The following is a 57,671-nucleotide window of genomic DNA, read 5'->3' on the forward strand; positions in this document are numbered from 1 at the left end:
CTGATCCATATCGACAGTATAAATACCTGGTTCAATGGTAAAGCCGTCAGCACTGTAGTCTTTAAATGGTTCTAATACCTTAACGACGATAGGGGCTTTTTTAATGGCCTCTTCTATGCTTTTCTCAACTTGAATATCAAGCTGACCTTTTTCATTGGTTAGCACAAGGTTGCCATTTATATCGGTAATGACTTCGTTTGCTTCACATTTACCATTGGCATTTTGATCAGAACAAACAAGCGCATTTTTTAGGTAACCATCAATGGTGGTAATAACCACGCCGCCAACCACAGGGCCTGTAATTGGTGGTTTGCCATTGTTGCCACCAGGGGTAGATCCAGAGTCGCTATCGCCTCCGCCACAACCCGTTAATGTAAGTGCCGCTACCAATGACGCTGCTAACGCAGAATACTTAAATTGCATGGTTAATCCTTATTAAATGCATAATTAAACGATATGTAACTTGTAGTTATTGTTGTTGTTATTTATATAACGCGTGCATATACCGTAAGGATGAAAGTGGAAGCAAGATCTCAAAGTGAATTTCGTGAGCCACTCTGGGTTTTTATTCGTAAAAAGACACTGTAATGAGTGTTGTTAATAGATTTAATGCCATGAAAGGATAGAGGTTTTTTTATCTCTTATTTTAAGAAATGAGAATTTATGCCAAAAGGGATGCTAACTAATAAGAGATTAAGCGGGGGGAGTACTGGAAAATAAAGAGTCCCTAAGCACTGATAGCAAATAGGGACTTATGATTAATCGACTATAAGTGGTGCTCTATTTTTTCCATTTGTTGTAGAGGTTTTTAGCCATGTCTTCATGCTTGATGAAGAGGTCATACACGCCCATACGGCTCTCAGAATAGTTGTAAACCGCCATCATGTTTTTGTCTTCTAGATACAAAGTAACACTGAAATCAGAGTCACCTTCAGGGAAGTTAATGAAGAGTTTATCACCGTCCATTTTCCAAGGAAGATCCATTGATTCGGTTGGTTTGGTTGAATAAGGTTCTGTGATTGTTACCTTATCTTTACCAAAGACCATCTTCGCAACCATAGGTTGAGCTTCTTTGCTCTGTGATGGGGCATCATCGCTTAGGTAGTACCAAGTTTTACCTTCAAAGTAGCTTGCTGCTAGTGGCTGTGATTTTTGCAGATCGCCTTTGGTCCATAGAATGAGATCGGAATCTTCTGTTACGGCCAGAGAGATATTCTCGGCAATATAGATGAAGGTATCACGCTCAGAGTTTGCACCACTGCTTACAACTAGCGTATTCCCCTCGGTTGTGTAGTTAATGGTTTCTACTTTGCTATTTTTGTCTGTAAGAGTCAGTTGCTTTTCGCCAGAAACGGATACTTTGAAAATGCCTTCATCTATCGCGTAAGCTTGGTTCATACTGATGAATTGGCTGTCACCATCTTTCAAGTAAGCATCTAACGATTGAATAATAGTTACTGAAGATGCCTTGCCTGAATCATCAATTTCAATGGTGATGTCATCAAGCTTGGCGCCAGCATTGACTTGGTCATCGATTTCTTTTTGAATTTTCTGTGTGGTGGCTGTTAACTCTGCCGCTTGATTGTCTTTAACGGTAGGAGCAAGTTCACTCGTGACACTACGTGCTAGCAGGTGCACTTCTTTTGCTTTGTTGTCAGAAGCTTTCATTGCAACGTAGTCGCCGCTGATCATTTCAGCAGGTAAGTTGAGTTCGCTTGCAACTTGAGCCAGTGTTTTACCTTGAACGGAAGCAAGAGTGGTAAAAGGGGTCACGACTTTAGAGCCAGCTGCTGCAATGAGTTCATACGAATTACCGAGCGTACCAGGTTTATCGCTATCACTTGTTTTACCTGCGATGGCACGGGCAATAATCGGGTACCCTGCCTTATCTGCAGGAATTGTGATTTCGCCTTTAGCATTGGTCAGTGTTGGTAGTAATTCCCCAGCATCACACACACTGTTTTTATTCTGATCGATACAAATTTCTGCCTGTGACAGGTAGCCATCAATCACTTTAATGGTGTTGCCAGTGCCAGCCGTGCTGTTAGTGTCGCTATCGCTGCCACAACCGGTCAGGCTAAGTGCTAAGGTGAGAGATGCTGCAACTGCCGTATATTTGAAATGCATTTTGGTTCCTTTGATTAATGCTTATATTTTAATTAGTTATTATTTGAATTGGATGATTGTTAATCATATCAATTGCATGTTTATATCAATTAGGCTTTGAAGCAAGATCACGTAATATAGACCGTGACATTGGTAACAAAAAAATGCATATATATGGATCAGACGTTGTGTGAATTCAAAAAAGTAACGTAGTTTGATTAATTAGTTATTGAAACTACGTGCATAAAAAAGCCAGCATAAATGCTGGCTTCTGATGTTTGAATTTGTGATTGAAGTGGGAGCTTAGAAAATGATGTGTGCCATCAAAGCGATAACCGGCAAGGTTACTAGGGTACGTAAAATGAAAATCACAAATAGCTCCCATGGTTTCACTGGGATTTTACTGCCAATCAGTAGCGCACCAATTTCAGACATGTAAATCAGCTGAGTAACCGACATTGCTGCAATCACAAAGCGGGTTAAGTCACTCTCAATGCTGGCTGCCAAAATTGAAGGCAAGAACATGTCAGCAAAGCCGACGACAATGGTTTTCGATGCTGCAGCGGCTTCTGGAATATGTAGCAGCTCCAGTAGCGGAATAAATGGCATACCTAGATAGTTAAATACTGGAGTATTCTCTGCAATAACAAGGGCAACTGTACCAATCGCCATGACAACGGGTAGCACTCCAAAGACCATGTCCATGGCATTTTTAATACCATCAATAACCACTTTACGCATGCTCGTCACTTGGCTGGCTTTCAGTAAGCCTTGTTCTAAGCCAAAGCGGATCGCCGTGCTGCCTTCTGGAATGGCTTCGTGGTCGACAAGATCGGTTGAGCCATCGATGTATTGGTTTCTTTTCCAAGAAAGCGGCGGTAAACGCGGCACGATAACAGCAGCGGCAAAACCGGCCAAACATACAGTGAGGTAGAACGGGGCAAACAGGTGCTCAAGGTTTACTTGGGCAATCACAACCAAACTGAAAGTAATAGAAACAGCGGTGAAGGTGGTACCGATAACGGCGGCTTCGCGTTCGGTGTAAATTTTATCTTCGTACTGCTTGCTGGTCATTAGTACGCCAACGCTGCCGTCGCCAAGCCATGATGCAATGCAGTTAACCGCTGAACGACCTGGTAGACCAAAGATCGGGCGCATCACTTTTGCGAACAAAGCGCCAAAGAACTCCAGTAAGCCAAAATTTAGCAGCAGTGGTAGCAGCAGGCCTGCAAAGATAAAGACAGAGAATAGTACAGGTAGTAGATCATGTAAGACCAAGCCGCCTGTCGCGCCGTCATAAATCATGGCTGGGCCGACTTCAAAGTAAGTCATGACCACAAAAATAGCGCCAAGCTGCTGTACCACAAACCACGCAAGGGAAGGGTTCAATAAACCACTCAAAAAATTGTTGTCTAAAATAGCGCGTGGTTTAACGATTTTTGTTGCGATGGTCGCGAGTGCGGTTGCTGTGATTGATACAGTCACAACTGTGGTTAACATGCCTTCAAACAGGGCTTGTACCGACTTAGCAAGCACTGCAATAGGAATGGTGATGCTGTCTTGGTAATTGATGGGCGCCATAAACAAGAAAACCCCCAGTAGAGAAGGGATCAGGAACATCAGCCAGTTTGCTGTGGTGGGGTTCTTTAGATTGATTGTCTGTTCTTGCATACAACATCCGAATTTATTGTTGGTTGGAAAATTTATCTAATCAACTTAACGCATAACCATTCACTGATATATCGTAAATAGTTAGACGAATATTACATAGAATTGCGTGTTGATGGAATACTAAATCGGATAATTTGCTTTTTTATGCGTGATTGTGTCGACTGTGACGCCTTGCAAGCGTAATTATTCAGTTAGATTTTAGGCCAAAAGGAGAATTAAAAAACAAGCCTGTATTCAATGTAAATTAATGCTTTTACTCTATAGTATTGATAGATATATATTTACGTCATTTTGACCGATATAATCCCCGCGCATTTGCGCTTTCAATAAAAAATGATAATTAAATAGGGATTATGAATATTAATCGTAGTGGTATCTCATTAATGGTTGCGGCAGCTTTGCCGTTGGTATCTTTTTCGTCTGCAGCTTACACAGGTATGGATGCACGTGGCGGAGCTATGGGTGGTACGGGTGTTGCGTCTGCCAGTTATTTAACTGCTGCGTTTTACAACCCAGCGATGGCAACAAATTATAAAAGCAATGATGACTTTGGTATGTTGCTACCAAGCATCAATGTCAGCGCACATGATGCTGATGACATGATGACCAAACTAGATGATTTCCAAAACTTGAATGATCGTTTGGAAAACGATCCAAGTGTACGTGGTGAGTGGGAAGATGCGTTGCGTGCATTGGATAACGGCCAAATAGCAGCAGAAACCAAAGTCGGTATGGTGGTTTCTATCCCTAACCGCTTTGTGAGTGCTAGCCTATTTGCGAAAGCAAGTGTTGCGGCGTTTGCGGTTACCGAGGTGGCTGATAGTGACTTTGATAAAGATTCTAATCCAAATGACCTAGATTCGATGGCAACAGGTCTTGCGGGTGGTACGGTTGATTTGGGTGTGACACTAGCGAAATCTTTTGAGCTTAGTGCTTACGGTAAACGTTTCTCTGTGGGGGTATCGCCTAAATTCCAAACGCTGGTTGCGCTAAACATGATGGAAAGCGTGAGTACCTTTGATTTTGAGATTGATGATCCAGAGCAAAGCTCGGCATTCAATATGGATTTGGGTGTGTCTTACCAGCCAGTTGAAAATGTGACGATTGGTTTTTCTGCGATGAACCTTATCTCGCAAGAGCTAGAAACCAATAAAATCATCGGTGATGCTGGCGAAAGCTACAGCGCGACCTTCATGGTTGAGCCACAGTACAAGCTAGGTGCCGCTTATGCCAATGGTTGGTTTACTGTGGCGGCAGATGTTGATCTAAATAAACAACAATCCTTTAAGCAGTTTGATTACAGCACACAGTTTGCAAAGCTGGGTGTTGAGCTAGATGCATGGCAATGGGCGCAGTTGCGTGCAGGTTACAGCCACAGCATGACAGATCACGCTGAGAGCTTAATGACGGCTGGTATTGGTTTCACACCGTTTGGCGCATTTGGTTTCGACCTAGCGGGTCAGTTCGGTCAAGACAATAACTACGGTGTATCTGCGCAGTTAGTGTTTACACTATAAGCCACTGACTTCAGTTGATGCATTAAAAAAGGGAAGCTAACTGCTTCCCTTTTTTTTTCTCAAATCTTGTTATCTCGAATCTTGTTATCTCGAATTTTATTGTCTTAAATTCAGAGTGCGACTAGCGCATAGTCACGAACTCTTCCGAGCCTGTTGGGTGAATTGCCACCACTGAATCGAAGTCTGCTTTGGTAGCGCCCATTTTGATGGCAACGCCAAAGCCTTGGATCATTTCATCAACGGTAAAGCCGATACCGTGAAGACCCACGACAGTTTCTTCTGGGCCTGCACACACTAGCTTCATCTTACAAGGCTGACGGTGCGCAGTAACGGCAGTGTACATCGCGGTGAAGCCTGATTTGTACACTTTCACATTGTCTTCGCCGTATTGTGCAATCGCTTCTGGTTCAGTCAGACCGATAGTACCAATTGGCGGGTGGCTAAATACCACGGTTGGGACTAGCTTGTAGTCCATCTTCGCGTTGGTTTTACCGTTGAATAGACGCTCAGATAACTGACGACCCGCTTTAACCGCGACAGGTGTTAGCTCGATACCGCCTTCCATGATATCGCCCACACAGTAAATGCCAGCTACATTGGTTTGTTGGTATTCATCTACTTTGATGTAGCCACGGTCGTTGGTTTCAACACCAGTTGCCGCAAGGTTGATCTTGTCTGTGGTTGGGTGACGACCAATCGCCCAGATGATTAAATCTGTGTTGTGTGATTCACCATTTTCAAAGTGCATGGTGAAGGTGCCATCTGCTTCTTTAACCACTTCTTTGGGAATTGAGTGGGTGTGCAAGGTTGGGCCTTCTGCATCCATCACTTCAACCAGAGTTTCTACGATCAGTGGATCGAAGCTACGCAGTGGCGATTCTTTACGTACGAACAGGTGAGTATCTGTGCCTAGTGCGCTCAGTACGCCTGCAATTTCTACTGCAATGTAGCCAGCACCAATAACGGCTGTACGTTTTGGTTGCTCGGTTAGCTCAAAGAAACCGTTTGAATCGATACCGTGGTCGGCACCAGGAATGTTTGGAATGGTTGGTTCACCGCCTACCGCAATCAGAATATGATCGGCAGTGTAATGCTCGCCGTTAACTTCAATGGTTTTTGCATCAATGAAGGTCGCAAAACCGTTGATCACTTCGACTTTATTATTGCCAAGGACATTGTCGTACGCTTGGTGAATGCGACCAATGTAGGCTTCGCGACTTTCAACCAGTTTGCCCCAGTTGAATCCTTTAACATCGACATCAAAGCCGTAGTCTTTCGCGTAAAGGTGCATTGCTTCAGCAATCTGTGCGCCGTGCCACATTACTTTTTTAGGTACACAACCTACATTTACACAAGTACCGCCAAGGGCTTTTGCTTCTACAATCGCGACTTTTGCGCCGTACATTGAAGCTCGGTTTGCTGAGGCAATACCGCCGCTACCACCGCCGATACAAATATAATCAAAATGCTTCGCCATGACTTTCTCCACCTATTTGTAATTTTTTATCGCCATTTATTCTGGGTTTAGTGTAATGGAGAAAACTATGAGATACGAGCAGGAGTGGTGGGGATTGAAAAGAGAGAGAAAAGAGATGTGAGCTGGCGAGCATTGTGACTCGCCAGTCGATGTAACGTAATGGTGGGTGGCGCGATTATTCCGGCACAATCCACTCAACAGTATTGAAACCCGTTACCGGTGAAATAGCGTGTTGTAGCCACGGTAGAATCGCCTTCATTTGGCTTTCAAGTTTCCACGGTGGGTTAATTACAATCATGCCTGAGGCGGTCATACCACGTTCTTCAGTATCAGGCTCTACGCCGAGTTCGATTTTTAGGATCTTACGGATACCTGTATCTTCTAAGCCTTTGATCATTTTATCGATGTTTTCGCGGTAAACCACAGGGTACCAAATAGCATAAGTGCCGGTAGCCCAACGCTTGTGGCTTTCACGGATGGCTTTTACCACATCCATGTATTCGCGTTTTAGCTCGTATGGAGGGTCAATCAACACCACACCACGACGCTCTTTGGGTGGCAGGCTGCCTTTTAAGCGTGTAAATCCATCTTCTTTATAGATCTTCACTTGGCGATCGCCACGGAATTCTTGCAGTAAAAGCGGGAAGTCTGTTGGATGCAGCTCGGTTAATACCATACGGTCTTGACCGCGGATCTGTGCGCTCGCCACCTTAGGTGAACCCGGGTAGTAACGCAGCTCTTCACTGTCGTTTAGCATTTTGATCGCATCAATGTACGGTGCAATCTCAGCTGGAATGTCGTCTCGCGACCAAATACGTGCGATCCCTTGAAGGAATTCCCCCGTTTTTTCGCTACGCTCATCTTGTAAATCGTAACGGCCAACCCCTGAGTGGGTATCGTGGTAAACGAATGGTTTATCTTTTTGCTTGAGCGAATCCAAAATCAGGCTTTGAACAATGTGTTTTACCACATCGGCATGGTTGCCTGCGTGGAAGCTATGACGATAACTCAGCATAAGGGGGTCTCTGCTACGAATAAGGATAGTGAGGCGCTATTATCGCCAAATCATGATGAATATCCAGTTTCGAAGGTGCTAAGCGCTGGCTTATTTAAGTTGCTGGCACATAATTAAAGCCGAATGGGACATTAATTTTTGCTCTAAGGTTAACTAAGGGATTGAATTTAACCACAGAAAGACACATTTAATAGGGATAACCTCATAAAGGATAAGCGCATGTCAAACCCACTATTGACCATGACGGATCTGCCTCCGTTTTCTCTCATTAAAGCTGAGCACATTCAACCTGCTGTTGAACAAGCGATTGCTGACTGTCGTGCCAAGGTAGAAGAGGTATTGGCAAACGATGCGCCGCCAAGCTGGGATTCTATTTGTGAACCACTGGCGGAAACAGATGATCGATTAAGCCAAATTTGGTCGCCTGTTTCTCATTTAAACGGTGTGAAAAACAGCGCTGAATTGCGTGAGGCTTACGAAGGTTGTTTACCTATGCTGTCTGATTACGGCACGTGGGTTGGTCAACATAAAGGCTTGTACGAAGCGTACAAAGCGATTAAAGCGAGTGATGATTTTGCTGACATGAACCAAGCACAGCAAAAATCGATCACCGATGCGTTAAAAGACTTTGAATTGTCAGGTATTGGTTTACCTGCTGATGAGCAACACCGCTATGGTGAAATCAGCAAGCGCCTATCAGAGTTAGCCTCAACCTTCAGTAATAATGTGTTAGATGCCACCATGGGGTGGAGTAAGCAGGTAACAGATGAAGCTGAACTCACGGGTTTACCTGACTCAGCACTGCAAGCAGCTCAAGCCGCTGCGCAAGCGAAAGAATTAGACGGTTACTTGTTTACGCTGGAAATTCCTTCTTACTTACCGATGATGACCTACTGTGACAACAGTGCCTTACGCCAAGAAATGTACGAGGCGTTTGTGACCCGTGCGTCAGATCGAGGCCCGAATGCAGGAACATGGGATAACAGTGAGATCATTGCTGAGAAGCTGAAACTAAGCCATGAATTAGCACGCTTATTAGGTTTTAGCACTTACAGTGAAAAATCGCTGGCGACAAAAATGGCGGAGTCTCCAGCACAAGTGTTGGGCTTTTTGAACGATCTCGCTACCCGCGCCAAGCCACAAGGTGAGCGTGAAGTGGCTGAGTTACGCGCGTTTGCCAAAGAAGAGTTTGGTGCAGATGATCTGCAACCATGGGACTTCGCGTTTTACAGTGAAAAACTAAAACAGCATCGCTACAGCATTTCTGATGAACAGCTACGCCCGTACTTCCCTGAGAAAACCGCAGTTGCGGGTTTGTTTGAAGTACTGAAACGTGTCTTCGGCATGGATGTGAAACAGCGTGATGGTGTTGATGTCTGGGATGATGCCGTTACTTTCTACGACATCTTTGACAGCAAAGGTGAACTGCGTGGTAGCTTCTACCTCGATTTATATGCTCGTGAGCACAAACGTGGCGGAGCATGGATGGATGAATGCATGGTGCGTCGCACTCGCATTGATGGCTCGTTGCAGACGCCGGTTGCTTACCTAACCTGTAACTTCAACAAGCCGATTGGTGATAAGCCTGCCTTATTTACCCATGATGAAGTCGTGACACTATTCCATGAAACGGGTCATGGTATTCACCACATGCTGACCCAAATTGATGCGCCTGCAGTATCGGGTATCAACGGTGTCCCTTGGGATGCAGTAGAGCTGCCAAGCCAATTTTTAGAAAACTGGTGTTGGGAGGAAGAAGCACTGGCGTTTATTTCGGGTCACTTTGAGACAGGCGAAGCCCTGCCAAAAGAAATGCTCGATAAAATGCTAGCGGCTAAAAACTTCCAATCAGCGATGGGTATTTTACGTCAGCTTGAGTTTGGTCTGTTCGATTTTAGCCTGTACACCCAATACGACCCAGAGATTGGTGCGCAAGTGCTGGAAACCCTAGCTGACATTAAATCACGTGTGTCTGTTGTACAGGGCCCCGAGTGGGGACGTTTCCCACATAGCTTCAGCCATATCTTTGCGGGTGGTTATAGCGCAGGTTACTACAGCTACTTGTGGGCCGAACTATTGTCTGCTGATGCATTCTCTCGCTTCGAAGAAGAAGGGATCTTTAACCCACAAACGGGTGCTGATTTCTTGGATTGCATTTTAGAGCGTGGTGGTAGTGAAGAGCCGATGACCTTGTTCAAACGCTTCCGTGGCCGTGAGCCACAGCTTGATGCGATGCTGCGTCATTGTAGTATTACTGGCTAATCATCGGTTAGCAATTATCTACCGATAATAAAAAAGGCTCCTAGTGAAGGGAGCCTTTTTTGATCGTACTAAAACAGTTATCGCATGAATAAGATAGTGCCGATTAGGCCTCGTCATCCATGGCGACGATGTGCAACGGCCAACCCAAATCGGTTTGGCGGTTCGCTTCTTGCTGAAGTTCTGCATTGGTCAGCGGATTGCTGACAAGCCATGCGTTGGGTAACGATAGCGTGAGATTATTGTCTGTTGCTGTTAGCGTCACAATCGGTTGATGCTGGTGGTCGCGACGATGACAAAGTATCACGGCTAATCGCAGTAAGCGTAGAATACGGGTTGCACTTGATGCAGATAAAGCATGCTGTTCTGGCAAGCTGGTGAGCGCTTCACGGTGACGACGAAGTAACTCGGCAATCAGGTGTTTCTGCGCACGGGTAAAGCCGGGCAGATCGATATGGTTGACCAGGTATGCCGCATGCTCGCCGCTTTTTTTGAACTCAATACTCGCGCCAATTTCATGCAAGGTACTGCTGGCATGAAGCAGGCAAGGGGCTTGCTGTTCAAGTTGCCATTCATCTTGGCAACTAGTGAGCAGGGTCATTGCGGTATTCGCCACATTATCGGCGTGAATTGCATCAAGCTGAAAGCGTCGTTGAACACTGTTGAGGGTGCGTTCACGAACATCATGATGACGCATTTGGCTCATCATTTCGTAAACCATACCTTCACGCAGTGCACCACCGGCAAGCGTCATGGTCTCGATATTGAGCGATTCAAACAGGGCGATAAGAATCGATAAACCACTCGGGAACACCAATGCTCGTTCTAAGGTTAACCCTTCAATGTCTAAATCTTCCAAGCGTTCATATTGCATCGCCTGACGCTGCATGCGTTTCAATTTCTGCAGCGTAATAACTTCATCCATGCCTTGTGCCAGCATGATTTCTTGTAAGGCTTGTACCGTGCCACTGGCACCCACGCAGGTATCCCAGCCTAGCTGTTTGTACTGCGCTAAGATCGGATCAATGGCCGCTTTAGCTGCGGTGATAGCGGCGTCAAAGTTAGCGGCACTGAGTGCGCGGTCTTTGAAGTAACGTTCAAGCCAGGTGACACAGCCAATTTTTAGGCTAGTGAGGGCACTGGCATCAAATGCAGAACCAATGATGACCTCGGTACTGGCTCCGCCAATATCGACCACTAAGCGTTTGTCACTGCCACCTGAAGTATGCGCGACACCTTGGTAGATGATACGCGCCTCTTCTTCACCCGGAATAATATCAACCGGGTGACCGAGAATCGTTTTTGCTTTGGCAAGAAAAGTATCAGCATTTTCCGCTGTACGAAGCGCGGCGGTACCCACAATACGAATGCGCTCTGCGGGAATGTCTTGAAGACGTTCAGCAAATAGGCTTAGACATTCCCAGCCACGCTGCATGGCTTCATCGCTGAGGATATTGTCGTGGTTTAACCCTGCGGCCAAACGCACTTTGCGCTTTATTTTTGCGAGTGTTTTAACACTGCCAGCAACTTCGCGGACAATCCACATGTGAAAGCTGTTGGAGCCTAAATCAATTGCTGCGTACAAAGGTGATACTGAGCTTCTTTCCATAGATTTATCGATTCTTATTATTTCTGCGTTTGCGGACGACGACGCTGACGAGATTGTCCCTGACCTTGTCCCTGACGCGAATTGTTACGACGGTTACCATTTTGGCGTGGAGTGCGTTGTACAGGCAGTGCCGCTGGCAATTCTGTCATTAGCGCTTCGCTGTCGTACTTAGAAACTGGGATTGAGTGCTCAATGTAAGTTTCAATTGCTGGTAGGTTAATTGCGTAACCTTCACAAGCAAAACTGATCGAGTGACCACTTGCACCTGCACGGCCAGTACGACCAATACGGTGAACGTAATCTTCAGCATCATCAGGTAGGTCGTAGTTAAATACGTGAGTTACCTGTGGAATGTGTAGACCACGTGCAGCAACGTCTGTTGCGACAAGAATATCAATTTCGCCTTGGGTGAATTGCTCAAGAATACGCATGCGTTTCTTCTGCGGAACATCACCTGTTAGCAAACCAACACGGTGGTCATCGGCTGCTAGATGCGCCCAAAGATCTTCACAACGGTGTTTAGTATTGGCAAAAATGATTGCGCGATCTGGCCACTCTTCTTCAATCAAGGTTTGCAGTAAGCGCATTTTTTCTTGATTTGAAGGATAGAAAAGCTCTTCTTGAATGCGGTGACCTGTTTTTTGTTCAGGCTCAACCACAACGCTTTCTGGGCTGTTCATGTGTTCAAAAGCGAGTTCTTTTACGCGGTAAGACAGCGTTGCAGAGAACAGCATGTTAAGACGTGCTTCCGGTGCCGGCATGCGACGGAACAAGAAACGGATATCTTTAATGAAACCCAAATCGAACATGCGATCGGCTTCATCAAGTACAACCACTTGGATACTGCGTAGATCGATAACACGTTGCTTGTAGAAATCGATAATACGGCCACACGTACCCACCAGAATATCAACACCATTTTCGAGTGTTTTCTGTTGTTTTTCGTACGCTTCACCACCGTAAGCTAAGCCTGCGGTTAGACCCGTGCTTTCTAATAACGGTTTAGCATCGTTATAAATTTGAATCGCCAACTCACGCGTTGGAGCCATGATAATCGCGCGTGGGTGGTTCTGCTTACGCTCTGCTGATGCAGGGTTAAGTAGTAGGTGATTAAAAGTAGCAGTCAGGAAGGCAAGGGTTTTACCCGTACCTGTTTGAGCCTGTCCTGCAATATCTTGGCCGGAGAGCACTACCGGCAATGCCAAGGCTTGGATCGGGGTACAATTGTAGAAACCCTTGCTGTCCAAACCTGCTACAACCGTTGGTTCTAGACCAAGGTCGGCAAATTTTTGCTCTGTGATATGAGTCGTCTTCATTGCTATAGAATATCAGCTTAGGGTTGCAATACGAAACGGATTCAATTCAAATAGGGTAACGATTTGCTCTTTATACTATGAGATAGGTCAGGTTTAACGTAATTCGACTAGCCTGATTCAAACTTTGTAGCGTATAAATAATACTTATCAGACGAGCTATCTGATCATGTAAGCGGATTTAAATAACCTATATAAAGCCTAAATACCCCAGACTAGACAGACTAGTTATTGCTGTTTACGCTTTGAATATACTGGCGGTTTATCAGTTAAACATTGAACATTTACTTATCCAGATTGGTATAAGCTAATAAAATCAACCATTGGAGTGGAAGATGAGCGACAAGATTGTGCAGCTAAGCGATACAAGCTTTGAAAGTGATGTAATTAACGCTGCAGGACCTGTACTAGTCGATTTTTGGGCTGAATGGTGTGGTCCATGTAAAATGATTGCCCCAATTCTTGACGAAATTGCTGACGAGTACGAAGGCAAACTGACGATTGGTAAGCTAAACATTGACCAAAATGCAGCAACACCTCCTAAGTTTGGTATTCGCGGCATTCCAACATTATTGCTATTTAAAGATGGCAGCGTAGCGGCGACCAAAGTGGGCGCGCTATCAAAATCTCAACTTAAAGAGTTCCTAGACGCGAACGTTTAAGCTGTAAATACGAGCTGTGCACAATTTCTTTGTTGTGCACAGTTTGTCTTCCGACTATGCTAGACGGATGGAAGGTTTAGTGCTAACTTATCGCACGACATTATCAAACTTGTTCATTTCATGACCAGCCCCATTGGTCATTAACTCTCTCAACTATATAGAACCCCATTTTGACAAACAAGAAACCCACCACTATGAATCTTACAGAACTGAAGAGCCAACCTATTCCAAAGCTTGTTGCGCTTAGCGAAAGCTTAGGATTGGAAAATCTAGCGCGTTTAAGAAAGCAAGATATTATCTTTGCAATTCTTAAACAACACGCGAAGGGTGGTGAGGACATATTTGGCGATGGTGTTCTAGAGATTCTTCAAGACGGCTTCGGCTTCCTTCGCTCTTCTGATAGTTCTTACCTCGCTGGCCCTGATGACATCTACGTCTCTCCAAGTCAAATCCGCCGTTTCAACCTTCGTACTGGTGACACCATTGCTGGAAAGATTCGTCCACCAAAAGACGGTGAGCGTTACTTTGCACTATTAAAAGTCAACGAAGTTAACCACGATAAGCCGGATAACGCTCGTAATAAGATTCTATTTGAAAACCTAACTCCGCTTCACGCTAACGATCGTATGCGTATGGAACGTGGTAACGGTTCAACAGAAGACATCACGGCACGTGTTCTTGATTTAGCATCACCAATTGGTAAAGGTCAGCGTGGTCTGATTGTTGCTCCGCCGAAAGCGGGTAAAACCATGTTGCTACAGAACATTGCACAAAGCATTGCTTACAACCACCCAGAGTGTGAGTTGATGGTATTGCTGATTGATGAGCGTCCGGAAGAAGTAACAGAGATGCAACGCCTAGTTAAAGGTGAAGTTATTGCATCAACGTTCGATGAGCCTGCATCTCGCCACGTTCAGGTTGCTGAAATGGTTATCGAGAAAGCAAAACGTCTTGTTGAGCACAAAAAAGACGTGGTTATCCTTCTGGATTCAATCACACGTCTAGCACGTGCATACAACACCGTTGTACCTTCATCAGGTAAAGTACTAACCGGTGGTGTTGATGCGAACGCCCTTCACCGTCCTAAGCGTTTCTTCGGTGCTGCACGTAACGTAGAAGAAGGCGGTAGCTTAACTATCATCGCAACAGCGCTAGTGGATACTGGTTCTAAAATGGATGAAGTTATTTACGAAGAATTTAAAGGTACAGGTAACATGGAACTGCACCTATCTCGTAAAATTGCTGAAAAACGCGTATTCCCAGCTATCGACATTAACCGTTCTGGTACACGTCGTGAAGAACTACTGGCGAAATCTGACGAGCTACAGAAAATGTGGATCCTACGTAAGATTGTCCATGCAATGGGCGAAATCGATACGATGGAATTCATGATCGACAAGCTCTCAATGACCAAAACGAACGATGAGTTCTTCGATGCTATGCGTCGCCAAAACTCATAATTGAGTTGGTCTTGAGCTAGAAAGTTAGCTCGGTCACAAATTAAAGAAACGTCGCCTAGTGCGGCGTTTTTTATTGCTTGTCTTTCAGGCATACTGAATTAAATTCAGTGTTCAATTGCGTCTTGATGACGAAATCATTACGTATAGGTGTAAGGTTGCTTATTGAGGTGGTGGTTATTAATAAGAATAATCATTCAGCTTGGTATTATGATTGGAATACTGTATAGGTAATAAATAGGCAAGTCAGGATGACAGTATTACCTATGATGCAATATAGATAGTAGAGCACAGAATGTTCTTCATCTTCCTTTCGAAAAATAGGAGATAACATGCGACAAGGACTGTGCATGATACCCTTGCTACTGACGATGTGGACAGCGCCCGCTTTGGCACAAGATGTGTCAGAACAACAGGTACTCGACACCTTAGCATCAGCGCAAGTGCAGACTCGGGTGAACGCCCTTACCACGCTCTATAAGCGTAATGATTTTCGCGCCTTAGAATTTAACCTCTCGCAATTACCATCACTCTCTCAAGAAGCTGTTCGTGAAAAATTAGTATTATTTGCGGTGGAATTTGGTCAAGTTGATCAAGCTAAAGCTACATGGTTGGCTGAACAAGCAGGGCGTAAACCTACTTTTACCATAGTAGAACAAGGGGATGGTTACCTAGTGACCAAAGCTGCTTTTCACTATGGGGCACCAGCACGTACCTTGATCCAGCATTGGGAGCATCAATTACAAGCCGATGACATGGTGCGTAAAGCAGAATCTGGCACCTTGCAGCTATCGCATTGGTTAACAACAGATGCTGTGGTACAAAAGCGCCGTCGTGACTTGTTTTTAGAACGGGTGGATACTCTTTCCCCCGATGCAATCGCCACCTTAGTCACCCAGTTTCAATCTGACAACCAACTGATGTGGCTCCCTGATAATGCCATTATTGCCAGTTTAGCTGCGCATTCTGGCGACAGTAAAATGTATCAACTGTTATGGCGCCGTCGTACCGATACCTATAGCTATCAAGAATTAACGCGCTTAACCGAGATGGCGCCGACCCCTTTAGCGCTTGAGCAATTGATGGCGGCCACTACCAACCCATCATTAAAGCGACAAGCCTATCGCTCATTGATCACCCTAAGGCCGATGCCTGCGTCAACGCGCCAATTCTTGATCGCCAAAATGGGCGAGGTTGATGAAGGCCAAGTCGTCGCACAGCAACTAGCGCAGCAAGGCTACACCAGTTGGTTACGTCAGCTCGCCACATCACACAGCAGTAATGTACTGAAAAAGAATCTTCAAATTGTACTCGAGCAGTAACTGATAATCATAATCAGGTGAGATTAGGTTAACAACTCGTTATAATATCGCCCATTAATTGATGGGCACTCGCATAGTGAGGGTGCCGCTTGGTAACGGGTAGCACCTATGAAATTCAAGGACCTGCGCGACTTTATTGATCGCCTTGAGCAGCAAGGGCAACTAAAGCGAATATCGCAGCCTATCGATCCCAATCAAGAAATGACCGAAATCAGTGATCGCACGCTTCGCGCGGGCGGTCCTGCATTGCTATTTGAAAATCCTGTTGGCTATGACATGCCAGTATTGACCAACCTGTTTGGCACGCCTGACCGTGTTGCTATGGGGATGGGCCGACAGGACGTCAAAGAGCTACGCGAAGTGGGTAAGCTGCTGGCGTATCTAAAAGAACCAGAGCCGCCGCGAGGCTTTCGTGACGCACTGGACAAACTGCCCGTGTTCAAGCAAGTCTTAAACATGCCAGTGAAGCGCTTACGTAAAGCGCCGTGCCAAGAAATTGTATGGCAAGGTGATGAGGTTGACCTTGATAAAATCCCAGTGATGAGCTGCTGGCCAGACGATGTGGCGCCACTATTAACTTGGGGCTTAACCATTACCAAGGGACCGAACAAAAAACGCCAGAATCTGGGTATTTACCGTCAACAGAAGTTGGGTAAAAACAAAGTGATCATGCGTTGGCTTGCTCACCGTGGTGGGGCGCTTGATTTACGTGACTGGATGGAAACCCACCCAGGCGAACCTTTTCCTGTAACTGTTGCCTTTGGTGCGGATCCTGCGACGATTCTCGGGGCGGTGACCCCAGTGCCAGATACCTTATCTGAGTATGCTTTTGCAGGGCTGTTACGTGGCAGCAAAACCGAGGTAGTGAAAAGCCTTAGCAATGACCTTGATGTCCCCGCGAGCGCAGAAGTGGTGTTAGAAGGGTATATCGACCCGACGGAGTTTGCCGATGAGGGGCCTTATGGTGACCACACCGGTTATTACAATGAAGTCGAAAGCCATCATGTGTTTACTGTTACCCACGTAACCATGCGCAATAACCCGATTTACCACAGTACCTATACGGGCCGTCCGCCCGATGAACCAGCGGTATTAGGCGTGGCACTTAACGAAGTGTTTGTGCCTATTTTGCAAAAACAATTCCCTGAAATTACCGACTTTTACTTACCGCCTGAAGGGTGTTCATACCGCATGGCGGTAGTGACCATGAAGAAGCAATACCCAGGTCATGCGAAACGCGTCATGATGGGCGTGTGGTCTTTCTTGCGTCAGTTTATGTACACCAAGTTTGTGGTGGTGTGCGACGACGATGTCAACGCACGTGACTGGAACAGCGTGATTCACGCAATGACCACTCGCATGGATCCGGTGCGCGACACCGTGATGATCGATAACACCCCAATTGATTCCTTGGACTTTGCTTCGCCTGTCGTTGGCTTAGGGTCAAAAATGGGCTTGGATGTCACGATCAAATGGGAAGCAGAAACGGCAAACTCACCGAGCGAAGCATTAACCGTTAACCATGATTTTGATGTCGATGCGGGGCTTAAAGCGTTGCGAGATCAACACCCTGAAATTCTCGATTGCTATTTACCACCCGAAGCTGATGCGCACCGTATGGCGATTGTCAGCATCAAAAAAGAAGGTGCAGGTCAGGCAATTGCAGTGATGGAAGCTGTGTGGGCTTTCTTAGCACAATTCACCGATGCCAAATTTGTGATTGTCTGTGATGATGATGTCAATGTACGCGATTGGAATGATGTGATTTGGGCGGTCACTACCCGAATGGATCCAAGTCGTGATGCCATTATGATTAATGGGGCGGCAGCGGAGCAACTTTCGTTGGGTAGCAGCTCTAAAATGGGCTGGGATGCGACCAATAAGTGGCAAGGTGAAACGGATCGCGAATGGGGTACCCCTATTAGCAAAGATCCCGCGATTGTTGCTAAAGTCGATGCTATTTGGGATGAGTTAGCGATTTTTAAATCGTAGTTATCTCCAAGGCTGAACAGGTTATCATAGGTGATGACCTGTTTTTAATGAGTCTTGTTAACGTGCCAGTACTAACCGCATTTTAGCCAAGACACTATTACTAAGAATATTATGACGTACCAAGTTCGCCTGCTACCTGCTGATGTCACTTTTACTGCTACCGAGCATGAAAGCGTCTTGCAGGCTGCGCTCAACGCAGGCATTGCTTTTCCTAATCGTTGCCAAGTCGGTGCATGTGCGATGTGCATGTGCCGAAAACTATCGGGTGAGATAACTTACCAACTTGAGCCTATGCTTACTGAGAAAGAGCAAGCGCAGGGTTGGATGTTTACTTGCCAAGCAACGGCGAAAAGCGACTTGGTGCTCAGCATGGATTAGCGACATCGAACGCGACCATGCTCCTGAACGACTAGAGGACAACCATGTCGATTAAATGTGAAGTAAAGTCAGTTGAATCATTAGCATGTAATACATTCCGTATTTTATTGCAGCCAGAACAAGCGATCGATTTCAAAGCCGGTCAGTACCTGTTAGCCGTGATGGGTGAGAAAGATAAACGCCCATTCTCGATAGCAAGCAGCCCGTGCCGTGAAGGTGAGCTAGAGCTTCATATTGGTGCCGCAGAGCATAACCCGTACGCGATTGAAGTGGTGGAAACCATGAAAGCGGCACTTGCTGCGGGCACGCCTGTTGAAATCGAAGCACCACACGGTGACGCTTGGGTACGCACTGACAGCGAGAAGCCGCTACTGATGATTGCGGGTGGTACGGGCTTTTCTTACGTACGCAGTATTTTAGATAACTGTTTAAGTCGTGGCGTGAACCAGCCTATCTTTGTTTACTGGGGTGGCCGTGACGCATGCCAGCTGTACGCAAATGATGAACTACAGGCGTTGGCGGATAAACACGCGAACCTGACTTACGTGCCTGTGGTTGAGCAAGCTGAAGCTGCTTGGCAAGGCAAAGTGGGCAATGTACTGGAAGCCGTGAGCAACGATTTTGTTAGCCTATCAGCTTACGATATCTATATTTGTGGCCGTTTTGAGATGGCAGGCGCAGCACGCGAACTGTTCACCGCAGAAAAAGGTGCAGAGCGTGAGCGTATGTTCGCCGATGCGTTTTCGTTTATCTAAGACGAAATGGCAGCAGTTTAGCTAGCTTGGGATGATATATATAAACGGCGAGCCATTGGCTCGCCGTTTTTGTTGTTACGACATGAGAAACATGGCGAGGTGGTGGCTACACACTCGCTTGGCGCGATGCCGCGACCTTACGTTTGACCCAAGTTTCATTTAGCCACAATGAAAAGACGATGATAATGCCGCCAATGATCAAGCGTGGGTAATCAACATCACGATTCCAAATCACGATATTTACAATCAATCCCGCAGGTACTAAGGCATTATTCATGATTGCCAAGGCACCAGCATTGACCATGGTTGTTCCTTTGTTCCATAAAAAGTAGCCTAAGCCTGACGCCATCGTACCGAGGTACAGTAGCACCCCCCATTGAGTGGTAGTGGTGGGCAGCTTATCGGTATTACCAAACATCAAAAACATCGGTATGGCGACGCACATTGCGCCTAAATAGAACAAGCCAAACACAGTATGCTGCGGGATATCTTTGTTTTCTTGCTCCATGGTTCGCTTATAGCCGACTTGGCCAATCGCAAAGCTTAGGTTAGCGCCTTGGACGATTAAAAAACCCATAATGAAGTTTTCATTAATGCCTTCAAATTTAATGACGGCTGCGCCCAAGACGGCAATAACCGCGGTCACAAGATACCAAGCTGAAAACTGACGGTGCAGTGCATCGTAAATCAGAGTGACATAAATCGGCGTGAAAACAGTGAAGAGCAGCACTTCAGGTACCGATAGATACAGGAAAGACTGGTAATAGAAGCAGTACATGATGCCAAGCTGAAAGGCACCCACCACCATTAACTTAGCTGCTAATTTGGGGTGTAAGTATTGCTTACGTAAGAAAGGTAAAAACACCAGTGCCGCTAGTGACACACGAGTGAGTACCGAGAACCAAGCGTCGACTTGACCCGCAAGATATACCCCAATCAGGCTAAATGAAAACGCCCAGAGCAAGGTAATAGCTGAAAGATATCCCATAACAATTCGATTAATCCATAGATGTCATGGCGATAGTGTACCTGAAAGCCTTTGCAACAAGCATGAAAATGCTAGTTTAAGGCAAGAGGTCGGAGCGGTAAGTTGGCTTTACCGCTCGAGGTGACGATGGCGGTACTATTTTAGTGGCACCATTAGCATATCAACAGGTGTACGGTTGATTAGCTGTTTCGCTGAAGACAGAATTTTACTCCAGAAATCTTGGTGGTGACCACACACTATCAGTTCGATATCAAGGTCATCGATCGCCTGACAGATTTCATCGGCTAAATCACCACTGCCCACAAGGGTGTGAGAAACGGGATACCCTGCTTTTTCTGATAGGGATTTTAAGTGGTGCTGCGCTTCATCTGCCATACGATGCTGAGCATCAGACAGGTTAATATCAATCAGGCCGGTATAAAGTTCGGCATAATTCACATCAATATGGATCAGCGATAATTTAGCATCAACAGCCTTGGCCAATGCGGCAGCTTTGTTGACTAAAACGAAGCTGTCTTCCGATAGATCAATAGCAACGAGAATGTGTTTGTAAGCCATAACTTTGCACTCCTTATCACGGTTTAATTTCATGCTACCACTGAGTATGGCGCAAAAATATCGTGTAGATCTCACCCTTGATGCTAACTATAAAATTCCATACAGAGTGGTCTTTTTGTCTTTTCTTTTCGTATCTTATCCCTAACTGAGGAGTGTCACCTCAGATACTTACTTTTGTTATGTTGCAAACTTGATTGTGCGCTGTGACAATGTCTCTATTACAATTGTATAAGAAGGAGTAGTGCGATGTTAGCGCAAGCGATGGTTGAAAAACTGAATGAGCAAATTAACTTGGAGTTTTTCTCTTCAAACCTATACCTGCAAATGAGTGCATGGTGTGAAGATAAAGGCTTTGAAGGTGCTGCTGAGTTTCTTCGTGCCCATGCTGTTGAAGAAATGGAACATATGCAGCGTTTATTCACGTACGTGAGTGAAACGGGTGCAATGCCGATTCTGGGTGCGATTGAAGCACCAAAACACGAATTTGCATCACTGGGTGATGTGTTCCGTGAGACGTATGAGCATGAGCAGTTGATTACTAAACAAATCAACATGCTGGCGCATGTGGCGTTCACTACTCAAGATTACTCAACATTTAACTTCTTACAGTGGTATGTCGCAGAACAACACGAAGAAGAGAAGTTGTTTAAAGGTGTTCTAGACAAGATTGAGCTGGTTGGTGAAGACGGTAAAGCCTTGTTCTTTATCGACAAAGACTTGGCAGCGATGGCCAAAGCTGGATCGTCGTCTGTGATGGATACGCAAGCAGGTTAAATCATAGTATAGGGTGTATTGATGCACCCTTTATCCCCTGCTTGTGTCTAAGGTAGTTTGGGGGTTGTTTATGATTAGTGGGGATGCATTACTGCTGGCGCTGTTTATGGTTGCCGTTGTTAACGTTTCTAGGTATGTCAGTACATTACGTACATTACTCGCCATCATGCGCGAGTGTGATCCCTTGCTTTATCAGCAAGTGGATGGTCGTGGTTTCTTCTCATCTCAAGGCAATGTCAGTAAACAAATTCGTTTGTTTCACTACATTCGCAGTCAGCAATACCATAAGCATCATGATCCTGTATTTATGGCCAAGTGCATTAAAGTTCGTCGGTTATTTATTCTTGCCAGTACCTTCTTGATGGTTTTCTTCATTGCCATTTTCGTGGTTGCTTACCTCGGCATGTAATACCGATTGTCCGATCTCGGCCGAATATCGAGGTGATTTCTGTTTGCCAATCGTCGTTATTGCGCTTAACTTTACGGCTATTGAACGCAAAAAGTTATGATTATTGATGGAAAAAATGACAACCTGGTGGGCCTCATTAGAACAAGGCTCTAGCCCTGATTGGCTCTTCAATGTGGGCTTATTATTGACCTTAAGTGCTGTGCTCTCGGGGGCTTGGTGGCTGATCAGTCGCCGCCTTGCTCACATCGCAGAAACCACCAAAATCATCTGGGATGATGCATTAGTGCATGCAGTGCGTCGCCCTGTCTCTTGGTTGATTTGGCTCTGGCCTGCACTGATCTCCGTCGGTGTGGCTGTGGAGAATACCAGCCATTATTCAACCGCATTTCTGGTTGTCGTACGTCACTTACTCTTGGTCTGGACGCTCACTTGGGTATTGCTTCGCTTAATTTCCAATGTCGAAGTAGCATTAGCGGATAAAGCGAAAGACCTCACCACTTTAAATGCTGTTTCTAAAGTGCTGCGCCTGATCGTTATGGTGATCGGCGGCCTTGTGATGATGCAAAACCTTGGGCTGAGCTTATCGGGCATTTTAACCTTTGGTGGTGTCGGTGGCTTAGTCGTTGGTATGGCAGCCAAAGATCTTTTGGCTAACTTCTTTGGCGGCATGATGATTTACTTTGATCGCCCGTTTAAAGTCGGGGATTGGATCCGTAGTCCTGATCGCCTCATTGAAGGGACAGTCGAGCGTATTGGTTTTCGCATGACAGTGATCCGCACTTTTGACAAGCGCCCGCTGTATGTGCCGAACTCGGTGTTTAGTTCTATTGTGGTGGAAAACCCATCGCGGATGTCGAATCGTCGGATTAAGCAAAAAGTCGGGCTGCGCTATCAAGATGCGGCTGTGGTGGGAAATGTGGTGGAAGGGATCAAGCAGATGTTACGTCAGCATCCAGAGATTGATAGCCAGCAAACCTTGATTGTCAGTTTTGATAATTACGGACCATCATCGCTTGATATCTTGGTATATACCTTCACCAAAACCGTGAATTGGATTGAATATAAAGACGTACAACAAGATGTGATGCTTAAAATCGTTGGGATTGTGCATCAGCATGGCGCTGACTTTGCCTTCCCAACCAGTACGGTGCAGTTGGGTGATAACGCCTTGATGGCACTGCAGTCTCCTTCGTCTAAGGTGCAGTTTGAGTCACCCGAGTGCTAAGGCTGTAGGATTGCGGTTGGTATTCGCCGCTCAGGCGGGTAAAATGTGCGCAAATGAGGGATGCTATATCGGCATCCCTTTTTCATTGCGAGAAAAGCAGGTTGAGTGAGATGGCAGAACAGTTTGATGTAGTGATTATTGGTGCGGGTGCCGCAGGGTTGATGTGTGCTGCTGAGGCGGGCAAGCGAGGCCGTTCGGTGCTGGTGGTTGATCATGGCAAAAAACCGGGCCGTAAAATCCTGATTTCAGGCGGTGGTCGTTGTAACTTTACCAATTACGATGTGGCGGCAAATAACTTTGTCTGTCGTAACCCTCACTTTGTAAAATCGGCTTTGTCGCAATATACCCAATGGGATTTTCTGGCAATGATTGGTAAACATGAGGTTGCCTTTGAAGAACGCGAGCATGGCCAATTGTTTTGCTTAGATTCAGCCAAAGACATTGTCAAAATGCTATTGGCTGAGTGTGACTTACCAACAGTATCACAACGCTATCAAGTCGATGTGCATGATATAACTAAGACGGAAGATGGCTTCACGCTAAAATTGAACACCGATACCGTTCATTGCCAGTCATTGGTGGTGGCGACGGGTGGCTTGTCGATGCCGAAATTGGGTGCAACGCCATTTGGTTACCAGATAGCGGAACAATTTGGTTTGAAGCGTATCCCGACCACGGCAGGCTTAGTGCCATTTACGTTGCATAAAGAAGATAAAGAAGCGTTTGCTGAGCTTTCAGGTATTGCTATTCCGACGGTGATTGATGCGGAAGATGGCACCTCATTTAAAGAAAATTTATTGTTCACCCACCGTGGTTTATCTGGGCCTGTAGTGCTGCAGATATCCTCTTACTGGACGCCGGGACAAAAAGTGACGGTTGATCTATTACCGAATGATGATTTAACTGAAACGTTGACGGCAATGCGTGAAGCACACCCTAATCAAAGTCTGAAAAACTCATTGTCTCGTTTATTACCTAAGCGTTTAATCGAAGTCTTGATTGCGCGTGGCGATCTGGAAGATAAACCCTTAAAGCAGTTTAATCCGAAAGACATTACCACCTTAGCGGACTATTTCCACCGCTGGACCATTGCACCCAACGGCACTGAAGGTTACCGCACAGCGGAAGTGACCTTGGGTGGGGTAGATACCAACGAATTGTCATCGAAAACAATGGAAGCTAAGCAGGTTTCTGGTTTGTATTTTATCGGTGAAGTGATGGATGTTAGCGGTTGGCTTGGTGGGTATAACTTCCAATGGGCATGGTCGAGTGGCTATGTCGCAGGGCAATACGCTTAAACATTTTTGTTGTGCCCTAAAACAGAAAGCGCTGCTTTTACAGACGATGTAAAATAGCGCTTTTATATAAATTATCTGCAAAAACAAAGTGTTGAAATATCCGGTTTTCACCTGCAATTTTTTCGTATAAAAAGCTCGACCTTCATCCAAAAAGGTCTATAATCCGCCAGCTTTTTTTACGATCTAAATAATTGGAGATATCGGTAATGACGAAAGTTGCGCTTAAAGCGGTTGCAATGGCAGTGCTAGCAACATCACTAACGGGTTGTATTGGTCAAATGGGTACCTCTGCGGCTGTGACAAAACTGAACTTGTCAGCGGTGGATAATCGTTATGGTCGTGCAGGACTGTTTGTATTGCTAAGTCCGGTTTACGGTATTGCAGCAACGGCAGATATGTTCATCTTCAACAGCATTGAATTCTGGACGGGTAAAAACCCAATCACAGGTCGTTCACCAGCGGTAGTTGATATGCCTGTTGATGCTATTTTCAAAGTAAATAGCAAACTAGATAAAAGCATGACAACAGCGCCATTGGCTAGCGTTCGTCAAAGTAATGTTGATGCAGCAAGCTTTGAACAAATTGATGCTGAGACCCTAGATATGCATGTTGCTTACCAAAATGGTGAGACAGCGGTATTACGTGGCAAGAAAGTAGAAGATGGTGTGGATTTCTACCTTGATGGTCAATTCGTAACAACCGTAAGCATGGACGAATTAACACAATACGCGCATAACTTATCGTAATTGTAAGTCACAGCGAGTATGAAAAAATGGGCGCTTCGGCGCCCATTTTTGTATCTGTTGTTTAATCGCGTAGGCTTTATGCTGAGGTATTACTTGGGTTAGCGATCGCTTGCCAAAATAAGTCAAAAGCGTGTTGCTGAAATTCTGGGTCTGTTGCGTATTCTGGGCAATCAATCAGTAAACTGGCGGTGGCCAAGTATTGAGTATGGCAAAAATTAAACAGCAAGGGTCTCGGACGAGGGAATAATTCCCCGCTGATAATTCCCTCTTCAAGTAAGGCCATTAGGAACCCCATGGTGCTTGCCATCATTTCGTGTTGCTGTTGAACACTCGAATGTGGATCGCTTGCCATTTGACGTAAAAATTGCAAATGAGTTGGATGGTGTAATGCCCACTCTAAGGCTGTCTGCCAGTAGTGCTCGACTTGCGCTTTTAATGACAACAAGGGATCGGCAGGTGTCATTGCTGCACTGAGCTCAGTCTTGGTGAGCAGGTACAAATTATCAACCAACTCTTTTTTAGTCGCAAAGTGATGAAAAAGTGTGCCATTTGCGACGCCAGCTTGTTGGGCTATTTTGGCGGTCGCAGTACCTTGGATCCCATGTTCGACAAAGAGGCTAAGGGCGGTATCTAAGAGTTGCTGTTTTTTATGGCTGGCCATTTTTTCTCTCATTTTTCTACTTGGGATACAAAGGTGTTAGCGAATAAAGAAGGCTAACATGATTTTTTGAATAATACCGCCATACGGTGGCGTGACCAGCTTACCGGTATTTATTTTCCCGCGAGTGAGCACGGTTTTGGCTTTGGAAAAGGTTAGAAAGCCTTCATGACCATGATAGTGCCCCATCCCAGAAGCGCCGACACCGCCGAATGGTGCGTCATCAGCTGCTACTTGAAAGATAGATTCGTTGATTGCCATACCACCGGCGTGAGTGGTGGTTTTTACTCGAAGCTGTAGCTCAGGGTCAAAACTCATCAAGTAAAAGGCTAGCGGGCGAGGGCGTTGCTGAATATAGGTTAATGCATCATCGATTGAGTGATATGGCACGATAGGTAAGATAGGGCCAAAGATCTCATCCTGCATCAACTGCATTGTATCTTTAGTTTCGAGTACCAAATGCGTCACCATGCGGTGCTGCTCGTCGTTACGGGCGTCATCATGGCACGGAATTATTTCGGCACCTTGCTGCTTAGCATCGGTTAAGTAATCGCTTAGTCGTTGGTATTGGCGAGCATTGATCACCGAAGTGAAGTCTTTGTTTGCCACCCCTTTCGGGTACATCTTATTGAACTGCTTTTTATATTCTTCGACAAAATCTCGCACTTTCTCTTCTGGGACTAGTGCGTAATCAGGGGCGACACAAATCTGGCCTCCATTGAGGCTTTTACCAAAAATCATTCGTTCAACGGCAGTGGCTAGTGGCATATCGGGGGCGACCAACACTGGCGACTTTCCGCCTAATTCCAGTGTGACTGGAGTCAGGTTGTCGGCAGCAGCGCGCATGACATGGCGACCTACAGTGGTTGAGCCAGTGAAAATCAAATGGTCGAACGCTAGGCCGCTGAAGGCCGCTGCGACATCGGCTTCGCCTTCGACCACACTGACTTGCTCTGTAGTGAAAGCGTCGGCGAGCAGCTGAGTGATCACGACATTGGTTTTTGGTGTGAACTCACTCAGCTTGATCATCGCGCGGTTGCCGGCAGCAAGAGTGGTGATCAGTGGCCCCATGCTTAGCATCACAGGGAAATTCCACGGCACGATAATGCCCACAACGCCCAAGGGCTGATAAATCACTTCCACTTTTGCTGGAGCGAGTAGTAGCCCTGCATGACGGCGAGACGGCTTCATCCACTTCTTCAAGCGTTTAACGGTGTAGTTAATATTCTGAATACAGGGCAAAACATCACTGATCAGGCTGTCATGGTTACTGCGCTGACCAAAGTCTTGGTCGAGTGCTTGGCATAAGGCTTTTTTATGGTTCAGTATTGCCTTTTTTAGGGCTTTTAAGTGGCTGATACGTTCAGCGAGATCTGGATAGGGCTGTGCATTAAATGCTTGGCGTTGTTGGTCTAATTGGAACTGAAGCTGAGTGATATCGAAGTGGTCAGTGACGATATTATCGGAAGCGGGATGATTCGAACCGATTTTCTCAGGAGTTACGCGCTCGGAAACAGTAGAGGGTGCCACAGTCATGATCTCGTCCTTAAAATTACCTAAGTAAAATAAAACCGACTAATTAGTCGGTTTTTAGAGTATAGGCAATAATAGCTAAGGTGCAAGTTAATAAGATCATAATTTTGACGAAGGCTTAATGTCGGCGATGACCGCTGCGATCAGCATGGAATACCGCAGAAAAAGCGGTGAAATAGTGTTGAAGTTGGTTGGCTTGCTGAGGCTGATTTAATAATGACAGTAGCGCAACCCCTGTTTCGCAGGTACATAAATTACCGGCTTGCTGGTTACGGCGCAGCTGATATTGAGAGAGTGCTGTCGGCGTTAAACTTAGGCGGGGTAACGTCGCGAGCCACGGGCTTTTTCTCACCATTTTTCGCGCTTCCTGCCAAGTAGCATCTAACAACACAAATAGCGGTATTACGGTTGAGATTGCCGCCGTAGAGCATGATGGCAGTGACTCTGGTGCGCCCGTAAATGGGGTCGCGGGATGCTCATCATCAGCAGGAAATAGTAACCAAGGTTGATAGAGAGGATCGGCTAGCTTATCAATTAGCGCTGTTGGTGAATTAACCCGATCCCAAATAACGCGCTCGCAATGCGGCAAGGTTCGGATCATGAGTTCGCCTGTATTGGTGGCTTTGCGGCATTCATTTGGGTGGGTCAGCAACACAAAATGAGCAGAGCTGGTTAACTTGGGTTCATGTGAACAAATACAGTTATGCGTGAAGCCACAGCGTGGGCAAGACATGCGCGAATTCTCAATAGTATGGGTTTAATCAGATAGGGGATTGTGCGGTAATCATGCTGTCGCTGCAATATGAGCAACGACAGCAAAGTGTTCTGTGGGGAGAACGTTGTCGGATTATGGCTGACGTTTCAGCTGTAACCCCCCGTCGCCTAAACTGTATTCGTTGCCGTTAATGATTTCATCATGAGCGATGAGTCGTTGACCTTTTTCGGTGTCTTCAAGGGTGTAAATACGCTCACTCAGTAGCCGACGGCCTTGGTGTGAGGTCATCATTACTTTGACACTGTCTTCGCTGACTTGCTGCCATAAACCCTCTTCTTCCAGTGCGGGCTCATTGCTGTCGTATTCATAGCGAGTTATAGCTGAGTGATCGGGCAACAGAGTGAGTGTGGTTGTTAGCCCTGGAGTGTTGGTGGCATCGGCCGTCGTTTTGTATTGGCCGACCCAATTAGCGGTTACATCGGTAGCCCCCAAGGTGGCACAGCCTTTGAATTTTTTACCTTGCCAAGTGAGGCTTGATTGCCACCCGTAGAGCGAATCACTCATGGTGTCGTTGCAATGGCCTTTGGTAAGTACTAAGCGGAAATCTTTGCCTTGGTAAACTTGCTTGCCCGACGTGGCTTGGCGTTGCGTGATCGCTTGTTGCTGATTATTCGCACCTATTTGCGAGAAAACAACCGCATCTTTTTGAATCTTAACGTTCCAGCTTGGCTCCATGCCAAATGCGCTGGTGGTATGGGCGCTCATTTGGCAACCGCCACGCATTTCTGCGGATAGAAGGTTAGTTTGTTTTACCCTTAGGCGGCCGTCGTAATCTGCGGCAAAACCATCTTCTGGGGCAGGTTCGAGCATCCCGATGACCTCGGCATACATTGGCTCATAATTGTACGGCGCAATTTTTCGAATTTCGTTGTGGTCGCTAGGTGGAAACACAATCCAATATTGCTTAGTGCTGTTGCAAGGCTGGAAGGTGTAGCTTTCATGGCCCCATGTCACCATGCCGCGCATCATAAAAGCTTGAACTTTGGATCCCGAGCCAGTCTCGGTATTGGCGAGGACACCTGTTATGGCATCGGTAGCCGGTGTTGTTTGGCTGGTGTTACCCGTTTGGTCGGGTTGGCTGGCACAGCCTGCTAATAACGCGAGAGTTGCGAGTGGCAGCGCCAGCGGAGTCCAAAGCTTCATCATTTACCTCTTCATCGAGAGTGGTGGAATATAGTATGGTGAGCATCATGCTCCTGTGCGTTATGAGCTTACCTGCTATAACTTCAGATAACAAAGACCCTGCACCAAGAGGCCTTTCATGGCGAAATGGTTATTTAAAACAGAACCAGATGCGTTCTCGATAGACACTTTAAAGCAGCAAAAAGTTTCATGTTGGGAAGGCGTACGCAATTATCAAGCCCGTAATATGATGCGCGATGCGATCAAATTAGGTGATGAAGTCTTTATTTACCACTCGTCTTGTAAAGACGTGGGCGTGGTGGGTATTGCGACTGTCGTAAAAGAGGCATACCCAGACCATTTTCAATTTGATCCGCAAAGCCCTTACCATGACCCAAAATCGACACCCGACAACCCGCGTTGGATCATGGTTGATATTGAATACCAACGGCATTTACGTTTAGTGTCGTTAAAACGGATGAAGGCGACAGAAGCGCTGGTGGCGATGCCATTGGTACAGCGAGGAAATCGTTTGAGCATCATGCCTGTGACAGAGCAAGAGTGGACCACGATATTACAGATGACCGGGCAGTATTAAGCGGTCGCTAAAACAAAAACGACTTTGGCGCATAGGCGGCAAAGTCGTTATCAGTCAGCGGGCTGAAGATTACAGCACGTTTTTGACGAGGTAATGAGCCACGGCTTCATCTTCACATGAGCCGATCACTTCATTGTTTGGTAGTGCGCGTTTGACTTTCTCGTGTGCCGTGCCCATGACTAAGCCTTTGCCTGCCATTGATAGCATTTCAGCATCGTTCATGCCATCACCAAAGGCAATACAGTCGGCGAGTGTTAAGCCTTTTTCTTTGGCTACCGCTTCAAGGGCATGGCCTTTGGATACGTTGGCATCCATGACTTCTAAGCACCATGGTGTTGAAAATGCGATATTCGCTTTATCGCCAAATGCGGCGTTAAATTTTTCTTCCCACTCCACCAACTTTTCGTGGTCTTGGTCATCTCGGGTAAAAAAGACTTTAGCAATGCCATCGACTGGTGGATTTTCGACATCAAATAGCTGGTAGGTGAAGGTCTCGTGGAAATCACGTAGCTTTTCATCTTCAGTGTTGAGTAGCCACTGATCGTTTTGATAAATATGAATTTTTAGCTCAGGGTCCGTTTTTGCCATCGCTATTACGCCTAAAACGACTTCTGCTGTTACATCTTGCTTGAAGATCGCTTCGCCTTTGCAGTTGTGCACACGTGCGCCATTAGAGGTGATCATGTACGCTGGAATGCCTAACTCTTCACGCATACCCGCCACATCAATGTGATGACGGCCAGTGGCGAAAATGAAATGACGGCCAGCTTGGTGAAGGCGGTTTAACACTTCTTTGGTGTAAGGCGCGAGTTTATGATCCGGTGTTAATAAGGTGCCATCCAAATCTGACGCTACAATCTTGTACATGAACATTCCCACTCTGAGCTATCTCGGCGGCACAATCGCTGACGAGGACAGGATCGATTCTAAACCACTTTTGCGGAAGGAAAAGAGGCTAATTTATTTCGATTCGCTTTCCGCTTTTTTAAAATGTGTCAAAGTGGCAGCTAATATTGGGGTGCGGTACTTATCTTGTTCGAACAATAATTCGTGACGAGCACCATGAATAACTTTGATCTCGCAATCACCGCCAGCTTGGTTTACCGCGTGGTGGAAAACATCGTGGGCCGAGTTATCGACGACGGTGTCGTCACTGCCTTGGATTAGTAGCACTGGCGCTGTTATTTGATAGGCGTGCTGCACACATTTTTTGGCCGCTGCCATCCCTTGCCATACCCAGCGAGCACTTGGACCCCCAATTTTCAGCTCTGGTTTATGTTCGTATAAGTCACGAAACCATTGATAGCGAACTTCACTTTGGCTCAGTTTATTATCCAAAAACGGTTTTGGATAATAAGGGACTTGCCCCGGCGCATAGTCAGGTTGGCTTTGCAGCTGCTCGATAACACGTGCTAATGGTGATGCGATCGGCTTCATCCATTGGGTTAAATGAATGCCGTGCATCGGTGCACTTAACACGACGCTATCGAAGAAATCTGGGTGTTGTTCGACAAAAAGCGTACCGACAGTGCCACCCATCGAGTGTGCCAGCATGAAGTGTTGCTGGTAGCCGCGTGGGGCGACAACGGTATTAATGAAAGTATTAAAATCGTCGACATAATGATCAAACTCTTCCACGTGGCCTAATTCGGTATCGTCAACGAGGCGATCGGAAACCCCTTGACCACGATGGTCGATCGCAAAAACATCGTAACCTTGCTGGGTTAAGTCATAAAAAAGTTCTTGGTATTTCCAATAACTTTCGATGCGGCCATTGATCACTACGATGGCTTTATCACTGTTAAAACCCGTTAAGCTGACCCAACCGATAGTCAGATCATCAACCCCTTTGAATTCGCCTTCTTCTCGTTGTTGCCACAATGCCGCTGCGGGACCTTGCATGGTCTCTGTAAAGTGAGGTTCGAGTGAGAAATCATAAAAGTGTGGAGGTTGCGCTGTCATGCTAGCTCTCAAATTGAGGGTGGAAGGAGACCAAAATAATTCAATAAATATGAGTGGTTCAGCCCATAAATTGTTGTATGTCAGTATAACCTAAACTGAAGAGTAGCGAATAGAAGGCAGCAAGTTGCTTTAAAGCCTATTCTGCTGTTAACTAGCGCCAATATTGATAGCTTTATTGTTTATTGAGCTCGCGTAAAAGCAGGAGTATGTTGTGAGTGTTGATATTTGGTTAGCCTATTTGGCGACGGCGATTGTTTTTAGTTTTGCTCCAGGTTCTGGTACGGTAAATTCCATTAGTAATGGAATGGTCTATGGTTTCCGTAAATCGTTGTCATCAATTATCGGGTTACAAGTTGGCTTGACGTGTCACATTATCTTGGTAGGGGTTGGGCTGGGGGCTTTGGTGGCTCAGTCGGCAACTGCGTTTACTGTGATTAAGTGGGTTGGTGCGCTGTACCTGATTATTTTGGGGATCCAAAAGTGGCGTGAACGTGCAACCTTCGATCTCAACCCTCAGCAAGCGTCAGTCTCAAGTAGCCGTTTGTTCCGTCAGGCGATTTTGGTGAATTTAACCAACCCAAAGAGTATTGTTTTTTTGGTGGCGTTATTCCCGCAATTTATTCAGCCGTCTGCACCACAACTGCCACAATTATTGATATTGGGTGTGACGACAGTGATGGTTGATATGTGTGTCATGCTGGGATATGTCACCTTAGCTTCGCGTTTATCGGGCTACATTCGTTCAGAGCGTATTATGGGGGCGCTTAATCGTGTCTTCGGGTCAATGTTTATTGGATGCGGTGCATTATTGGCATCAGCACGAGCATAACACTGACCGTTCTTTGTTGTTTAATGCTGGTGTTTCATGAAATCACGTAATGACCAAGCCATGTATTCTTATGTTGCGCGTCAGCCGATATTCAATCGGCAACAGCGCACGGTTGGCTATGAATTACTGTTTCGTGATGGCGAGAATAATGCATTCCCTGATATTGAAGCCAACAAAGCGACTAGCCGCCTGTTAGTGGAAAACTATATGGCGGTTGGCGATAACGCTGCCATTTCAGGACAACGTACTTTTATCAATTTCCCGCAAGACAGCCTACTTCAATTGTTACCCCTTCTATTGCCTAAGCGTAGTATCGTGGTTGAAGTCTTAGAAACGTGCGAACCCAACGATGCGCTTTTTACTGCGATAAAATTATTGTACCAACGTGGCTATATTATTGCGTTGGATGATTTTGAAATGTCCCCAGCATGGCGCCGTTTTTTACCGTATGTACGAATTATCAAACTAGATTTGATCAAGCTTGGTATCGAAAAATCGTGTGATTTCGTCAATCAATATCGATCTCGTAAGCTGAAATTTTTAGCAGAGAAAGTGGAAACCAAAGATGAATACGAGACCGCATTAGCCGCGGGGTTTCATTTTTTCCAAGGGTATTATTTCTGCAAGCCTGAATTACTTAAAAATCGGCAAGTTGAGCCAGAGAAACTAAACACTGTTTTGTTGTTGCAAGAAATTTGCCGCGATCCTGTTAATTTCAAACGCATCGAACAGATCATTACCAGCGATGTATCTTTGTCGTATTTATTACTGCGTTATGTCAATGCCGCGTCTAACCGAACTGTTGAGCCGATCAGCTCATTCCGTCAAGCCTTGGTCTATTTAGGGGAAGATAAAATCCGCCTCTTTATCGGGGTAGTAGCAACTGCCCATGCCGCGTTAGATAAACCGAGAGAGTTGTATTTGATGTCGCTACAACGCGCGCGGATGTGTGAATCGTTAGCGACGGGCAGTGGAACTCAAGAACAATCGCATCAAGCGTTTTTGGTGGGGATGTTTTCGTTGTTGGATGCCTTGTTGGATACGTCACTTGATCAGCTGGTGAAGGTGTTACCGTTACAAGAAGATGTGGAAGCCGCGTTATTGCATCATCAAGGGCGATTAGGTCATACATTGGCGTTATTGGAAGCGTACGATCAGGCTAACTGGCATCTTGTCAGTGAGTATTGCGAGCAACTCGGCATTGCTGAAAATGTTGTTACCCGCAGTTATCAGCAAGCATCCCGTTGGTCTGAGGATATGCTTCGCATTCAATAGGTGCGTATGATCCTATGTCGGTCTGTGCGCGACGATGAACCTTTTGTGAAACCCTGCTCGATATTGCCTATCTCCTCTCACTTTTATTTACACTGCTTCTTTTGGACTAGACCATTTTTGTTGCGCCACCGTGTGATCACAAGCGGGTAGTGCGATGAGGTGGTAATAAAAAGGAATGCTGTGTCTATCTTCGCTGTTGTCTTGGTGGTGATCTCCGCCGTTATCCATGCCAGTTGGAATCTGTTGGGTAAATCACGTACGCCTACGCCGACATTTTTTGGATTGGCCAGTTTGGGGGCCGGTATCTTGCTATCACCCGTTCTGGTGTATGTATTAAATTTGCCTATTTCATTGCCCATGACTTTTTGGTGGTTGCTGCTGGTCAGTGGCTTTTGCCAGATGGTGTATATGGCCGCATTGGCATTGGCTTATCAACAAGCAGATGTGGGGGTGGTATACCCGATTGCTCGCGCATTGCCTGTTTTGATGGTGGCGGTGATAACGGCGCTGTTTGGGCAATCGCTGCCTGTGTCCGTGTGGATCGGCATGGTTGTCGTTACTCTTGGTTGCTTGTTGGTGCCGTTAGTGACGTTTAAGCAGTGGCATTGGCGTGCTTATACTCAACTGGGTTGTTTGTGGGCACTGGTAGCCGCGATCGGTACGGCTGGCTATTCGGTGATCGATAAATCTGCACTCAATATATTGGCGGCGACAGGCTTACCGTCATGGTTGATGGCGATGTTTTATTTGGGTGCCCAGTTTTTAGCGACTGGGTGTTGGCTAAGTTTATTCTCTGTGCCGCGTTCGGGGCGCAAAGAATTAGCCAAAGTATGGCAAGACCGAAAGATCGCTTTAGTGACAGGAGTGATGATGGGGGGGACCTACGGGCTGGTCTTATTTGCAATGACCCTGACGGACAACGTTAGTTATATCGTTGCTTTGCGCCAGTTGAGTATTCCTGTTGGAGTTGCTCTGGGGATTTGGTTGTTAAAAGAACCGTCCCACCGTCCACGAGTCATTGGAGCCGCGTTGGTCTGTATGGGGTTAATGGCGGTGTCATTGCGCTGATTTTATCGCTAATGGCCTCTAGATAAGACAACGCCGAGCAAGGCTCGGCGTTGGTATTTACTCTTTATCGGTTGCTGAAGAAGGGGGAAGTCCTTCAGCTAACAGCGACTAATTAGCCACCGACGTTGTAATAAGTTGCCGCGCCAGGGCCAACTGGAATACCAAGCACAAATACCCACACGTAGAACATGATGCTCCAACCAATGACGAACACAATCGAGTAAGGCAGCATGGTTGAAATCAGCGTACCTAAGCCGAGGTTTTTCTGGTAACGCGATGCGACAGCCAGAATCATCCCGAAGTAGCTCATCATTGGGGTGATGATGTTAGTAACTGAATCACCAATACGGTAAGCCGCTTGAATCGTTTCTGGTGCGTAGCCAACCAGCATCAACATAGGAATGAAGATAGGTGCAGTAACTGCCCACTGTGCCGATGCAGAACCGATCATAAGGTTGATGAAGCCACACATTAGAATGAAAGCGAAGAATAGCGCAGGACCAGTCAGACCAATAGATTGCAGGAAGTCTGCTCCACCTACTGCGAATACCTGACCAAAGTTAGTCCATTTAAAGAACGCCACAAACTGCGCAGCAAAGAACACCAATACGATGTACATGCCCATCGATGACATCGATTTAGACATCGCATCAATGACATCGCGATCACTCTTCATGGTCCCAACCACTTTACCGTAAACAAAGCCAGGGACTGCGAAGAACACAAAGATAAAGGCAACAATGCCTTTCAGGAACGGTGAACCCGCCACTAGACCTGTGGTTGGGTGACGTAAAATGCCATCAGCAGGCACAATTGTTAGCGCTAGCAAGCCAGCAACAACCAGAGCAGCCACACCAGCTAAACGCAGGCCTTTTTTCTCTAGGTTGGTCAGCTTACCCATCTTGTCGCCAGACAAGTCTTCAGCGGCATCGTCAGGGTTGTATTTACCAAGCTTAGGTTCGACGATTTTCTCGGTAACAAACGCACCCATGATGGTAATCGCGAATGTAGAAGCAAACATGAAGTACCAGTTAACTTCAGGGCCGACAGTGTAGTTCGGGTCGATCATTTGTGCTGCAGTTTCTGTAATACCTGACAGCAGTGGATCAACCGTACCCAGCAGAAGGTTGGCACTGTAACCACCGGACACACCAGCAAAAGCAGCGGCTAAACCAGCAAGCGGGTGACGACCCAGAGAGTGGAATAACATTGCAGCCAGTGGGATTAGTACCACATAACCTAGCTCAGATGCAGTGTTAGAAATGATACCGGCGAATACAACAACCAAAGTCACCATACGGCGAGATGCGCCCATGACAAGGCCACGCATTGCAGAAGATAGGAGACCTGAGTGTTCTGCAATTGCCACACCTAACATGGCAACCAGTACGGTACCGAGTGGTGCGAAACCGGTGAAGTTTTTCACTAGGTTTGCCACGATAAGCTGTAAGCCTTCGGCATTAAACAAGCTAACCACGTGGATCATACCGTCAGCAGCACGACCAGCAGCGCCTTCAGGGCGAGGGTCGACAACGGAAACTTCGAAATAACCTGCAATCCCAGATGCCACTAAAATAGCGACACAAAACATAGCAAAAAGGGTGATTGGGTGAGGTAGTAAGTTACCTAGCCACTCAACGGTGTCGAGAAAGCGGGTAAAAAGGTTCTTTTTAGGCGCTTTAGGGGCCTGTTGTGAAGCAGATGAGTGCATGTAGATTCTCTTCCTTTTCGTTTTAATCCCATCAATGGGAACATCTTTATGTGCGAAAGGTTACGCTATTGTTAACGCTGTGAACAAGAGGAAACTATTTCAAAATGTTTCCAGTGTCACGTAAATGTCTGCATTTTGTTAATAATATAGATGTTTTGGTTGTTTTTTTGAGCAAAAGCAGAGCGCAAATGCGCTCTGGTGTTGTGTGTTGTGTTGCATTTTAATGCTTTGCTAAGTGATTGATTGATCGTTAATGAGAATGCTTTCGCGGTAGCGAGGTGGCTTTAACATCATTTGGATTGCCGAACGGCAGTAAAAAAGATCTATTCTGTCACATGTTTTTTACATTATTTTAGATAGAGAACCGATGAAAATTGCCGAGTTCGGTCAAAATGCTGTCAATTCGCTTAAAATGAATGATGTTGTGGTTAATGATTCCTGTTGGCTATGCTACAAAAGATAAGATGTAGTTCTGGTTGGTGGGGTGCACATTGCGTCAAAAAATTTATTTCTTCGATTTATTGCGCTGTGTGGCGGCGATTGCGGTGGTGGTGATCCACGTGCTGGGACCTTACCGAGAGCAGTTAGGGAGTATCGCGAATACTGATTGGGCAATCGCGATAGGCTTTAATAGTGCAAGTCGGTGGGCTGTTCCTGTCTTTATTATGATCACAGGCGCACTGATGCTGACAGATAAGCGCGAGTTCGTATTGGATTACTACTTGAAAAGGCGACTCGGCAAAGTGTTGGTGCCATTTCTTGTGTGGTCGGTGTTTTATGCTTGGTTATCAGGTGTGTCACTGAGCGGATTTGATGGCGGACTGGCATGGTACACTTTGCTTGAGCTGCCGTTCCACGAGACCTATTACCACCTTGGCTTCTTCTATTACTTTATCCCTCTGTATTTTGTAATTCCCTTTTTCCGCTGGGCTGTGCAATGTGCCGATCGGACGGCGGTTATAGCTTTCACTGCCTTATGGCTCGGCATAACAACATTATTTCTATTTAAAATTGATGGTCCTTGGAGCCAGCAGTTGGTGTTGTATAGCGGGTATTTATTGCTGGGGTATTGTTTGTTTCACTACCAATGGCCTGCGCGACGTTGGTTGATTGGACTGGGTATCGTTATGCTGGTGGCAACAGCGTATAACGTGATAAGTGCGAGCTTTGCTGCCGATGAATATACCGTTGGGCGGTGGCTATCGTACAAAACGGTGAATACAGCGTTGATAGCCGCAATGGTGTTTACCCTTTGCCAACGTTATGGTGAAGGGCTGAAAGGAAAAGCACAGCAGAGTATTGGCTTTATAAGCCGCTATAGTCTTGGAGTGTACTTACTGCATCCGTTGTTCTTGTGGCCCGTACGTGCCTTTGACCTTTATTGGGGATCACCATTGCTGATGATCCCATTCTGGACGGTGGTTTGTGGCGGGTTAGCATTAGCCAGTAGTTACTTACTGGCGAAGCACAAGCTAACAGCATGGCTCGTGCCGTGATGTGTGGCGAGGCAAAGTAGGCCGGTTAGCGTGGTATTGGTCTTATTTAGTCGCGCTGTAAAGCAAAGTGCAAAAACTGCCTGCCGCGGTAGGTCATGATGCCTTGATCCCCAGGATTGAGCGCCTGAAAATAATGAATACCCACCATAAACTCTCGTCTAGGCCCGCCTTCGGTGGGCTCGACATAGATCCAATACTCCTCATTGTCATCCCCAGGCTGCGCCCCAATAATGGGATTGCTTTGTTTATCGAGCACGCAAACCTCGACTTTTTTTTCTGGGGCCTCAAGCCCAAGGCTATGGCGACGGTAAGAATAGAGAAAATAACTGATAGCGATAGCCAGTGCAGCCAGCAAGGCTAGCTGAATCCAAAATGGCATGAGAGAGCTCCTTGAACAATGTCTGCCTGTATTGATCGCCATTTTAGGGGGAAAGGCTACGACGGATCCCACAAAGCGTGATCTAATCAGGTTTTTCACTGAGGATGCATAGCGCATTGTGAGCATTAGCGGACTTTTTTTGCTTAACGTTAAACAAAGATTGCATTGCGTAGGTGAGGCAGTAATGTAAAAGAAGGCATACAACACATCATCATTATGTGAAAGTCGGCGTTGTTGATGAGGGTTGTATTGATAAAAGGGAGATAGCCTATGGCCAATATCGAAATGGTCGTGACAAAGACACGGCGTATCGAGCACTTACTGCGTGAGCATTATCATGCGGAAGGCAAAGGCTTACATCAGTTGATCACCAGCTGTGAAGAGCGACTACCACATGAAGTGATTCCCAAATTGCGTTTTATTGCCTCTGTAAGAAATAAAACCGTTCATGAAGAGGGTTACAAGCTTGATGATAAGAAAGGTTTTATTGCCGCTTGTCGTCAGTGTGAAAAGGAACTCACACCTCGAAGTGGTCGTTTTATTTGGGGATTAACATTGTTAATCGTACTGGGCTTTACTGCGCTAGCATTGTGGTTTTATTCGGCGAATTGGCACAATATTAATTTAACGCCATAGTGATAGAAGGTTCAGGCATTAGGCAGAAGTGAACGCTTAATTCAGATATATTCAGAATGAAAAAAGGGCACCCATTGGGTGCCCTTTTTTTTGAAATTTTTATTTGCTTAGTAAAGCATTGGCAGCGTCATGAGGCCCGCAACAACTGCGATCATCATAAGCCCTTGTTTTTGGGAAGAAGTGAACATATTGAGGCTCCTTAATTAGCTGCTAAAGATATGTTGTTAATAACAATAGCATTGTTTTCATGCTTTAGGCAACCTTGAATGTCATTTTGTTGTAAAAAACACAATTTTAAAGTCAATATTTAAGGGTTTTATTACTATTAAACTGTGTTTTTTGATGTGGTTAAAAAGTGAGTGATTGCGATCACACTTTAGTTTTCGTCGTTAAGCTGTTGATTTTATGGTGTTTAATTATGGTTATGTTGCGTTATTTATCGTCAGTATGAGTGTTGTTTATTGTGGCTTATGTTTTTTTGAGTAATTCAAGGTTTGGCTTTCCTAATGGCGCTGTCGCGATGTAAAGCTAGCGGTTTGTAAGGGAATGCTTTCTGCAAATAGAATATTTATCTATTAATCAACCAACTAAAGCCATTTTATCGCTTCTGAAATTTCTATATTTTTCATCATCGGGTAGTGTCGTTAGTTACGGTTGAGTTGAACCGTTCCCAATGAAATTTATATTGTTAAGCTGTTGTTTTTACAGTGATTTGATTGGTGATTTTAAAACTTTATGAAGTTGTTTTTATGTGTTTTTACCGATTTTTAAGCATATGGTTTTTTGTTTTGTTCGATTTTTTCTGTTTTTAAGCGGGAAACCGTTTGCGTGGGAGTTTTTATTTTAATGAGGCTTGCAGTATAAGGAGTAAAGATCATTGCATAAGTTATTTGGGGTTAAAGAGGCTAATCTATCTGAGTGTGATATATCGCAATAGGGAAAGTTAGGTTTTATAAGCGGTGTCTAGTTATCGAGGTGAGTGACTAGACAATAATGATTGGATTTTTACACTGTGCTGCATTAATCAAAAATGGTGATGTTATGTGGGTTTGGTTAGCCATTTCGTTTTCAGCGTTGCTGCACATTAACGCGGCCTATAAAGGGCCAAAGTGGCAGTTTTATTTTTTTAAGCCATTAACGACAGGATTGTTAATGGTCACCTTATGGCAGCATGGCCTCTCACATTTTTATCAACAGGCTATCTTTGTGGGTTTGTTGTGCTCGATGGTGGGTGATATCTTCCTGATGTTGCCAAGAGATCGGTTTGTCCAAGGGCTGGGTAGTTTTCTGGTTGCCCATATTATTTATTCCGTCGCCTTCTGGAGTCAGCTGACAAGCAGCATGGTGTGGTGGCTTCCTGCCATGCTTTTTGGTAGCGGGGTGATTGTGTTTTTGTTACTGCTACCAACATTGGGTCGCCTTGTTATTCCCGTCGCCTTGTATATTGGCATGATAACGCAAATGGCATGGGCCGCTGGGGAGTTTTGGTTAACTACCCAAAGCCTAATGGGCGCTTTTGCTTTTGGTGGTGCCTTGATCTTCATGGTGTCAGATTCTGTATTGGCCATTGATCGTTTCCGAGGGCCTTACCACAGCGCCACTGCAATCGTAATGACAACCTATTATCTCGCGCAGTCTTTGATTGTCCTATCGGCATTGATGATGGCATCAGCATAGTCTGATGAGCATGATGTGATAATTGGGCTCTTCGCGAACTATCATTATTCCATCCTCCCCTTGAAAGTGCGGAGGCCTTACGGCGGTCTGATTGGTATTAGCGAAGATAGGGAGATGGGATGTCAGTACATTGGGTTGTAGTGTATCGCGCTGCCAATAGCTTGGAAGCGCATTGCTTAAAAGGGTTATTGGAAAGCGACAATATTGGCGTAAAACTCACTGGGGAAAATTTATCTTCTGCTGCAGGCGAACTGCCAGCAAACGTAGTGGAAGTCGGTTTGTGGGTGGACGCATCCGACGTTGCTCAAGCCACGGTTATTTTACAGCATTATGAACAACAGCAGTTGGGTGAAGATTGGCAGTGCCGACATTGCAACGAGATAAATGAAGCTCAGTTTGAAGTGTGTTGGCAGTGCGGCTGTGACCCGTCGGAGTCAGAGTAGTTGAACGCAGCATTATAAGGTGCATATAAAATACATTTATTTGTTTTGGGTCAACAACCCAATGTGAAGATATGCTGTAATACCGCTATTGTTTATCATCACCAATGAGAATTCATCATGACTGAATCTGTTCACGCCCACAATGTCCTTAATATGCTGCTTGAAGATGGCGCAGATTTCACATTAGCATCGCTACGCCAAGCTGTCGTAACACAATTTGGTGATGATGTTCGCTTCTATACTTGCAGCCAGCAAGGTTTAACGTTTGATGCACTACTGGCATTCTTGCTTGATCGCCGCAAAGTTATTCAAGATGGCGACAAGATTACAGCAAACCGTGACCGTATGTGTAGTCACTAAAATTTAATAGAATAAATTCGTTTTGAGGGGGTGGTTTTAATCGCCTCCTAATTGTTCGTTTGTTATACTCCTCCCGCGCTTACTTCAGCCGTCCGGCTGACAACGCCTATATCTACTTATACATACTTACAACTACTCTCAACTTGAGGTCTGCCTGTGGAAATTATATCTGCGGCGGTCATGTTATTTTTAATCATGGATCCGCTGGGTAATCTGCCAGTAATGTTGTCGATCCTGCGGCATATTGAGCCGAAACGTCGACGTCTCATTATGGTGCGGGAATTGTGTTTTGCGTTGATTATTTTACTGCTGTTTTTATTTGGCGGTAAACAGATGCTGGCTTTCCTGCATGTATCAACGGAAACCGTTAGTATCTCAGGCGGTATTATTCTGTTCCTCATTGCGATCAGGATGATCTTCCCTCAACCGGGTGGTGTGACTGGGCTTGCGGCAGGTGAAGAACCTTTCCTCGTGCCTATGGCAATTCCCATGATTGCGGGGCCATCAGTATTGGCATCATTGCTACTACTGTCGAATCAAGATCCAACCCGTACCTGGGATTGGGCGCTTTCAGTGCTATTGGCATGGGGCGCGACATTTATTATCTTGATGTTTTACGAAGTATTTAACCGCATACTGGGTGAACGAGGCTTGAAAGCCATCGAACGTTTAATGGGGCTATTGTTGATTATGATGGCGACCCAAATGTTCTTGGATGGTATTCGTTCATACCTACATATTGGGGCATAACAGCAGCTAGCTGTAGCGAAGTAACCTGAAATTACGGCTAAATAGCGATAAATATAGAAAAGGCGGCTAATCAGCCGCCTTTTTTGTATCTGGTGTTTTCCGCGAATTATTCTACATCATGTATTTACGGCGAATATCGAGCAGAGCGAAAATGCCGAAAAACAAAATCGACCACTTTTCCCACTTGGTCATAGCCACTTTATCGCCAAATGCACCAATGAACATCAGTGCTTGAACGCCATGCATCATAAACAAGAAGCCAGTCATAATGTAAAGCACAATGGCCGTTAGCCCTGGAAACGGGTGGAAAATATTAATTGCTAGCACGAGCCATACAAAGCCAATAGCCACTTTGGCCAGTAATAGTAATGTTTTCATTATTCCTCTCTTTCAAATAAGCGATAGCTCACTTGCCCAGCGATTTTCTCTCGGTGGAGATGCCAATGTGCAGGTGTGGGCAAATCGCCTAGTTCCTTTTCTGTTTCGATATAAATCATGGCTTGTGGTGTGAGCCAACCGTTATTCTCAAGTAGCTCAATCACACTCGCGATCAAATCCTTACGAAATGGAGGGTCAATGAAAACCACATCGTGCGGTGTGCCTGCTTGAGCCAGAAACTTAAGGGCATCCGTATTGTGCAATGTGGCATTTTCAGCGCCAATTGTCGCCAAGTTTTGTTTGATTTGATTAGCAGCTTTGCTATCGAGTTCTAATAACGTCAGGCTGTCAGCACCACGAGAGAGAGCCTCAAACCCTAATCCGCCACTACCCGCAAAAAGGTCTAAACATTTTGCCTGGTACAAGTCTTGTGCTAACCAATTAAAGACAGTTTCTTTGACACGATCAGTCGTTGGACGCAGCCCTTCAACATCATGAACAGGGAGTTTTCGCCCACGCCAGCGGCCGCTGATGATTCTGACGAATCCTGTTTGGCGGTTATTTTGTTGATTTCGCCCTGATTGTTGCTTGTGTCTCGTCATAAATTTCGTCGACCGTTAAGAAAATGATAGTATACACCTGTTTTTCGGTGGCAAATTAGCCACGTTAACACCATGACTATTTCGTTTGCTTATCTCTTACTGCTTATCTGCTGTTTTCTTTATAGGCAGCATGTATGCAACAGCAATACATAAGGGGTGAATGAACGAAATGGCCATGAGTTAGGTTTTAACTCAACAGGCTGACATTGTGATAATTGTACCAATCAAGCTGTAGGATTTGCCAATGGCAGAAAAAAAGAAACGCGGTTTATTTTCGTGGCTAGGGTTTGGCTCTGAAGAAAAAGCAGAATCAAATGTTGAACAACCCGCTGTAGATGAAACTGCGCAACAAGAAACGGATACCCAAGCGGCGGCAGATGCTCAAGCGGTAGCGAAAGCAACTGAACAAGCAGAAGCACAGGCAGCTGTGAAAGCGGCTGAAGAAGCAGAAGCGCAGGCAGTAGCGAAAGCAGCTGAAGAAGCAGAAGCGCAGGCCGTAGCGAAAGCGGCTGAAGAAGCAGAAGCACAGGCAGTTGCGAAAGCGGCTGAAGAAGCAGAAGCACAGGCAGAAGCCCAAGCTGTTGAAGAGGCAGAAGCTGCCGCGACAGCTGCGGAAGTACACGAACAAGAAAAACCAAAGAGTGAAGGTTTTTTTGCGCGCTTAATGCGTGGCTTAAAAAAGACAAAAATGAATTTCGGTTCTGGCTTCTTTGATTTATTCAGCGGTAAAAAAATTGATGATGAGCTTTATGAAGAGCTGGAAGAGCAATTACTGATCGCCGATGTCGGTATGGATACGACTAACAAGATCATTAAAAACTTAACCGAGCGTGCTAGTCGTAAAGATCTGAAAGACGGAGATGCGCTTTATGGCCAACTTCGCGAAGAATTAAGCGAAATGCTGGCAACTGTCGAGCAGCCATTGGTGATCGATACCACTAAAAAACCCTTTGTTATTTTGATGGTGGGTGTAAATGGTGTGGGTAAAACGACCACCATTGGTAAGCTTGCGAAGCAATTTCAGCGTGATGGGAAATCAGTGATGCTGGCGGCGGGTGATACTTTCCGTGCCGCTGCGGTTGAGCAGCTACAAGTTTGGGGTGAGCGTAATAACGTCCCAGTTGTTGCTCAGCACACGGGTGCCGACAGTGCTTCTGTTATTTTTGATGCGATCGAATCTGCAAAAGCTAAAAATGTCGATGTTGTGATTGCCGACACTGCGGGTCGTCTGCAAAACAAAGGTCACTTAATGGAAGAGTTACGCAAAATTGTACGCGTAATGAAGAAAGTGGACCCAGAAGCACCACACGAAATAATGCTTACTGTCGATGCAGGCACGGGGCAAAATGCGATTAGCCAAGCCAAACTCTTCAGTGATGTTGCACCTGTTTCAGGTATTACGCTATCGAAGCTGGATGGAACGGCAAAAGGTGGTGTCATTTTTGCGATTGCCGATCAATTTAATATTCCAATCCGCTACATTGGTATTGGTGAAGGCATCGACGATTTACGTCCATTTGCCTCAGAAGAGTTTATTGAAGCGCTATTTAGTGACGAGGGTTAATTCGTGATTCGATTTCAGCAGGTAAGTAAAGTATATCGTGGCGGTGGCGGCAGCCCGGCATTGCAAAAAGTAGATTTCCATCTGCAAAAGACCGATATGGCTTTTTTAACAGGTCACTCAGGGGCTGGTAAAAGTACCCTGCTGAAATTGATTTGCGCCATTGAACGACCGAATGACGGTAAAATTTTATTTAATGGCCATGATATTAGCCGGTTAAGTAATAAAGATATCCCATTTTTACGTCGTAACATTGGCATGATTTTCCAAGATCATAAATTGTTGCTTGATCGTACCGTGTACGACAATGTGGCATTGCCATTACGGATTAATCAATCATCTGAAACGGACATTAAACGTCGCGTTTCAGCTGCATTAGATAAAGTGGGCTTGTTGGATAAAGCCCGCTGTTTACCGCTCCAATTATCGGGTGGTGAACAACAACGCGTCGGTATTGCCCGTGCGGTTGTTAACAAACCTATGCTGCTATTGGCCGATGAACCTACCGGCAACTTAGACGCAGCGCTGTCACAACAAGTGATGGATTTATTTGAGGAATTCAACCGAGTTGGTGTGAGTGTATTAATGGCAACCCATGATACCTCGTTGCTAAATTCGCGAAATTATCGCCGACTCGATCTACACCAAGGTTGTTTAAGGGAGCTGACTCGTGGCGCGTAATAAGCATGGTTTCTTTGCGATTCATAAACAGCAAGCTGTAGCGGCTCTACAAGACCTATTCAAGCGCCCGCTTGGCAATGTGCTAACGCTGGCGGTACTCGCATTAGCGCTTACCTTACCTGCGACCTTCTATCTATTGGCGAAAAATGTCGCCTTGGTTGGCCAAGCATGGGAAAGCTCAACACAATTGACCCTCTATATAGAAGAAGGGATCGCTGAACCGACAGCCAATCGCCTTGCTGGCGAATTACGCGGCTGGTCTGAAATTGAAAGTGTGGAATACATTTCCCCCGATGAAGGCTTACAGCAGTTTCGTCAAAATGCGGGTTTTGATCAGGCTCTCAGCTTGTTGGATGAGAATCCATTGCCTGCGGTCATGGTGATCCGCCCGACTGAAAACTGGCAGAGCAGTGCACAAGCAACCGCGCTTGCGGCAAAGTTGCGTACTGAATCGGCGATTGCCGAAGTGCGTTTAGACAGTGACTGGTTACAACGTTTAGCCGCCATCAAACAACTCGCTATTACCTTGGCAACGATTGTGTCAGGCCTGATGTTAATTGCCGTTTTCTTGATTGTCGGTAACACCTTGCGCCTGCAAGTACTGAATCAGAAAGACGAAATTCAAGTGATGAAATTGGTGGGTGCAACCGATCAATTTATCTTGCGACCTTACCTTTATACCGGTGTTTGGTACGGCCTGATTGGCGGTATTAGTGCATGGGTTTTGACTGCCATAGTGACAATTCTACTCGATAGCGCTGTCGCAACATTGGCGGGTTTATATGAAAGTAGCTATCGTTTAGTTGGCTTGAGTTGGGATGAAACCTTAATTTTATTGATGATTGCAGCGTTCCTCGGCTTAGGGGCTGCACGCTTATCAGCAGGTCGTCATTTGAAAGAAATTGAACCTGTCTGACATTTTTTTGTCAATATTTGGTGTAGTTTACCCAGCTTGCTTGCAACCGAGGGGTCTTTTTAGGCATTATAGGCGGTTCAAGTAACTTTTCATTCGTATAAAAAACACACGAGGTTTTTTACATGGCAAAAGCGATGTCTTCAATGGCTTTGGTTTCCGCAGATAGTTTGGATAGCTATATCCAAACCGTGAACGGCTACCCAATGCTTACCGCTGAGCGCGAACGTGAGCTTGCTGAACGTTTGCATTACGACGGTGATATCGATTCAGCAAAATCTCTCGTCATGTCGCACCTGCGTTTTGTTGTTCATATTGCACGCGGTTATTCTGGCTATGGGTTACCTATGGCTGATTTGGTGCAAGAGGGCAACATTGGTTTAATGAAAGCAGTGAAGCGCTTTAACCCAGAAGTAGGGGTTCGATTAGTTTCATTTGCTGTGCATTGGATTAAAGCTGAAATTCACGAATACGTATTACGTAACTGGCGTATTGTGAAAGTTGCGACCACCAAAGCACAACGAAAATTGTTCTTTAACCTGCGCAAAGCGAAAAAGCGTTTGGGCTGGTTTAACAATGAAGAAGTAAACATGGTAGCGGAAAAGCTCGGTGTGGATGCTTCTGAAGTACGTGAAATGGAATCGCGTCTGGCTGCGCAAGATCCAACATTTGAAATGCCAGCAGAAGATGACGATCGCAACACTGGTTATACAGCCCCTGTTTATTTCTTAGAAGACAAAGCGTCTGATGTGGCTGTTAGCCATGAAGAAAATAACTGGGAATCGCACGCTAATAATCGTTTATCGCACGCATTAGCGACGCTTGATGAACGCAGTCAACACATTGTACGTTCTCGTTGGTTAGACGATGAAAAAACAACGTTGCAAGAATTGGCAGATAATTATGGTGTATCTGCAGAGCGAATTCGTCAGCTAGAAAAGAATGCGATGAAGAAGCTTAAAGCGGCGGTGGGTGATTTATTCTAGGATCGAATAAGCCCTTCTGATCACGCTACAAATGAAGCCGGTATGATACCGGCTTTTTTACGCCTAAAATTTGAGAGTTACCTCACACTTGTGCGTAGCTCTGTGCATTACTTAGCATCTTATCCACAGTTTATAATGGATCCAAACTACATGTAGTGGATCCTAAATCTGAAAACCACATTATCAACGTAATTCACAGACTTTTCCACAGTTGGTCGCTTTGTGATCGTTTTTTGATTGAGTGTTCTATCAGTGGGCGATCAACACCTTGTCCCTGCTGGGTTTATGCACAATGACTTCGGTGTGGATAAGCCATTTTTTCGCTGTGAGCTTGTGAGTAACTGTTGCCATGGAGTGGGGCGAATACCCAGTAACAGGGATTGGCATCATGGAATGATCGCAAAACGGACGATCGTCACATATTATGGATCTAATAATAAAGCGGTCGGATCATTGATTCAGACCCTATTCAATAAAAAGTGAGAAAGTGAATGGATCAGTTTGAACATATTTCAGTGCAGGATGCGTATAGCATGTTGCAGCAAGCACAAGGGATATTGGTGGATATTCGAGATCCCCAGTCACATGCCTTAGCACATCCTCATAACGCCTTTCATCTGACCAACGACACCATGGTGCGTTTGATGGATGAAGTGGATTTTGATCAGCCTATTATTGTGATGTGTTACCACGGCATTAGTAGCCAAGGTGCGGCACAATACTTGATTAACCAAGGGTATGATGCGGTATATAGTATGGATGGTGGCTTCGAGGCTTGGCGTCGAGAAGGTTATCCAGCCAAAGAGCAGTAAACGCGGAGTAATAAGCAATGCATCGGTTAGTCGGACTTCCTAATCCTCGACAGGCGCAAGCCTTTATCGATTATATGGCCTCACGTGGTATCACCATTCAAATGGCATCAGAGCCGGAAGGGGTGTTTGCCTTGTGGTTAGCAGATCGCCAGTATTTGGTTGAAGTGGAAGCTGAGCTGGCCGCTTTTATTGCTGATCCTTATGCCAAGCGCTATTCAGCCGCATCGTGGGAGGTTGCTGAAAGTCGAACGGCGAAGTTCTACTACCAAAACCCGAGTTTGCTTAAAATGGTAAAAACCCAAGCCGGACCTTTTAGTTTATCGGTGATGGTGGTGGTGATTACTATCTATGTTTTGTGGTTTTTAGGGTTTCGTCAGCCGATTTTTGCTCTTACCCATTTTCCGACAATGCAAGGTGATGAATGGCAGCTATGGCGTTATTTCTCCCATGCGCTAATCCATTTTTCGGCTTTGCATATTGTCTTTAACTGCCTGTGGTGGTGGATTTTAGGGGGGCAGCTGGAGCAACACAGCGGTAGCGGTAAGCTCATTCAAGTCTTCTTGTTCTCTGCGCTTATCTCTGGCTTTGCCCAGTTTTGGTTGCATGGTGCAAACTTTGGTGGTTTGTCGGGGGTGGTATACGCCTTGATGGGTTACATCTGGTGGCTTGGCTGGTTAGCACCAGAACGTGGCTTAGTGTTACCTAAGCCTTATGTGGGCTTTATGCTGGCATGGCTGGTTATTGGCTTTGCCGAACCTTTTGGTATGTCGATTGCGAACATGGCACACCTGTTTGGTTTACTGAGCGGTTGCGCGCTAGGCTTTATTGATGCCAAACGAACCCCAAGCCATGCTTAATATCGGTTAGTTTTAGCATCCGCTTCAAATTATCTTATTAAAACGCAGTCAGTGATGGCTGCGTTTTTCTTTTTTATTCAGGTAGATATAAAAAGGTCAAATTGTTTAATTCTGAATCGTTACCAAACGTGTTGAATAATGAAGCGTGATCAACTTCTGAGTAAAAAAGAGCCGTAAACTGCTGCTAATTGAAAACTTAATCTTCGTTTATGATTGTTTTCACGGTTTTTGTTGTTTGTTCGCGCAATAATTCGCGCACTTTGAGCGTTTTCACTTTTTAAACGCTCACTTTGTCCCAATACGTTATTTTCACCATCGCCATAAGAATATTATATAAGGAACATCTTATGTTTGGCTTGTTTCGCCCTGCAGCTCATATAGAGCGATTAGCCGGAGATCAAACTGATCCCGTCTATAAGCGCCTTCGTTGGCAATTATTTGCTGGTATTTTCTTCGGGTATGCCGGTTACTACTTAGTACGTAAAAACTTCAGTTTGGCGATGCCATTTCTGATTGAAGAATATGGTTATAGCCGCGGTGAACTAGGTGTTGCTTTAGCTGCGGTGTCGATTGCTTACGGTTTATCTAAATTTTTAATGGGGAATGTGTCTGACCGTTCAAACCCTCGCTACTTTTTAGCCGCAGGTTTGACGATGTCCGCACTGGTGATGCTGTGCTTTGGCTTTATGCCATGGGCGACAGGTAGTATCGCTGCGATGTTTATCCTTTTGTTCTTAAACGGTTGGTTCCAAGGTATGGGTTGGCCAGCTTGTGGGCGAACCATGGTGCACTGGTGGTCACGCAAAGAGCGGGGTGAAATTGTATCAGTTTGGAACGTTGCCCATAACGTGGGTGGTGGTTTGATTGGTCCAATGTTCCTTCTTGGTCTGTGGGCATTTAACGATGACTGGCGTTCAGCCTTCTATGTACCTGCTTTCTTTGCACTATTGGTAGCTGCGTTCAGTTTGTTAGTGATGCGTGATACTCCGCAATCTTGTGGTCTGCCTTCAATCGAAGAGCATAAAGACGATTACCCAGATAGCTACGACGAATCACATGAAAAAGAGATGACAGCGAAGGAAATTTTCTTCAAGTATGTCTTTAATAACAAACTACTTTGGTTCATTGCTATCGCGAATGCGTTTGTATACTTGATCCGCTACGGTGTATTGGACTGGGCGCCAGTTTACCTAAGCGAAGTGAAACATTTCACGGTAGATAAATCATCTTGGGCTTACTTCTTATACGAGTGGGCTGGTATCCCTGGCACGCTATTGTGTGGTTGGATGTCGGATAAATTCTTCAAAGGCCGTCGTGCGCCAGCGGGTATTTTGTTCATGGCATTAGTGACCGTGGCGGTATTGGTTTACTGGTTCAACCCTCCGGGTAACCCAACGGTTGATATGATGGCGTTGGTTGCAATTGGCTTCTTGATCTACGGTCCAGTTATGCTGATTGGTCTGTACGCACTAGAACTTGCACCGAAGAAAGCAGCGGGTACTGCTGCTGGTCTGACGGGTCTGTTTGGTTACTTAGGTGGTGCAGTGGCAGCAAATGCAGTCTTAGGCTATACCGTTGACCACTTTGGTTGGGATGGTGGCTTCCTGGTACTGACTGCATCGTGTGGTTTCTCTATCTTCTTCCTAACACTGGCGTTAGTGGGTGAGAAAAAGATTGAGCATGACCACCATGTAACAGAACAAAATGCCTGATTGAGATCGCCATCATTGGCATCTTAAGAGTGCTGTAGGTAATATGATAAGGCTCCGTATTCGCGGAGCCTTGTTGTAACTAGGAGCCGCGTGAGCAGTGAAGCAGAGTAAACGTCATCAAGAAATTATCGATCTTGTGAAAACACAAGGTTATGTCAGTACCGACGATTTAGTTGATCGCTTTAACGTCAGCCCACAAACAATCCGTCGTGATTTAAACGAAATGGCGGCTGACAACAAAATTCGTCGTCACCATGGTGGCGCCACCATTCCTTCTAGTTCTGTGAATACTTCATACAGTACCCGTAAAGTGATGCAATTGGCCGAAAAGGACCGTATTGCTCAGGCGATGGCCTCTCATATTCCAGATGGTGCGACCCTATTTATTGATATTGGTACTACCCCTGAAGCAGTTGCTCGTGCCTTGCTGGATCACAATGACCTACGCGTGGTGACGAATAACCTCAATGTGGCGAGTATTCTCACGGGAAAAGATGATTTCCGGGTGATTCTCGCGGGTGGCGAAGTGCGTAACCGCGATGGTGGCATCGTGGGTGAGGCAACCCTCGATTTTATTTCTCAATTCCGACTAGATTTCGGGATTATGGGCATCAGTGGTATCGACCTTGATGGCTCTTTATTAGACTTTGATTACCATGAAGTGCGCGTTAAGCAGGCGATCATTGAAAACAGCCGCTGTGTCATGTTGGGCGTCGACCATACTAAGTTTGGCCGTAATGCGATGGTGAATTTGGGTGACATCAGCCAAATCGATATGCTGTTTACTGATCAGCAACCACCAGCGGAATTGAACCAACGAGTGATAGAGCACGAGATTCATCTCGAGATTATTGCTTAACCTCTTCTATTTTCGAAAACGAACGGGCTACCTTTATTGGGTAGCCCGTTTTTTTTGTGCTAATGATCATGCTGTACGAATAAACAGCAAGAATTGTGATGATCTTGATCAATATGTTCGCTACTATGTTCGCAATCGAGCATTTTAATGTTCGTTTTGTTTCGGTTTTGAGATTAACGAAGAGTCAGATCAAAGGTGAGGTAGATCGCATGGTAGTAGAACGCAATGAAGTGCTCGACGTAATTGTTGTGGGTGGTGGTATTAATGGGGCGGGGATTGCCGCTGATGCCGCTGGTCGTGGCCTTAAGGTTGGTTTATATGAAGCTAATGACTTTGCTTCAGCAACATCATCTGCCAGTTCGAAGCTTATCCATGGTGGTTTACGTTATTTAGAGCATTATGAGTTTCGCTTGGTCGGTGAAGCCTTGGCTGAGCGTGAGGTGTTATTACGTAAAGTGCCGCATATTGCTCGTCCGATGCGCTTTCGTTTGCCTCACCGTCCTCACCTTCGCCCTGCGTGGATGATCCGTGCTGGTTTATTCCTTTATGATCACCTAGGTAAGCGTACGACTCTGCCTGCGAGTGAAGGCCTCAAGTTTGGTGCCGATTCGGTATTGGCCCCTGAAATTACCCGTGGATTTGAATATTCAGATTGTTGGGTAGATGATGCGCGCCTCGTGATTCTGAATGCAATGGAAACGGCAGAAAAGGGCGGGGAAGTCCGTAACCGTTGCCGTGTCGAGCAAGCACTTCGTGAGGGCGACATTTGGCGTGTTACGATCCGTGATATGCGAACTAACCAAACTTTTGAGCGCCGCTCACATGCCTTAGTGAATGCGGCGGGACCTTGGGTAAAAGCGTTCTTTGACCAAAGTTTAGCGCAGGCATCACCGCGAAACATTCGCTTGATTAAAGGGTCACACATTGTGGTGCCACGCGTGCACGATCAGCCACAGGCGTACATTCTACAAAACGAAGATAACCGCATTGTGTTTGTGATCCCTTATTTAGACCGTTTCTCAATTATTGGTACCACGGATGTGGAGTACCAAGGCGATCCACGTGAAGTGGCGATTGATGAAAGCGAAATCAATTATCTGCTTAACGTTTACAACAATAACTTCAAAAAAACACTGCAACGTGACGATGTGGTATGGACCTACAGTGGGGTACGCCCATTGTGTGATGATGAATCGGATTCACCACAAGCGATAACCCGTGATTACACCTTAGAGTTGGAGCAGGATGGTCAAAATGCACCATTACTGTCTATTTTTGGCGGCAAGTTAACGACTTATCGTAAATTGGCTGAAGCGGCAATGAACCATCTATCTCCCTTCTTTGCGCAGATGCAGCCATCGTGGACCGCTGATTCATACTTGCCGGGAGCTAGTGCCCACTTTAACCGCGACCAGGCTCAGCAACAGTTGATGCAACAATCCCCTTGGTTGGATGACTTTACGGTTGATCGCTGGCTAACGAATTATGGTGAACGAGCGTTACAACTTGTAGCTGGCGTGGAAAAACAAGAGCAGATGGGGACTGATTTTGGTCAGGGCCTAACAGCTTGTGAACTTGATTACTTGGTAGCGCATGAATTTGTGCAAACGGCAGAAGATGCATTATGGCGCCGTAGTAAGTTAGGTTTATATCTATCAGCAGAGCAACAGCAAGCGGTGGCTGAGTACCTGAAAGCACATCCCTCGCAGGCAGATGTTGCCGCTTAGTATGATGACGTTACATTGAACAGCGCTGACTGGTAACAATAAAGGCACTCCTCGGAGTGCCTTTTGTCTTTTTTGCTAACCAGCAATGAGGTTGGTATTACTGGTATAAGTACTTGGTAAATAGCAGTTCTGTTAGCAGCTTTTGATTGGTTTCGGCGATTAATAGCTCGTTAACGGTATCGAGACATATTTGGCGAATTTCTTCACGACCCGCCAGTGATTTTACTTTTGCTTCTGGCTGGCGGCCGATAATAGTGATAATGGCATCACGGATCAGCGGTGAATGTTCTTCTACTATTTTGATTAAGCTTGGGTCTATCACCATTAGATCAATTTGAAGGCGAAGATAGCCTAAACGGTTGCCTTGGGTAACGTAGTTGGTCGTAATATCGGGTGCTAACGTGTAATACGAATATTGCGGCTTAGCTTGGGCAGTTTCTTCTTCTGCCAAGGAAAGCGGAGAAAACAGCATACAGGTCAGGAGTAGCATTAGGTTAACGATTTTTGATTTCATCATAATATTCATCAGTTTGTGGGAATTAACTGTCAGGAATCGCTTTCTTTCGATCGTAACGATATTCGTACCCGTTACAGCTTGCTACAATAGTGAACCTTAATGGTAATAAATTAACCACATTCTACCAAGCTATTTTATGAATGCTTGCCAGAATTTGATTTGGAAAAATGTCAAAATTCAAGCAGTTGTACAAACCTCTATTAGATGATGCGAAGTGGCAATTACCGGATCACTTAGGCATTGAGGGCACCGAAATTGGGCATTGGTTGCTTGAACAGGATTCATTGTCACGTCGTTTTCAGCGCCACTGTGAAGTCTTTACTGTGTCTTTGATTGAGCAGGTTAAGATTGCACGTACTGCGTTGACGGATGATGAACGCGCGTTAATTGGTGATGCTGATTGCCTGATGCGGAAAGTGATCTTACGAGGTGATGACGAGCCTTGGGTTTTCGCGCGCACCTTGATCCCAATCTCAACCCTAACAGGGCAAGAAAGTGACCTCGAACAGTTAGGCGAAATGCCATTGGGCTTTCGTGTTTTCACCGATCGCAGCGCACGCCGTGATGCGTTAGAGGTTGCGGATGTAGGTACGGCAGAATCCCCGTTATGGGCGCGCCGCTCTCGCTTATGGATAAACGAAAAACCGTTGCTGGTGGCGGAACTCTTTCTCGCCCAAGCACCTATCTACACCAAGGAGAGCCAATGTTAGCGATGACCAAGGCGAAAGCGTATTGTCAACTTGCCCGGTTTGATCGACCGATTGGCAGCTTGCTGCTGCTTTGGCCTACATTATGGGCGCTGTTTCTTGCTGCCGACGGCTTTCCTAACTGGGAAGTGCTGATTGTTTTTGTGTTGGGCGTGATTTTTATGCGGGCCGCCGGCTGCGTGATTAATGATTTTGCCGATCGTAATTTTGATGGCCATGTGAAGCGTACTGCGCACCGTCCAATGCCCTCGGGCAAGGTGTCGGAACGTGAAGCGTTGGGGTTATTTGGTTTATTGGTACTGGTGTCATTTTTATTGGTACTTACCATGAATACCTTAACCATCATGCTCTCTGTGGTGGGGTTGTTATTGGCGGCCACGTACCCGTTCATGAAGCGTTATACCCATTTGCCTCAACTGGTACTAGGGATGGCGTTTGGTTGGTCGATCCCAATGGCCTATGCAGCCCAGTCGGGTGAGTTACCCCCCGCGGCTTGGTTGTTGTTCTTGGCCAATATTGTATGGACGATTGCCTACGATACTCAATATGCGATGGTTGATCGTGATGATGACTTGAAAGTCGGGATTAAATCGACCGCGATCTTGTTTGGCCGTTTCGACAAGATGATAGTGGGTGGGTTACAGTTCGCGACATTAGTCTTGTTGATTGCAGTCGGTGTCGTGTTGTCACTGAGCCAAGTGTACTACTGGTTCTTACTGCTAGCCTCTGGTTTGTTTGTCTATCAGCAACAACTACTGCGTGATCGCGAACGTGAACCGTGTTTTCAGGCATTCTTAAATAACAATTATGTCGGCATGCTGATTTGTATCGGTATTGGTTGGAGCGTCTGTTTCTAACCGTATTTAGAGCAGATCATGCCGTGACTAAAAAGCACCTTCTGGTGCTTTTTTTGTATCTGTGGCTAACCAGCTAGAATGATCAGTGACTTAATTATATTGGTATCATAGAGCTTTAGGGTTAGCGTGAACTAAAAGCCTTAAAGCTGTACATCTAAGGTAAGATAAATATTTTTATTGTTGTAAATCTGATGGTTATTGGCTTTAGAGTTATGGTGTACCTATTGCTCTAAAGCGTATTCATGTGCTGAAAATGGACTGCAAGAGATGATTAAATGCAAAAAAAGCCGCTCGAAAGCGGCTTTAGATGATGTGATTAGCTTGGCTTAATCGTTAGTGATCTCACGCTCTTCACGGCTCATGACCGCGTGAATGGTGAGTTTCACTTCTGGCGAAACCAGACTTGCTAACTGATCGGCCAGTTCTTCCACTGGACGTGAAACCGCATGACACTCTTCGTTGAGATAGCCTTCTTCACGCAGTGTTTTAACCAGCGTTGCAAACACCCCTTTATCGAAGAACTCAGGTGCATTGATCCCATGTAGGCGACTTAGACGCTGTGCCATCATTTGGCTTTGCTGCTCTAAATCACTTTTCATCATTTGCGGTTCTGTACGCAGTAATGTAAGTGCAATAGCATAACGTTGCAGCGTTTCAGAGATGGTGCGTGCAAGCAGCTGTAGTGGCCCAATGCGGGCATTGTTCATCGAAATATGAACGCCATCATTAAGCAATAGACGCTGGCGAACAAGCTCTGCAATTAGCTCATCAATCACCGCACCTAATTCTTCTTTTTCATAGCGTAGGAATAGCTCTGCTTTTAAGAATGGGTACAGTTTTTCAACTTGATCGTGAATTTCATCAACCGTTAGGGTCTGATATTGCACCACAATATGGGCAATCAGCGATGGCAGTGCAAACAAGTGAATGATGTTATTGCGGTAATAGGTCATTAAGATCGATTGCTCACGATCAAGCGAGATAATCTCACCTAACGCATCACGCTCAACCAAGAATTTATCCATCTCGATCGCATGAGGGACCAAGTCTGCAGCATCTTCAGAAGGCATGGTACTTTGCTCTGAGTATGGCGTATTACGCATTAACTCTAAGTAACATGTGACTTGCTGCTCTAGCTCTTCACGGCTTAACGCGCGCTGTCGTGATGACAACAGTGCCAGACCACATAGCGTCAGGGCATTGGTGGCTGCCGCATCGTTAATGTGAGTCATCATTTTCACTGCTAAGCTATTTACTACTGGGTTTAACCAGTGTGGACGCTGCGGTTCAATCGGGTCGATGTCTTTGTGCCAATCCGGCGCGTGATCGTTCAGATATTGATTGATCGGAATAGGTTCGCCGAAGTTTACGTACCCTTGGCCAAAGTTACGTAATTTTCGTAAGGTACGCAGGATTTGGCCAAAGTTTTCTTTCTCTTTACGTTTACCTTGTAGTTCTTTGGCGTAGGTGCTGACTTCCATCACGTGTTCGTAACCGATGTAAACAGGAACTAACGTCACAGGACGGTTGAGACCACGCAGCATCGCTTGAATCGTCATTGATAACATGCCGGTTTTGGCCGGTAGTAAACGACCAGTACGTGAGCGGCCACCTTCGCTGAAGTATTCTACCGAATAGCCTTTGGCAAACAGCTCGGCCAAGTATTCACGGAACACGGTCGAGTACAGACGGTTACCTT

The 57,671-nt window shown here is 45.7% G+C and carries 55 protein-coding genes (2 of these 55 cut by a window edge); 34 read left to right on the forward strand and 21 right to left on the reverse strand.

The window, feature by feature from the left end:
* The 3 genes from OCU87_RS00260 to OCU87_RS00270 form a co-directional block, all read right to left on the reverse strand.
* Window positions 1-423 carry the 5' end (the start) of a hypothetical protein gene (locus OCU87_RS00260; RefSeq protein WP_261857627.1) on the reverse strand. Its footprint begins 2,823 nt before the window's first position, so only the first 423 of its 3,246 coding nucleotides appear in the window; it begins with the start codon at window positions 421-423; the stop codon falls past the left edge of the window.
* Between the two features lie 357 nt (window positions 424-780).
* Window positions 781-2,127, reverse strand: coding sequence for a hypothetical protein (locus OCU87_RS00265; RefSeq protein ID WP_062688184.1), 1,347 nt, complete (start codon window positions 2,125-2,127; stop codon window positions 781-783).
* A gap of 282 nt (window positions 2,128-2,409) precedes the next feature.
* Complete coding sequence (locus OCU87_RS00270; protein ID WP_261857628.1) at window positions 2,410-3,777, reverse strand: YjiH family protein; 1,368 nt, start codon at window positions 3,775-3,777, stop codon at window positions 2,410-2,412.
* Between the two features lie 353 nt (window positions 3,778-4,130).
* Between OCU87_RS00270 and OCU87_RS00275 the strand changes: the two genes are divergently transcribed.
* Window positions 4,131-5,294: a conjugal transfer protein TraF gene (locus OCU87_RS00275; RefSeq protein WP_261857629.1), complete on the forward strand. Its 1,164-nt coding sequence runs from the start codon at window positions 4,131-4,133 to the stop codon at window positions 5,292-5,294.
* 121 nt (window positions 5,295-5,415) lie between these two features.
* Here OCU87_RS00275 and gorA read toward each other — a convergent pair whose 3' ends face one another.
* Together gorA and OCU87_RS00285 are read right to left on the reverse strand one after the other, a co-directional pair.
* Window positions 5,416-6,771, reverse strand: coding sequence for a glutathione-disulfide reductase (gene gorA / locus OCU87_RS00280; RefSeq protein ID WP_261857630.1), 1,356 nt, complete (start codon window positions 6,769-6,771; stop codon window positions 5,416-5,418).
* Window positions 6,772-6,946: 175 nt separating this feature from the next.
* Entirely contained in the window at window positions 6,947-7,786 is an 840-nt protein-coding gene (locus OCU87_RS00285) for a 23S rRNA (adenine(2030)-N(6))-methyltransferase RlmJ (RefSeq protein ID WP_062688189.1), read from the reverse strand.
* Between the two features lie 219 nt (window positions 7,787-8,005).
* Between OCU87_RS00285 and prlC the strand changes: the two genes are divergently transcribed.
* The gene (gene prlC, locus OCU87_RS00290) at window positions 8,006-10,048 is read left to right on the forward strand and encodes an oligopeptidase A (RefSeq protein WP_261857631.1); all 2,043 of its coding nucleotides are present in this window, start codon (window positions 8,006-8,008) and stop codon (window positions 10,046-10,048) included.
* Window positions 10,049-10,151: 103 nt separating this feature from the next.
* Here prlC and gppA read toward each other — a convergent pair whose 3' ends face one another.
* Together gppA and rhlB are read right to left on the reverse strand one after the other, a co-directional pair.
* Entirely contained in the window at window positions 10,152-11,654 is a 1,503-nt protein-coding gene (gene gppA, locus OCU87_RS00295) for a guanosine-5'-triphosphate,3'-diphosphate diphosphatase (RefSeq protein ID WP_062688191.1), read from the reverse strand.
* Between the two features lie 17 nt (window positions 11,655-11,671).
* A complete protein-coding gene (gene rhlB / locus OCU87_RS00300) occupies window positions 11,672-12,970 on the reverse strand; it encodes an ATP-dependent RNA helicase RhlB (protein ID WP_094956556.1) in 1,299 nt (432 codons plus the stop codon).
* Window positions 12,971-13,302: 332 nt separating this feature from the next.
* On the opposite strand from rhlB, the gene trxA reads away from it, so the two are divergent.
* The 6 genes from trxA (at window position 13,303) to fre (ending at window position 19,533) form a co-directional block, all read left to right on the forward strand.
* A complete protein-coding gene (gene trxA, locus OCU87_RS00305) occupies window positions 13,303-13,629 on the forward strand; it encodes a thioredoxin TrxA (protein ID WP_062688195.1) in 327 nt (108 codons plus the stop codon).
* Between the two features lie 194 nt (window positions 13,630-13,823).
* On the forward strand, window positions 13,824-15,089 hold the full coding sequence (gene rho / locus OCU87_RS00310) for a transcription termination factor Rho (RefSeq protein WP_062688197.1): 1,266 nt from the start codon (window positions 13,824-13,826) through the stop codon (window positions 15,087-15,089).
* Between the two features lie 329 nt (window positions 15,090-15,418).
* On the forward strand, window positions 15,419-16,408 hold the full coding sequence (locus OCU87_RS00315; RefSeq protein ID WP_261857632.1) for a hypothetical protein: 990 nt from the start codon (window positions 15,419-15,421) through the stop codon (window positions 16,406-16,408).
* Window positions 16,409-16,516: 108 nt separating this feature from the next.
* Window positions 16,517-18,400: a 4-hydroxy-3-polyprenylbenzoate decarboxylase gene (gene ubiD, locus OCU87_RS00320; protein WP_261857633.1), complete on the forward strand. Its 1,884-nt coding sequence runs from the start codon at window positions 16,517-16,519 to the stop codon at window positions 18,398-18,400.
* 111 nt (window positions 18,401-18,511) lie between these two features.
* On the forward strand, window positions 18,512-18,778 hold the full coding sequence (locus OCU87_RS00325; protein ID WP_062688203.1) for a 2Fe-2S iron-sulfur cluster-binding protein: 267 nt from the start codon (window positions 18,512-18,514) through the stop codon (window positions 18,776-18,778).
* Between the two features lie 44 nt (window positions 18,779-18,822).
* Window positions 18,823-19,533, forward strand: coding sequence for an NAD(P)H-flavin reductase (fre, locus tag OCU87_RS00330; protein ID WP_261857634.1), 711 nt, complete (start codon window positions 18,823-18,825; stop codon window positions 19,531-19,533).
* Window positions 19,534-19,639: 106 nt separating this feature from the next.
* Here the strand turns inward: fre and OCU87_RS00335 are convergent, their stop codons facing one another.
* Together OCU87_RS00335 and uspA are read right to left on the reverse strand one after the other, a co-directional pair.
* The gene (locus tag OCU87_RS00335; protein ID WP_094956560.1) at window positions 19,640-20,521 is read right to left on the reverse strand and encodes a carboxylate/amino acid/amine transporter; all 882 of its coding nucleotides are present in this window, start codon (window positions 20,519-20,521) and stop codon (window positions 19,640-19,642) included.
* A 135-nt stretch (window positions 20,522-20,656) separates the two neighbouring features.
* A complete protein-coding gene (uspA, locus tag OCU87_RS00340) occupies window positions 20,657-21,079 on the reverse strand; it encodes a universal stress protein UspA (RefSeq protein WP_062688204.1) in 423 nt (140 codons plus the stop codon).
* A gap of 246 nt (window positions 21,080-21,325) precedes the next feature.
* Here uspA and ftnA point away from each other — a divergent pair, with 246 nt between their 5' ends.
* From ftnA to OCU87_RS00365, 5 genes are all read left to right on the forward strand, one after another.
* On the forward strand, window positions 21,326-21,853 hold the full coding sequence (gene ftnA / locus OCU87_RS00345) for a non-heme ferritin (protein ID WP_048900484.1): 528 nt from the start codon (window positions 21,326-21,328) through the stop codon (window positions 21,851-21,853).
* 70 nt (window positions 21,854-21,923) lie between these two features.
* Entirely contained in the window at window positions 21,924-22,262 is a 339-nt protein-coding gene (gene uspB, locus OCU87_RS00350; RefSeq protein WP_048900483.1) for a universal stress protein UspB, read from the forward strand.
* 106 nt (window positions 22,263-22,368) lie between these two features.
* Window positions 22,369-23,487, forward strand: a complete 1,119-nt coding sequence (locus tag OCU87_RS00355; RefSeq protein ID WP_261857635.1) for a mechanosensitive ion channel family protein — start codon at window positions 22,369-22,371, stop codon at window positions 23,485-23,487.
* A gap of 110 nt (window positions 23,488-23,597) precedes the next feature.
* A complete protein-coding gene (locus OCU87_RS00360; protein ID WP_261857636.1) occupies window positions 23,598-24,785 on the forward strand; it encodes a BaiN/RdsA family NAD(P)/FAD-dependent oxidoreductase in 1,188 nt (395 codons plus the stop codon).
* Window positions 24,786-24,991: 206 nt separating this feature from the next.
* On the forward strand, window positions 24,992-25,531 hold the full coding sequence (locus OCU87_RS00365) for a DUF3332 domain-containing protein (protein WP_062688209.1): 540 nt from the start codon (window positions 24,992-24,994) through the stop codon (window positions 25,529-25,531).
* A 76-nt stretch (window positions 25,532-25,607) separates the two neighbouring features.
* Here OCU87_RS00365 and OCU87_RS00370 read toward each other — a convergent pair whose 3' ends face one another.
* The 4 genes from OCU87_RS00370 to OCU87_RS00385 form a co-directional block, all read right to left on the reverse strand.
* A complete protein-coding gene (locus OCU87_RS00370; RefSeq protein WP_261857637.1) occupies window positions 25,608-26,204 on the reverse strand; it encodes a TetR/AcrR family transcriptional regulator in 597 nt (198 codons plus the stop codon).
* Between the two features lie 24 nt (window positions 26,205-26,228).
* Window positions 26,229-27,725, reverse strand: coding sequence for a coniferyl aldehyde dehydrogenase (locus OCU87_RS00375; protein ID WP_261857638.1), 1,497 nt, complete (start codon window positions 27,723-27,725; stop codon window positions 26,229-26,231).
* Window positions 27,726-27,840: 115 nt separating this feature from the next.
* Window positions 27,841-28,455: a tRNA-uridine aminocarboxypropyltransferase gene (locus tag OCU87_RS00380; RefSeq protein ID WP_261857639.1), complete on the reverse strand. Its 615-nt coding sequence runs from the start codon at window positions 28,453-28,455 to the stop codon at window positions 27,841-27,843.
* A 114-nt stretch (window positions 28,456-28,569) separates the two neighbouring features.
* Window positions 28,570-29,643 carry a COG3650 family protein gene (locus tag OCU87_RS00385; protein ID WP_261857640.1) on the reverse strand — a complete coding sequence of 358 codons (1,074 nt, stop codon included), beginning with the start codon at window positions 29,641-29,643 and terminating at the stop codon, window positions 28,570-28,572.
* A gap of 115 nt (window positions 29,644-29,758) precedes the next feature.
* Between OCU87_RS00385 and OCU87_RS00390 the strand changes: the two genes are divergently transcribed.
* On the forward strand, window positions 29,759-30,217 hold the full coding sequence (locus OCU87_RS00390; protein WP_062688216.1) for an EVE domain-containing protein: 459 nt from the start codon (window positions 29,759-29,761) through the stop codon (window positions 30,215-30,217).
* A gap of 69 nt (window positions 30,218-30,286) precedes the next feature.
* Here OCU87_RS00390 and OCU87_RS00395 read toward each other — a convergent pair whose 3' ends face one another.
* Both OCU87_RS00395 and OCU87_RS00400 read right to left on the reverse strand, forming a co-directional pair.
* Window positions 30,287-31,084: a Cof-type HAD-IIB family hydrolase gene (locus OCU87_RS00395; RefSeq protein WP_062688218.1), complete on the reverse strand. Its 798-nt coding sequence runs from the start codon at window positions 31,082-31,084 to the stop codon at window positions 30,287-30,289.
* A gap of 93 nt (window positions 31,085-31,177) precedes the next feature.
* Complete coding sequence (locus tag OCU87_RS00400; protein ID WP_062688220.1) at window positions 31,178-32,179, reverse strand: alpha/beta fold hydrolase; 1,002 nt, start codon at window positions 32,177-32,179, stop codon at window positions 31,178-31,180.
* 211 nt (window positions 32,180-32,390) lie between these two features.
* Here OCU87_RS00400 and rhtB point away from each other — a divergent pair, with 211 nt between their 5' ends.
* The 3 genes from rhtB (at window position 32,391) to OCU87_RS00415 (ending at window position 35,351) form a co-directional block, all read left to right on the forward strand.
* On the forward strand, window positions 32,391-33,008 hold the full coding sequence (gene rhtB / locus OCU87_RS00405) for a homoserine/homoserine lactone efflux protein (protein ID WP_062688222.1): 618 nt from the start codon (window positions 32,391-32,393) through the stop codon (window positions 33,006-33,008).
* A gap of 60 nt (window positions 33,009-33,068) precedes the next feature.
* Complete coding sequence (locus OCU87_RS00410) at window positions 33,069-34,283, forward strand: EAL and HDOD domain-containing protein (RefSeq protein WP_261858331.1); 1,215 nt, start codon at window positions 33,069-33,071, stop codon at window positions 34,281-34,283.
* A gap of 180 nt (window positions 34,284-34,463) precedes the next feature.
* Entirely contained in the window at window positions 34,464-35,351 is an 888-nt protein-coding gene (locus tag OCU87_RS00415) for an EamA family transporter (RefSeq protein ID WP_261857641.1), read from the forward strand.
* A 112-nt stretch (window positions 35,352-35,463) separates the two neighbouring features.
* Here the strand turns inward: OCU87_RS00415 and OCU87_RS00420 are convergent, their stop codons facing one another.
* Window positions 35,464-37,062 (reverse strand): AbgT family transporter, encoded by a 1,599-nt coding sequence (locus tag OCU87_RS00420; protein ID WP_261857642.1) that lies wholly within the window; start codon window positions 37,060-37,062, stop codon window positions 35,464-35,466.
* Between the two features lie 491 nt (window positions 37,063-37,553).
* Between OCU87_RS00420 and OCU87_RS00425 the strand changes: the two genes are divergently transcribed.
* The gene (locus OCU87_RS00425) at window positions 37,554-38,558 is read left to right on the forward strand and encodes an acyltransferase (protein WP_261857643.1); all 1,005 of its coding nucleotides are present in this window, start codon (window positions 37,554-37,556) and stop codon (window positions 38,556-38,558) included.
* Window positions 38,559-38,604: 46 nt separating this feature from the next.
* Here OCU87_RS00425 and OCU87_RS00430 read toward each other — a convergent pair whose 3' ends face one another.
* Window positions 38,605-38,937, reverse strand: coding sequence for a DUF2500 domain-containing protein (locus OCU87_RS00430; RefSeq protein WP_261857644.1), 333 nt, complete (start codon window positions 38,935-38,937; stop codon window positions 38,605-38,607).
* Between the two features lie 270 nt (window positions 38,938-39,207).
* Here OCU87_RS00430 and OCU87_RS00435 point away from each other — a divergent pair, with 270 nt between their 5' ends.
* The 5 genes from OCU87_RS00435 (at window position 39,208) to OCU87_RS00455 (ending at window position 42,803) form a co-directional block, all read left to right on the forward strand.
* Complete coding sequence (locus OCU87_RS00435) at window positions 39,208-39,573, forward strand: hypothetical protein (RefSeq protein WP_062688228.1); 366 nt, start codon at window positions 39,208-39,210, stop codon at window positions 39,571-39,573.
* A 1,041-nt stretch (window positions 39,574-40,614) separates the two neighbouring features.
* Complete coding sequence (locus OCU87_RS00440; RefSeq protein WP_261858332.1) at window positions 40,615-41,250, forward strand: lysoplasmalogenase; 636 nt, start codon at window positions 40,615-40,617, stop codon at window positions 41,248-41,250.
* Between the two features lie 119 nt (window positions 41,251-41,369).
* On the forward strand, window positions 41,370-41,693 hold the full coding sequence (locus OCU87_RS00445; RefSeq protein ID WP_062688230.1) for a putative signal transducing protein: 324 nt from the start codon (window positions 41,370-41,372) through the stop codon (window positions 41,691-41,693).
* Between the two features lie 117 nt (window positions 41,694-41,810).
* The gene (locus OCU87_RS00450) at window positions 41,811-42,053 is read left to right on the forward strand and encodes a YecH family metal-binding protein (RefSeq protein ID WP_062688231.1); all 243 of its coding nucleotides are present in this window, start codon (window positions 41,811-41,813) and stop codon (window positions 42,051-42,053) included.
* 156 nt (window positions 42,054-42,209) lie between these two features.
* A complete protein-coding gene (locus OCU87_RS00455) occupies window positions 42,210-42,803 on the forward strand; it encodes a YhgN family NAAT transporter (protein WP_062688233.1) in 594 nt (197 codons plus the stop codon).
* A 111-nt stretch (window positions 42,804-42,914) separates the two neighbouring features.
* Here OCU87_RS00455 and OCU87_RS00460 read toward each other — a convergent pair whose 3' ends face one another.
* Both OCU87_RS00460 and rsmD read right to left on the reverse strand, forming a co-directional pair.
* Complete coding sequence (locus OCU87_RS00460) at window positions 42,915-43,181, reverse strand: DUF1145 domain-containing protein (RefSeq protein WP_062688235.1); 267 nt, start codon at window positions 43,179-43,181, stop codon at window positions 42,915-42,917.
* Window positions 43,181-43,783 carry a 16S rRNA (guanine(966)-N(2))-methyltransferase RsmD gene (gene rsmD, locus OCU87_RS00465; RefSeq protein ID WP_094956678.1) on the reverse strand — a complete coding sequence of 201 codons (603 nt, stop codon included), beginning with the start codon at window positions 43,781-43,783 and terminating at the stop codon, window positions 43,181-43,183. The genes OCU87_RS00460 and rsmD overlap by 1 nt, the downstream gene beginning before the upstream one ends.
* Before the next feature lie 244 nt (window positions 43,784-44,027).
* Between rsmD and ftsY the strand changes: the two genes are divergently transcribed.
* The 9 genes from ftsY (at window position 44,028) to glpD (ending at window position 53,891) form a co-directional block, all read left to right on the forward strand.
* Entirely contained in the window at window positions 44,028-45,347 is a 1,320-nt protein-coding gene (gene ftsY / locus OCU87_RS00470; protein WP_261857645.1) for a signal recognition particle-docking protein FtsY, read from the forward strand.
* A gap of 3 nt (window positions 45,348-45,350) precedes the next feature.
* A complete protein-coding gene (gene ftsE / locus OCU87_RS00475) occupies window positions 45,351-46,025 on the forward strand; it encodes a cell division ATP-binding protein FtsE (RefSeq protein WP_062688239.1) in 675 nt (224 codons plus the stop codon).
* Complete coding sequence (ftsX, locus tag OCU87_RS00480) at window positions 46,015-46,941, forward strand: permease-like cell division protein FtsX (RefSeq protein WP_261857646.1); 927 nt, start codon at window positions 46,015-46,017, stop codon at window positions 46,939-46,941. Before ftsE ends, ftsX begins: the two co-directional genes overlap by 11 nt.
* A 122-nt stretch (window positions 46,942-47,063) precedes the next feature.
* Window positions 47,064-47,924 (forward strand): RNA polymerase sigma factor RpoH, encoded by an 861-nt coding sequence (gene rpoH / locus OCU87_RS00485; protein WP_094956680.1) that lies wholly within the window; start codon window positions 47,064-47,066, stop codon window positions 47,922-47,924.
* A gap of 491 nt (window positions 47,925-48,415) precedes the next feature.
* Window positions 48,416-48,736 (forward strand): thiosulfate sulfurtransferase GlpE, encoded by a 321-nt coding sequence (gene glpE / locus OCU87_RS00490; protein WP_261857647.1) that lies wholly within the window; start codon window positions 48,416-48,418, stop codon window positions 48,734-48,736.
* Between the two features lie 17 nt (window positions 48,737-48,753).
* The gene (glpG, locus tag OCU87_RS00495) at window positions 48,754-49,593 is read left to right on the forward strand and encodes a rhomboid family intramembrane serine protease GlpG (protein ID WP_062688245.1); all 840 of its coding nucleotides are present in this window, start codon (window positions 48,754-48,756) and stop codon (window positions 49,591-49,593) included.
* A 347-nt stretch (window positions 49,594-49,940) separates the two neighbouring features.
* Window positions 49,941-51,305, forward strand: a complete 1,365-nt coding sequence (gene glpT / locus OCU87_RS00500; protein ID WP_261857648.1) for a glycerol-3-phosphate transporter — start codon at window positions 49,941-49,943, stop codon at window positions 51,303-51,305.
* 97 nt (window positions 51,306-51,402) lie between these two features.
* Window positions 51,403-52,164 (forward strand): DeoR/GlpR family transcriptional regulator, encoded by a 762-nt coding sequence (locus OCU87_RS00505; protein ID WP_062688247.1) that lies wholly within the window; start codon window positions 51,403-51,405, stop codon window positions 52,162-52,164.
* A 209-nt stretch (window positions 52,165-52,373) separates the two neighbouring features.
* Window positions 52,374-53,891, forward strand: coding sequence for a glycerol-3-phosphate dehydrogenase (gene glpD, locus OCU87_RS00510; protein ID WP_261857649.1), 1,518 nt, complete (start codon window positions 52,374-52,376; stop codon window positions 53,889-53,891).
* Between the two features lie 97 nt (window positions 53,892-53,988).
* Here the strand turns inward: glpD and OCU87_RS00515 are convergent, their stop codons facing one another.
* Window positions 53,989-54,408, reverse strand: coding sequence for a flagellar basal body-associated protein FliL (locus tag OCU87_RS00515; protein WP_083540813.1), 420 nt, complete (start codon window positions 54,406-54,408; stop codon window positions 53,989-53,991).
* A 167-nt stretch (window positions 54,409-54,575) separates the two neighbouring features.
* Between OCU87_RS00515 and OCU87_RS00520 the strand changes: the two genes are divergently transcribed.
* Both OCU87_RS00520 and ubiA read left to right on the forward strand, forming a co-directional pair.
* Window positions 54,576-55,118 (forward strand): chorismate lyase, encoded by a 543-nt coding sequence (locus tag OCU87_RS00520; protein ID WP_062688249.1) that lies wholly within the window; start codon window positions 54,576-54,578, stop codon window positions 55,116-55,118.
* Window positions 55,112-55,972 carry a 4-hydroxybenzoate octaprenyltransferase gene (gene ubiA / locus OCU87_RS00525; protein WP_062688251.1) on the forward strand — a complete coding sequence of 287 codons (861 nt, stop codon included), beginning with the start codon at window positions 55,112-55,114 and terminating at the stop codon, window positions 55,970-55,972. The genes OCU87_RS00520 and ubiA overlap by 7 nt, the downstream gene beginning before the upstream one ends.
* 326 nt (window positions 55,973-56,298) lie before the next feature.
* Here the strand turns inward: ubiA and plsB are convergent, their stop codons facing one another.
* Window positions 56,299-57,671 carry the 3' portion of a glycerol-3-phosphate 1-O-acyltransferase PlsB gene (gene plsB, locus OCU87_RS00530; protein ID WP_094956684.1) on the reverse strand. 1,069 nt of this gene lie beyond the right edge of the window, so 1,373 of the gene's 2,442 nt are visible here — the last part of the coding sequence; its start codon lies beyond the right edge, outside the window; the stop codon is at window positions 56,299-56,301.

This window comes from Photobacterium sanguinicancri, assembly GCF_024346675.1.
Lineage (GTDB): Bacteria > Pseudomonadota > Gammaproteobacteria > Enterobacterales > Vibrionaceae > Photobacterium > Photobacterium sanguinicancri.

Excerpts from the sequence above, each read along its gene's own strand:
- OCU87_RS00265 (WP_062688184.1), bottom strand. The coding sequence starts at position 2,127 with ATGCATTTCAAATATACGGCAGTTGCAGCATCTCTCACCTTAGCACTT.
- OCU87_RS00270 (WP_261857628.1), bottom strand. The coding sequence starts at position 3,777 with ATGCAAGAACAGACAATCAATCTAAAGAACCCCACCACAGCAAACTGG.
- OCU87_RS00275 (WP_261857629.1), top strand. The coding sequence starts at position 4,131 with ATGAATATTAATCGTAGTGGTATCTCATTAATGGTTGCGGCAGCTTTG.
- gorA (WP_261857630.1), bottom strand. The coding sequence starts at position 6,771 with ATGGCGAAGCATTTTGATTATATTTGTATCGGCGGTGGTAGCGGCGGT.
- OCU87_RS00285 (WP_062688189.1), bottom strand. The coding sequence starts at position 7,786 with ATGCTGAGTTATCGTCATAGCTTCCACGCAGGCAACCATGCCGATGTG.
- prlC (WP_261857631.1), top strand. The coding sequence starts at position 8,006 with ATGTCAAACCCACTATTGACCATGACGGATCTGCCTCCGTTTTCTCTC.
- gppA (WP_062688191.1), bottom strand. The coding sequence starts at position 11,654 with ATGGAAAGAAGCTCAGTATCACCTTTGTACGCAGCAATTGATTTAGGC.
- rhlB (WP_094956556.1), bottom strand. The coding sequence starts at position 12,970 with ATGAAGACGACTCATATCACAGAGCAAAAATTTGCCGACCTTGGTCTA.
- trxA (WP_062688195.1), top strand. The coding sequence starts at position 13,303 with ATGAGCGACAAGATTGTGCAGCTAAGCGATACAAGCTTTGAAAGTGAT.
- rho (WP_062688197.1), top strand. The coding sequence starts at position 13,824 with ATGAATCTTACAGAACTGAAGAGCCAACCTATTCCAAAGCTTGTTGCG.
- OCU87_RS00315 (WP_261857632.1), top strand. The coding sequence starts at position 15,419 with ATGCGACAAGGACTGTGCATGATACCCTTGCTACTGACGATGTGGACA.
- ubiD (WP_261857633.1), top strand. The coding sequence starts at position 16,517 with ATGAAATTCAAGGACCTGCGCGACTTTATTGATCGCCTTGAGCAGCAA.
- OCU87_RS00325 (WP_062688203.1), top strand. The coding sequence starts at position 18,512 with ATGACGTACCAAGTTCGCCTGCTACCTGCTGATGTCACTTTTACTGCT.
- fre (WP_261857634.1), top strand. The coding sequence starts at position 18,823 with ATGTCGATTAAATGTGAAGTAAAGTCAGTTGAATCATTAGCATGTAAT.
- OCU87_RS00335 (WP_094956560.1), bottom strand. The coding sequence starts at position 20,521 with ATGGGATATCTTTCAGCTATTACCTTGCTCTGGGCGTTTTCATTTAGC.
- uspA (WP_062688204.1), bottom strand. The coding sequence starts at position 21,079 with ATGGCTTACAAACACATTCTCGTTGCTATTGATCTATCGGAAGACAGC.
- ftnA (WP_048900484.1), top strand. The coding sequence starts at position 21,326 with ATGTTAGCGCAAGCGATGGTTGAAAAACTGAATGAGCAAATTAACTTG.
- uspB (WP_048900483.1), top strand. The coding sequence starts at position 21,924 with ATGATTAGTGGGGATGCATTACTGCTGGCGCTGTTTATGGTTGCCGTT.
- OCU87_RS00355 (WP_261857635.1), top strand. The coding sequence starts at position 22,369 with ATGGAAAAAATGACAACCTGGTGGGCCTCATTAGAACAAGGCTCTAGC.
- OCU87_RS00360 (WP_261857636.1), top strand. The coding sequence starts at position 23,598 with ATGGCAGAACAGTTTGATGTAGTGATTATTGGTGCGGGTGCCGCAGGG.
- OCU87_RS00365 (WP_062688209.1), top strand. The coding sequence starts at position 24,992 with ATGACGAAAGTTGCGCTTAAAGCGGTTGCAATGGCAGTGCTAGCAACA.
- OCU87_RS00370 (WP_261857637.1), bottom strand. The coding sequence starts at position 26,204 with ATGAGAGAAAAAATGGCCAGCCATAAAAAACAGCAACTCTTAGATACC.
- OCU87_RS00375 (WP_261857638.1), bottom strand. The coding sequence starts at position 27,725 with ATGACTGTGGCACCCTCTACTGTTTCCGAGCGCGTAACTCCTGAGAAA.
- OCU87_RS00380 (WP_261857639.1), bottom strand. The coding sequence starts at position 28,455 with ATGTCTTGCCCACGCTGTGGCTTCACGCATAACTGTATTTGTTCACAT.
- OCU87_RS00385 (WP_261857640.1), bottom strand. The coding sequence starts at position 29,643 with ATGATGAAGCTTTGGACTCCGCTGGCGCTGCCACTCGCAACTCTCGCG.
- OCU87_RS00390 (WP_062688216.1), top strand. The coding sequence starts at position 29,759 with ATGGCGAAATGGTTATTTAAAACAGAACCAGATGCGTTCTCGATAGAC.
- OCU87_RS00395 (WP_062688218.1), bottom strand. The coding sequence starts at position 31,084 with ATGTACAAGATTGTAGCGTCAGATTTGGATGGCACCTTATTAACACCG.
- OCU87_RS00400 (WP_062688220.1), bottom strand. The coding sequence starts at position 32,179 with ATGACAGCGCAACCTCCACACTTTTATGATTTCTCACTCGAACCTCAC.
- OCU87_RS00410 (WP_261858331.1), top strand. The coding sequence starts at position 33,069 with ATGTATTCTTATGTTGCGCGTCAGCCGATATTCAATCGGCAACAGCGC.
- OCU87_RS00420 (WP_261857642.1), bottom strand. The coding sequence starts at position 37,062 with ATGCACTCATCTGCTTCACAACAGGCCCCTAAAGCGCCTAAAAAGAAC.
- OCU87_RS00430 (WP_261857644.1), bottom strand. The coding sequence starts at position 38,937 with ATGCCATTTTGGATTCAGCTAGCCTTGCTGGCTGCACTGGCTATCGCT.
- OCU87_RS00435 (WP_062688228.1), top strand. The coding sequence starts at position 39,208 with ATGGCCAATATCGAAATGGTCGTGACAAAGACACGGCGTATCGAGCAC.
- OCU87_RS00440 (WP_261858332.1), top strand. The coding sequence starts at position 40,615 with ATGTGGGTTTGGTTAGCCATTTCGTTTTCAGCGTTGCTGCACATTAAC.
- OCU87_RS00445 (WP_062688230.1), top strand. The coding sequence starts at position 41,370 with ATGTCAGTACATTGGGTTGTAGTGTATCGCGCTGCCAATAGCTTGGAA.
- OCU87_RS00450 (WP_062688231.1), top strand. The coding sequence starts at position 41,811 with ATGACTGAATCTGTTCACGCCCACAATGTCCTTAATATGCTGCTTGAA.
- OCU87_RS00460 (WP_062688235.1), bottom strand. The coding sequence starts at position 43,181 with ATGAAAACATTACTATTACTGGCCAAAGTGGCTATTGGCTTTGTATGG.
- rsmD (WP_094956678.1), bottom strand. The coding sequence starts at position 43,783 with ATGACGAGACACAAGCAACAATCAGGGCGAAATCAACAAAATAACCGC.
- ftsY (WP_261857645.1), top strand. The coding sequence starts at position 44,028 with ATGGCAGAAAAAAAGAAACGCGGTTTATTTTCGTGGCTAGGGTTTGGC.
- rpoH (WP_094956680.1), top strand. The coding sequence starts at position 47,064 with ATGGCAAAAGCGATGTCTTCAATGGCTTTGGTTTCCGCAGATAGTTTG.
- glpE (WP_261857647.1), top strand. The coding sequence starts at position 48,416 with ATGGATCAGTTTGAACATATTTCAGTGCAGGATGCGTATAGCATGTTG.
- glpG (WP_062688245.1), top strand. The coding sequence starts at position 48,754 with ATGCATCGGTTAGTCGGACTTCCTAATCCTCGACAGGCGCAAGCCTTT.
- glpT (WP_261857648.1), top strand. The coding sequence starts at position 49,941 with ATGTTTGGCTTGTTTCGCCCTGCAGCTCATATAGAGCGATTAGCCGGA.
- glpD (WP_261857649.1), top strand. The coding sequence starts at position 52,374 with ATGGTAGTAGAACGCAATGAAGTGCTCGACGTAATTGTTGTGGGTGGT.
- OCU87_RS00515 (WP_083540813.1), bottom strand. The coding sequence starts at position 54,408 with ATGATGAAATCAAAAATCGTTAACCTAATGCTACTCCTGACCTGTATG.
- OCU87_RS00520 (WP_062688249.1), top strand. The coding sequence starts at position 54,576 with ATGTCAAAATTCAAGCAGTTGTACAAACCTCTATTAGATGATGCGAAG.
- ubiA (WP_062688251.1), top strand. The coding sequence starts at position 55,112 with ATGTTAGCGATGACCAAGGCGAAAGCGTATTGTCAACTTGCCCGGTTT.